The sequence below is a fragment of the Paenibacillus sp. Y951 genome (genome assembly GCF_056786395.1).
Window position 1 is genome coordinate 1 of record NZ_JBXCIY010000009.1, and the last position, 57671, is coordinate 57671.

At 38.5% G+C, this 57671-nt stretch carries 46 protein-coding genes and 2 pseudogenes (1 of these 48 running past the window's edge); 39 read left to right on the forward strand and 9 right to left on the reverse strand.

Features of this window, described 5'->3' with window-relative positions; genetic code table 11:
• The 7 genes and pseudogenes from AC1TPB_RS14055 to AC1TPB_RS14085 form a co-directional block, all read left to right on the forward strand.
• On the forward strand, positions 1 to 1503 hold a 1503-nt coding region (locus AC1TPB_RS14055; protein ID WP_482077078.1), incomplete at its 5' end, for an S-layer homology domain-containing protein.
• 438 nt (positions 1504 to 1941) lie between these two features.
• Positions 1942 to 2571 (forward strand): TetR/AcrR family transcriptional regulator, encoded by a 630-nt coding sequence (locus tag AC1TPB_RS14060; RefSeq protein WP_482077079.1) that lies wholly within the window; start codon positions 1942 to 1944, stop codon positions 2569 to 2571.
• Positions 2572 to 2608: 37 nt separating this feature from the next.
• The gene (locus AC1TPB_RS14065; RefSeq protein ID WP_482077080.1) at positions 2609 to 4930 is read left to right on the forward strand and encodes an ABC transporter permease; all 2322 of its coding nucleotides are present in this window, start codon (positions 2609 to 2611) and stop codon (positions 4928 to 4930) included.
• Between the two features lie 4 nt (positions 4931 to 4934).
• A complete protein-coding gene (locus AC1TPB_RS14070; RefSeq protein WP_482077081.1) occupies positions 4935 to 5693 on the forward strand; it encodes an ABC transporter ATP-binding protein in 759 nt (252 codons plus the stop codon).
• Positions 5694 to 6162: 469 nt separating this feature from the next.
• Complete coding sequence (locus AC1TPB_RS14075; protein ID WP_482077082.1) at positions 6163 to 8541, forward strand: polyprenyl synthetase family protein; 2379 nt, start codon at positions 6163 to 6165, stop codon at positions 8539 to 8541.
• Between the two features lie 379 nt (positions 8542 to 8920).
• Positions 8921 to 9031: pseudogene (locus AC1TPB_RS14080) on the forward strand (transposase); the annotation flags it as partial.
• A gap of 28 nt (positions 9032 to 9059) precedes the next feature.
• Entirely contained in the window at positions 9060 to 10166 is a 1107-nt protein-coding gene (locus tag AC1TPB_RS14085; protein ID WP_482077083.1) for an RNA-guided endonuclease TnpB family protein, read from the forward strand.
• 157 nt (positions 10167 to 10323) lie between these two features.
• On the opposite strand, the gene AC1TPB_RS14090 is transcribed toward AC1TPB_RS14085, so the two are convergent.
• Complete coding sequence (locus AC1TPB_RS14090; protein WP_482077084.1) at positions 10324 to 11739, reverse strand: family 43 glycosylhydrolase; 1416 nt, start codon at positions 11737 to 11739, stop codon at positions 10324 to 10326.
• Between the two features lie 319 nt (positions 11740 to 12058).
• On the opposite strand from AC1TPB_RS14090, the gene AC1TPB_RS14095 reads away from it, so the two are divergent.
• The 3 genes from AC1TPB_RS14095 (at position 12059) to AC1TPB_RS14105 (ending at position 15300) form a co-directional block, all read left to right on the forward strand.
• A complete protein-coding gene (locus AC1TPB_RS14095; protein ID WP_482077085.1) occupies positions 12059 to 12481 on the forward strand; it encodes a DUF3237 family protein in 423 nt (140 codons plus the stop codon).
• 295 nt (positions 12482 to 12776) lie between these two features.
• Entirely contained in the window at positions 12777 to 13724 is a 948-nt protein-coding gene (locus tag AC1TPB_RS14100) for a methyl-accepting chemotaxis protein (RefSeq protein ID WP_482077086.1), read from the forward strand.
• 319 nt (positions 13725 to 14043) lie between these two features.
• Entirely contained in the window at positions 14044 to 15300 is a 1257-nt protein-coding gene (locus AC1TPB_RS14105) for a DUF438 domain-containing protein (RefSeq protein WP_482077087.1), read from the forward strand.
• 372 nt (positions 15301 to 15672) lie between these two features.
• Here AC1TPB_RS14105 and AC1TPB_RS14110 read toward each other — a convergent pair whose 3' ends face one another.
• Positions 15673 to 16494, reverse strand: a complete 822-nt coding sequence (locus tag AC1TPB_RS14110) for a polysaccharide deacetylase family protein (RefSeq protein WP_482077088.1) — start codon at positions 16492 to 16494, stop codon at positions 15673 to 15675.
• A 278-nt stretch (positions 16495 to 16772) separates the two neighbouring features.
• On the opposite strand from AC1TPB_RS14110, the gene AC1TPB_RS14115 reads away from it, so the two are divergent.
• Positions 16773 to 17420 (forward strand): 2OG-Fe(II) oxygenase, encoded by a 648-nt coding sequence (locus tag AC1TPB_RS14115; protein WP_482077089.1) that lies wholly within the window; start codon positions 16773 to 16775, stop codon positions 17418 to 17420.
• A gap of 69 nt (positions 17421 to 17489) precedes the next feature.
• Here AC1TPB_RS14115 and AC1TPB_RS14120 read toward each other — a convergent pair whose 3' ends face one another.
• Positions 17490 to 17915, reverse strand: a complete 426-nt coding sequence (locus AC1TPB_RS14120) for a DUF5110 domain-containing protein (RefSeq protein WP_482077090.1) — start codon at positions 17913 to 17915, stop codon at positions 17490 to 17492.
• Positions 17916 to 18919: 1004 nt separating this feature from the next.
• Here AC1TPB_RS14120 and AC1TPB_RS14125 point away from each other — a divergent pair.
• The gene (locus AC1TPB_RS14125) at positions 18920 to 20209 is read left to right on the forward strand and encodes a mechanosensitive ion channel family protein (protein WP_482077091.1); all 1290 of its coding nucleotides are present in this window, start codon (positions 18920 to 18922) and stop codon (positions 20207 to 20209) included.
• A 10-nt stretch (positions 20210 to 20219) separates the two neighbouring features.
• A complete protein-coding gene (locus AC1TPB_RS14130; RefSeq protein ID WP_482077092.1) occupies positions 20220 to 20417 on the forward strand; it encodes a hypothetical protein in 198 nt (65 codons plus the stop codon).
• Between the two features lie 154 nt (positions 20418 to 20571).
• Here the strand turns inward: AC1TPB_RS14130 and AC1TPB_RS14135 are convergent, their stop codons facing one another.
• On the reverse strand, positions 20572 to 21600 hold the full coding sequence (locus AC1TPB_RS14135) for a DNA-methyltransferase (RefSeq protein WP_482077093.1): 1029 nt from the start codon (positions 21598 to 21600) through the stop codon (positions 20572 to 20574).
• 254 nt (positions 21601 to 21854) lie between these two features.
• Between AC1TPB_RS14135 and AC1TPB_RS14140 the strand changes: the two genes are divergently transcribed.
• The 3 genes from AC1TPB_RS14140 to AC1TPB_RS14150 all read left to right on the forward strand — a co-directional run bounded on the left by AC1TPB_RS14140 (position 21855) and on the right by AC1TPB_RS14150 (position 23714).
• Positions 21855 to 22238 carry a nucleotidyltransferase domain-containing protein gene (locus AC1TPB_RS14140; protein WP_482077094.1) on the forward strand — a complete coding sequence of 128 codons (384 nt, stop codon included), beginning with the start codon at positions 21855 to 21857 and terminating at the stop codon, positions 22236 to 22238.
• A gap of 15 nt (positions 22239 to 22253) precedes the next feature.
• A complete protein-coding gene (locus AC1TPB_RS14145) occupies positions 22254 to 22607 on the forward strand; it encodes a hypothetical protein (protein ID WP_482077095.1) in 354 nt (117 codons plus the stop codon).
• A 111-nt stretch (positions 22608 to 22718) separates the two neighbouring features.
• Positions 22719 to 23714, forward strand: a complete 996-nt coding sequence (locus AC1TPB_RS14150; protein ID WP_482077096.1) for a zinc-dependent alcohol dehydrogenase family protein — start codon at positions 22719 to 22721, stop codon at positions 23712 to 23714.
• A 166-nt stretch (positions 23715 to 23880) separates the two neighbouring features.
• Here the strand turns inward: AC1TPB_RS14150 and AC1TPB_RS14155 are convergent, their stop codons facing one another.
• Positions 23881 to 24261, reverse strand: coding sequence for a hypothetical protein (locus tag AC1TPB_RS14155; protein ID WP_482077097.1), 381 nt, complete (start codon positions 24259 to 24261; stop codon positions 23881 to 23883).
• Between the two features lie 351 nt (positions 24262 to 24612).
• Between AC1TPB_RS14155 and AC1TPB_RS14160 the strand changes: the two genes are divergently transcribed.
• From AC1TPB_RS14160 to AC1TPB_RS14210, 11 genes and pseudogenes are all read left to right on the forward strand, one after another.
• Positions 24613 to 25329, forward strand: coding sequence for a queuosine precursor transporter (locus AC1TPB_RS14160; protein ID WP_482077098.1), 717 nt, complete (start codon positions 24613 to 24615; stop codon positions 25327 to 25329).
• 121 nt (positions 25330 to 25450) lie between these two features.
• Positions 25451 to 26391 (forward strand): annotated as a pseudogene (locus AC1TPB_RS14165) (MFS transporter).
• A gap of 34 nt (positions 26392 to 26425) precedes the next feature.
• Positions 26426 to 27874 (forward strand): MDR family MFS transporter, encoded by a 1449-nt coding sequence (locus tag AC1TPB_RS14170; RefSeq protein ID WP_482077099.1) that lies wholly within the window; start codon positions 26426 to 26428, stop codon positions 27872 to 27874.
• A 496-nt stretch (positions 27875 to 28370) separates the two neighbouring features.
• On the forward strand, positions 28371 to 30440 hold the full coding sequence (locus tag AC1TPB_RS14175; RefSeq protein WP_482077100.1) for a bifunctional aldolase/short-chain dehydrogenase: 2070 nt from the start codon (positions 28371 to 28373) through the stop codon (positions 30438 to 30440).
• A gap of 350 nt (positions 30441 to 30790) precedes the next feature.
• Entirely contained in the window at positions 30791 to 31159 is a 369-nt protein-coding gene (locus AC1TPB_RS14180) for a sensory rhodopsin transducer (RefSeq protein WP_482077101.1), read from the forward strand.
• Between the two features lie 63 nt (positions 31160 to 31222).
• On the forward strand, positions 31223 to 32443 hold the full coding sequence (gene rhaI, locus AC1TPB_RS14185; protein WP_482077102.1) for an L-rhamnose isomerase: 1221 nt from the start codon (positions 31223 to 31225) through the stop codon (positions 32441 to 32443).
• Positions 32440 to 33927 (forward strand): rhamnulokinase, encoded by a 1488-nt coding sequence (locus AC1TPB_RS14190; protein WP_482077103.1) that lies wholly within the window; start codon positions 32440 to 32442, stop codon positions 33925 to 33927. The genes rhaI and AC1TPB_RS14190 overlap by 4 nt, the downstream gene beginning before the upstream one ends.
• A 56-nt stretch (positions 33928 to 33983) precedes the next feature.
• The gene (locus AC1TPB_RS14195; protein ID WP_482061883.1) at positions 33984 to 34745 is read left to right on the forward strand and encodes a DeoR/GlpR family DNA-binding transcription regulator; all 762 of its coding nucleotides are present in this window, start codon (positions 33984 to 33986) and stop codon (positions 34743 to 34745) included.
• Between the two features lie 394 nt (positions 34746 to 35139).
• Positions 35140 to 35889: a (Fe-S)-binding protein gene (locus AC1TPB_RS14200; protein WP_482077104.1), complete on the forward strand. Its 750-nt coding sequence runs from the start codon at positions 35140 to 35142 to the stop codon at positions 35887 to 35889.
• Positions 35864 to 37393 carry a LutB/LldF family L-lactate oxidation iron-sulfur protein gene (locus AC1TPB_RS14205; RefSeq protein WP_482077105.1) on the forward strand — a complete coding sequence of 510 codons (1530 nt, stop codon included), beginning with the start codon at positions 35864 to 35866 and terminating at the stop codon, positions 37391 to 37393. The genes AC1TPB_RS14200 and AC1TPB_RS14205 overlap by 26 nt, the downstream gene beginning before the upstream one ends.
• Positions 37383 to 38117 carry a LutC/YkgG family protein gene (locus AC1TPB_RS14210; RefSeq protein WP_482077106.1) on the forward strand — a complete coding sequence of 245 codons (735 nt, stop codon included), beginning with the start codon at positions 37383 to 37385 and terminating at the stop codon, positions 38115 to 38117. The genes AC1TPB_RS14205 and AC1TPB_RS14210 overlap by 11 nt, the downstream gene beginning before the upstream one ends.
• Before the next feature lie 156 nt (positions 38118 to 38273).
• Here AC1TPB_RS14210 and AC1TPB_RS14215 read toward each other — a convergent pair whose 3' ends face one another.
• Positions 38274 to 39146: an Abi family protein gene (locus tag AC1TPB_RS14215; RefSeq protein ID WP_482077107.1), complete on the reverse strand. Its 873-nt coding sequence runs from the start codon at positions 39144 to 39146 to the stop codon at positions 38274 to 38276.
• 183 nt (positions 39147 to 39329) lie between these two features.
• Positions 39330 to 41789, reverse strand: coding sequence for an O-antigen ligase family protein (locus tag AC1TPB_RS14220; RefSeq protein WP_482077108.1), 2460 nt, complete (start codon positions 41787 to 41789; stop codon positions 39330 to 39332).
• 262 nt (positions 41790 to 42051) lie between these two features.
• Here AC1TPB_RS14220 and AC1TPB_RS14225 point away from each other — a divergent pair, with 262 nt between their 5' ends.
• Positions 42052 to 44121 (forward strand): HAD family hydrolase, encoded by a 2070-nt coding sequence (locus AC1TPB_RS14225; RefSeq protein WP_482077109.1) that lies wholly within the window; start codon positions 42052 to 42054, stop codon positions 44119 to 44121.
• Between the two features lie 7 nt (positions 44122 to 44128).
• Here AC1TPB_RS14225 and AC1TPB_RS14230 read toward each other — a convergent pair whose 3' ends face one another.
• Both AC1TPB_RS14230 and AC1TPB_RS14235 read right to left on the reverse strand, forming a co-directional pair.
• Positions 44129 to 44863, reverse strand: a complete 735-nt coding sequence (locus tag AC1TPB_RS14230) for an ABC transporter ATP-binding protein (RefSeq protein WP_482077110.1) — start codon at positions 44861 to 44863, stop codon at positions 44129 to 44131.
• Between the two features lie 18 nt (positions 44864 to 44881).
• A complete protein-coding gene (locus AC1TPB_RS14235) occupies positions 44882 to 45658 on the reverse strand; it encodes an ABC transporter permease (RefSeq protein WP_482077111.1) in 777 nt (258 codons plus the stop codon).
• 320 nt (positions 45659 to 45978) lie between these two features.
• Between AC1TPB_RS14235 and AC1TPB_RS14240 the strand changes: the two genes are divergently transcribed.
• From AC1TPB_RS14240 to AC1TPB_RS14290, 11 genes are all read left to right on the forward strand, one after another.
• Positions 45979 to 48096, forward strand: coding sequence for an HAD family hydrolase (locus AC1TPB_RS14240; RefSeq protein ID WP_482077112.1), 2118 nt, complete (start codon positions 45979 to 45981; stop codon positions 48094 to 48096).
• 129 nt (positions 48097 to 48225) lie between these two features.
• Positions 48226 to 49707, forward strand: a complete 1482-nt coding sequence (locus tag AC1TPB_RS14245) for a hypothetical protein (protein ID WP_482077113.1) — start codon at positions 48226 to 48228, stop codon at positions 49705 to 49707.
• A 29-nt stretch (positions 49708 to 49736) separates the two neighbouring features.
• On the forward strand, positions 49737 to 50384 hold the full coding sequence (locus AC1TPB_RS14250; protein ID WP_482077114.1) for an acylneuraminate cytidylyltransferase family protein: 648 nt from the start codon (positions 49737 to 49739) through the stop codon (positions 50382 to 50384).
• Positions 50385 to 50400: 16 nt separating this feature from the next.
• Entirely contained in the window at positions 50401 to 51996 is a 1596-nt protein-coding gene (locus AC1TPB_RS14255; RefSeq protein ID WP_482077115.1) for an aldolase catalytic domain-containing protein, read from the forward strand.
• Between the two features lie 27 nt (positions 51997 to 52023).
• Positions 52024 to 52710, forward strand: coding sequence for an inositol monophosphatase family protein (locus AC1TPB_RS14260; protein WP_482077116.1), 687 nt, complete (start codon positions 52024 to 52026; stop codon positions 52708 to 52710).
• 45 nt (positions 52711 to 52755) lie between these two features.
• A complete protein-coding gene (locus AC1TPB_RS14265) occupies positions 52756 to 53499 on the forward strand; it encodes a sugar phosphate nucleotidyltransferase (RefSeq protein WP_482077117.1) in 744 nt (247 codons plus the stop codon).
• A 16-nt stretch (positions 53500 to 53515) separates the two neighbouring features.
• On the forward strand, positions 53516 to 54073 hold the full coding sequence (rfbC, locus tag AC1TPB_RS14270) for a dTDP-4-dehydrorhamnose 3,5-epimerase (protein ID WP_482077118.1): 558 nt from the start codon (positions 53516 to 53518) through the stop codon (positions 54071 to 54073).
• Between the two features lie 10 nt (positions 54074 to 54083).
• On the forward strand, positions 54084 to 55112 hold the full coding sequence (rfbB, locus tag AC1TPB_RS14275) for a dTDP-glucose 4,6-dehydratase (protein WP_482077119.1): 1029 nt from the start codon (positions 54084 to 54086) through the stop codon (positions 55110 to 55112).
• A complete protein-coding gene (rfbD, locus tag AC1TPB_RS14280; RefSeq protein WP_482077120.1) occupies positions 55102 to 55950 on the forward strand; it encodes a dTDP-4-dehydrorhamnose reductase in 849 nt (282 codons plus the stop codon). Before rfbB ends, rfbD begins: the two co-directional genes overlap by 11 nt.
• 243 nt (positions 55951 to 56193) lie before the next feature.
• Positions 56194 to 57138 carry a glycosyltransferase family 2 protein gene (locus AC1TPB_RS14285; protein ID WP_482077121.1) on the forward strand — a complete coding sequence of 315 codons (945 nt, stop codon included), beginning with the start codon at positions 56194 to 56196 and terminating at the stop codon, positions 57136 to 57138.
• Between the two features lie 109 nt (positions 57139 to 57247).
• Positions 57248 to 57671: the beginning of an undecaprenyl-phosphate glucose phosphotransferase gene (locus AC1TPB_RS14290; protein ID WP_482077122.1), read on the forward strand. It continues 983 nt past the right edge of the window; 424 of the gene's 1407 nt are visible here — the first part of the coding sequence; its start codon is at positions 57248 to 57250; its stop codon lies off the right edge, out of view.

Consider the following 57671-nt stretch of genomic DNA (forward strand, 5'->3'; position numbering starts at 1 on the left):
GGTTATGCTGATATTACAGTGCAACTAGGTTTGCTAGGTAACACGTTCCAAGACATCGAATTAGGAGGAACGCCAATTTCAGCAAGTGCCTATGACGTGAACGGAGCGGGTAATGAGGTCACGCTGAAGAAGGAGTACCTTGCGACACTAGGCACAGGTGCGCAGAGTTTCATCTTCAAATTCAGTGCGGGAAATGATGCGGCATTTGTCATTACCGTACGAAATTCTACATCAGTTTCAACTACACCTACAGACAATAATCAGCAACAGAACAAATTGAATATTACGGTAGATGGAGAGTCCAATTCGAATCTCTTGAATGGGACGATTGTAAAAGAAAACGGTAAAGAATTGTTGAAACTTACATTGGATCCAACTGAAATTATTCCATATGTTCAACAAATGGCTAGAGGAGAAACGCTAAGTGTCGGAGTCAATATTGTAGTAGACGATATTTTGATTGATATTAATGGGGATACGATTGATCTTCTGATCGATAAAGGGATAGTACTTCAAGTCGTGACAGAAGATGGAACGATGATATGGGATCCAGCTACAGTGGATTTAGAAAAAATAAAAGCTCAATTAGGTGTTACTGCATTTAATCAAGGAGTAAATACAACAATCGTCATTCAAGAGAAGTCGAGTACAGACTATTCATTCCTTCAGAATATGTCTATCGTTGGCCAACCACTATCGATGATTGTTTATTACCAGAAGGAAGAAAAGATTGTATCTCATGTTGAAAGCAATTATTACAACAAACGTATTTTACTGCTATATTCATCGATCGAACTGAATAATGTAACTGCTATTGTAATAGCAGAAGATGGATCTTTTGTCCGCGTACCGTCAAAAATCGTAGTGAAGGAAGGAAAACATTATGCTGAAGTCTATACGTTTGTGGATGGAACGATTGCATTAATTTCACATCAGCAGAGTTTTGTAGATATTCAGGGACATTGGGCAAAAGCAGTTATTGATGAATTTGCAAGCCAATTGATTGTGAACGGTAAAACGGAAACGACTTTTGCACCCAATGCGGATGTAACAAGAGCGGAATTTACAGCAATATTGGGTAGAGCATTAGGGTTGGTTAGCGCTCCATATCAAGACCAGTTCGATGATCTTCACTCTGAAAACTGGGCAGCAGCTTCGATACAGTCAGCATTGAATAGATCACTCATTCGAGGGTATGAAAATGGTTCGTTCCGACCTAATCAAAGCATGACAAGAGAAGAAGCGATCGTGATCATAACGAGAGCATTGCAAATGAATGAGATTGAAGTTGTTTTATCTGATGATAAAGTCAAACAAATATTAGGGCAGTATCATGATGCAGATAAAGTATCTGGTTGGGCTGAAAATGCAGTGGCTAAGGCAATAGAAATGGGCTTACTGCAAGGGAAAACTACTCATATACTAGCATCACAGGACCCTATTACTCGAGCTGAAATTGTAATTATTATTCGTAGAATGCTGGAATATGCAAACTTAATTTAATTGTTTAATATCCTCACCATCACACTACGGCGAATTGTGGTTTTGCACAGCCACGCTTCGCCTCCACTATCATTAACACCATCCGCATGAGGATGGTGTTTTTTCTTTTTTTAGGGCTAAGATCAGAATACTACATGTATTGGAGCAAATGTGATCGCGAAAAAAATAGATCTCCTATTTATTGTTCATATTATTACGAGTAATAAGGTAACAAAGGATAATGTTATTTTCGATCAATGTAGATATTTTACTAGGAATCATTTGTAAATACCATTGTATATATGTAAAGAAAATTGGTAGTCTTACTAGATTTACCTATATAAAAACTGCCTTAGATTTAAATTAAAAAAGACTTCTTGACAACATCATATAATAACGTGATATTATTTAATAAACACATAGACAGACAGTCGGTCGGTTTGTAAAGGAGATGTAAAGATGAGAGTTGTAAAAGAAGCTGAGGAACGCAGGAACGAAATAATTGACGCAGCTGATGAGCTTTTCGGTCAGAAGGGCTTTGACGGCACAAGTACAAACGATATTCTCGAAAAGGTCGGAATCGCGCGAGGAACGTTATATCATCACTTCAAGTCGAAGGAGGGTATTATGGACGCGCTCATTGAACGGTATAGTGTTCGTCTTCTAGGCACGGCGCAGGAAATTGCAACAGACAAGAGCATACCTGTAGTGGAACGCATTATTCGCGTTGTTATGGCACTGAACTTAAGTGGCGGGAGCAGCAAGGAGATTATGGAGCATATTCACAAGCCGCAGAACGCACTTATGCATCAGAAAATAGAAAAGGTCATCATCAATGGCGTTACGCCGATACTGACGGGAATCATCCACGAGGGCATCCAGCAGGGACTATTCCACACGCCGTACCCGTATGAATGCATGGAAATGGTTGTGATTTATGCGAATACCGTTTTTGATGATGATATGGTTCAAATGACGAACGAGGAGCACGCTTCACGCATACAGGCTTTTGTTTTTAATGTAGAAAGGCTGCTTGGTGTCAAAAGTGGAAGTCTTATAGACGTAATGCAGATGTTTGGCGGTGGATAGAGTGGCAATTAATCATTCAGGAAAACAGAGGTGACTTATGTTTAACAGAATAATCCGCAATGACATTTTAAAGAGCAAGGCGATAGCGCTAACAACAATGATATTTGTCGCTGCCTCAGCTATGCTTGTTTCACTCGCGGTGATACTCATTGTCAATCTTTCTGGCGCGCTGGATACACTAATGACACAAGCGAAAACTCCACATTTTATGCAGATGCATTCGGGTGAGATTGATACTTCGCGGCTTACGGCTTTTGCGGAACAAAACAGCAACGTCGAAGAATTTCAGGTCTTAGAATTTCTGAACATTGACGGTGCTCAGATTACATTGGGCGATAATTCGCTTGCGAACAGCGTTCAGGACAACGGTTTAAGCGTACAGAGCGCAAAATTCGATTATCTTCTTGATCTGGACGGAAACGTCATCAACGTATCTGACGGTGAGATTTATGTTCCGGTAAGTTATATGAAAGATAACACTGCAAAGATTGGTGACAAGGCCGTAATAAGCGGCAAAGAATTTACCGTTGTAGGATTTCTCCGCGATTCGACAATGAATTCTTCGCTTGCCGCTTCAAAGAGATTTCTTGTAAGCAGCAATGACTATGCGGAAATAAAAAATCTTGGAAATACAGAGTATCTGATTGAGTTCAGATTAAAGGATATGTCTGCGTTAGGCGCATTTGAAACCGCATATGCCTCCGCAGCACTTGAAATGAACGGGCCAACGGTTACATATTCACTTTTTAGACTGATGAATGCAATTTCTGACGGTATGATGATTGGGATTATCCTTCTGGTAAGCCTGCTTATTGTTTCCATCGCGTTCATGTGCATACGCTTTACGCTCCTTGCCAAAATCGAAGATGATTATCGTGAAATTGGTGTTATGAAAGCTATAGGGCTGCGTGTCTCCGACATCAAGAAGATTTATCTAGCGAAATACGCGGCAATTGCGGCGGCAGGTTCTATTCTCGGTTTTGCTCTTTCGTTTGTATTCAAAGGCATGCTCCTTGAAAATATACGGCTTTATATGGGGGAAAGCGAGAATTCTTCTTTTGCTTACGTGTTAGGAATCATCGGCATATTGCTAGTATTCCTTGCCATTATGGCCTATGTTAACGGAGTTCTGAAACGCTTTAAGAAAATTTCAGCCGCGGAAGCTATACGCTTTGGCACTTCTCAGGACGAAAACAAGGGTGCTAAGCGTTTTACGTTGAGCAGAAACAGGCTATTTAACACGAATATCTTTCTCGGTATCAAAGATGTTCTCTCAAGGAAAAAACTTTACGCCACAATGCTAGCTGTGCTGGTGATTTCGGTATTTATTATGATTGTTCCGCAGAACCTGTACAACACGATTTCCTCAAAAAGCTTCATCAGTTATATGGGGATTGGAAACTACGATCTGCGCATACAGTTGTCTGGAAATATTGACAATGTCTCTAAAATAGTCACTGAAATCGAAAAGACGGTGAAAAGCGATCAAGCCATTTCAAAGGTTGCTGCCCTTACAACAAAAACATTCAAGGCAATAACGGAAGACGGAACAGAGGAAAATATTAAAATTGAACTCGGCGACCATTCGATATTTCCTATCAAATATTCCGAGGGCAAAGCACCAGCCGTAGATGACGAAATTGCGCTTTCGATTATATACGCTGATGAAATGAACAAGAAGGTCGGCGATGTCATTACGCTAGTGATTGAGGAACTAGAGAAAGATCTAACGGTAAGCGGAATCTATTCTGATATTACCAACGGTGGAAAAACCGCCAAGGCCGTATTCACCGACCATTCGGCTGGAATTATGTGGAGCATTGTCAGCGCTGAACTTTCGGATAAATCACTTGTTGATGTGAAGGTTGCGGATTATGCAGACAAGTTTGATGTTGCAAAGGTTTCAGACATTGATGAATTTGTTACACAGACCTTCGGCTCGACAATAAGCTCCGTCGAAATGGCCTCCTATGCAGCGGTCACCGTTGCGCTGGTTATAATGGTACTAGTTACATTGTTATTTATGAAAATGCTTGTAGCTAAGGACCGATATGCCATTGCCGTAATGAAAGCGTTCGGTTTTACAAACTCGGATATTAAGATGCAGTATGTTTCTCGTACGGTATTTGTTCTGATTGTCGGAATTGTTCTCGGCACGCTTCTCGCAAACACTCTCGGAGAGATACTTGCGGGATTGGTTATTTCATCATTTGGAGCTTCGACGTTTAATTTTACAGTAAATCCCCTTTCGGCGTATCTGTTTAGTCCGCTAATGATGATTTGCGCGGTTCTTATCGCAACATTCATTGGCACATCGGGCGCAGGACAAATAAACATATCCGAAAATATAAAGGAGTAGACATATGAAGAAGATTATTATCGGTGATCATATCGTAAAGTCTTTCGGCGAGGGTGATGAACAGCGTAATGTTCTTGATGAAGTGTTCGTTGAAATACACGAGGGCGAGTTCGTTGCAGTTATGGGGCCCTCTGGCTCGGGAAAATCGACGCTGATGTTTACGTTGAGCGGAATGGACAACGTTGACGGAGGAAAGGTCGTTTTTGACAGCAGGGAATTATCGACGGTCTCTGAGAACGAGCTTTCAGATATACGTAGAACAAAAATGGGATTTGTTTTTCAACAGCCGACTATGCTGAAAAATCTGAATATCCTTGATAACATAATTCTTCCGTCAATGCGCGACAACAGAAAAAACGTCGTAAAAATTGCGGAGAAGGCAAGAGCGCTTATGAAAAGGCTGGGCATCGCGGAGCTTGAAAAGCGAGATATTACACAAGTTTCGGGAGGCCAGCTTCAACGTGCGGGAATATGCCGCTCGCTTATGAACAGCCCAAAAATCATTTTCGGCGACGAGCCGACTGGTGCGCTCAACTCAAAATCTGCAGAGAAGATCATGGATATATTTTCTGAAATTAACGCGGACGGTACTGCGGTTATGCTTGTAACTCATGATGCAAAGGTTGCAGCTCGAACAGAGCGCATTATGTTTATGCGTGACGGAAAAATCGTAAGCGAACTGAAACTTCCAAAGTATGACGGGACAGATATGGATGGCAGGGTCGAGAAAGTTACGGTGAAAATGTGGGAAATAGGAATATAGCGACCATTTGCTTCAAAATCATTACATTTCTATTTATTGGAGATAGTATTTAATATGAGTTTCATCAAACAAGCTCCTTTAACTAGGTAATATAGTAGCTGTGAATATGAAATCGTAGTCTACTAGCATTCTACTTTATAATGATGTAAAGGATAACAATGTATCAACCTAGTCTTATAGATGATCATACTAATTGCATTCGACATGTAATGACAAGTATTTTTATTTCACGATAAGCATCTATCTAATCAACCGAGCATACACTTTTTCAAGGTATGCGATAAAATGGGTTCCGTTCCTTTAATGGAAATTCGTAACCAGAACGATGCTATTACGTATCTAATAAGGGGTTGAATTTGACTAAGTTGTCGCGGAAATGCTCAAATCTGCTTACACTTATGGAAAAGCTTCATTCTCTGTATATACTGTTTACTGTTATAACAAAATAAATATTGAGGTAATACACCGTATGAATGAGGAATTAATTGTAGATGCCGATACCTGTTATCGGCAAGCTGAACAGAAGGCAGCACTTTATTTTGCATTGCTTTATGAACAAGTCATAGATAAAAATTATATGCGCGCTCTAACAGCAGACATTCATTTGTGGAAACGTGGTCATGTCCACTCGTGGCTTTCCTTATTATTACGAGGAAAGAACAAATCTAATGCGGGAGATTATCATCGACATATTCAATGGTTGAACCATACCGGAAAATTGGATGCTTACCTGGATTCAAGCATTTCCTATATGTATATGAGGGATCTAGGCAAAGCCATGGATTCACCTGATACACAAGCGAGAATTAAGCGTGTAGCTTCTGATATCAAAGAACGATTGATTCCTTTTACTTCAACAAACGAAGGAAAACAGTCAGATTTTATTAGTTTGGTAGAACTGTATCGATGGGCACAGAAGGAAGGCGTTGAAACTGCTGTAATATGGGTGATCGACAAACTTAAGACGGTATCAGCTAACATTCCAGAAGGAATGAATGCGGAGCATGCACAGCGTAAACTAATTAAGATTATTCTTGGCGTGGTTATACATGCTGTCGAAGAAATGGAAAACGGACTAACTTCAGAGGATCGTGCTCGAAAACTAGATGAAGCCATTAGGTTGGGCTATTGCTATGGTTTGACCTATCCATTTATTGATGATCTTCTGGATTCACAAGTCTTATCCGATCAAGAAAAATCACAATATTCCCGCATGATTCGAACAGTACTTCTTACGGGTTCGGTGCCGGAATTGGGCGAGTTGGTAGGAACGAACAAAGCTATGATTCAATATGTACATGCGGAGCTAGGTGAAGCTTTTGAATATATTAAGCAACATCAGCCGTTAGAAACCAAGCACCTATTTTTCGAGCAGGCTTATGTGTTTTTTCACTCACAGGAATTGGACCGTGCGAAAGATCTATCTCATGCAACGTATACGAATGAAGAGCTTTACATTCCGATTATATTAAAGTCAGCTTCTTCGCGTTTGATCGCCCGTTCCGTCGTACGTGCACCTTTAGACGAGGGCTTTGAGAGTAGAACCTTCTTTTATGGTATCTACAACCAGTTAGCTGACGATTTTGCAGATATGTTTGAAGATTTGAGAGAAGGTGCGGTAACGCCCTACACTTATTATTTAACCTATCGTGACCGTCGTTCGGATCTGATCAATCCTTATGAATTATACTGGACGGTTATTTATCATTTGATTCATAATGTATATCATTCCGATGACAAGACCCGTGAAGTGATTTTGAATCGCGCGATTAATGGTCTTAAACGTTGTAAAGCACGTATCGGCACTGAAAAGTATAATAACATTTTGAACATCTTTGCTTCCGGAAATCCAACGTTCAATCGGCTAATTCAGCAAATGGTGAATCAAGCGCAAGATGTGGATTTTTTCGATAAGCTGCTTAGAGACCAACTAGTCAACATTTTAAAAAATGAACGGAATGTAAAAGAAGAATTTTTTGAGACTATTAACTCGGCCCGTGAGGAGATCAACAATGCCCTGCAGATTATGAAGCCTGACGGGATGTTGCCGATGAAAGAGAAGCTGATTGATGCGGCCAATTACAGTCTCGTAGGTGACGGGAAACGATTGCGTCCCATAATAACTTGGGTCATGGCTAAACAACATTATGGGCTGAAGGTGTCATCAATCATGCCTTTGTTGAGATCATTAGAATACATGCATACTGCATCCTTGATTTTCGATGATTTGCCATCTCAAGATAATGCGTCCATCCGTAGAGGGCGTCCAACACTGCATCTAGTTCATGATAGCGCTACTGCTGAGTTGACCGGTCTTTTTCTGATTCAGAGGGCAATTCAGGAACAGGCGTCAATGGATCAATTCGATGCCCAAGCCGTGCTTGCCTTAATGCAATATTCGGCCCGAACGACAGAAGAACTCTGTATGGGACAGGCGATGGACTTGAATTCCAAAGGAGAAGTACTGACACTGGATCAATTGAATACGATCTGTTTTTATAAAACCGGTATGGCGTTTGAGGCTGCTTTAGTTATGCCTGCTATTCTCGCGAAGGTGGATAGACGGGAAATAGAAATTTTGAAAAAATTCGCTTATCATGCGGGGATAGCCTTTCAGATTAAGGATGATTTGCTTGATTCCGAAGGAGATGCTAGCTTGCTGGGGAAACCAGTGGGCAAGGATGTTGAAAACAACACTTCGACTTTCGTAACAATCCTTGGCCAGGAAGGCGCCATGAAAGAGATGTGGGAACACTACTGTCTTGCTATGGAAGCGTTGAAAGAGATGCCGCATCAAAACGCTTTTTTGATGCACTTAATGAATTATATTATTAATAGGGACCATTAACCGGTATCTTTCTTCCACCATCATTACCCCCGACCGCAAGAGGTCGGGGTTTGTTGTGTGATAATAAATGATATTAAATATATTCCATATTAAATACGTAGAGTATTAACTATATTGCATGATATCTATAAAATTACAGTACACACTAATTAAGTTTTTTTTTTGCGCTGTCCACTTGACAGGGAGCACTTCAGGATCAAGAAACTGGTTGTTTTAACGCTACCCGAAAGAATTCTCCATCCTCAAAAATTAATGAAGGGCTGATAAGTCCAATTTTAGGTGGGAGATGAATTTCGGTTTGGCGATAGACAAAAAGATTTTGCTTTATATTTTCGGCTCAGATATAATCAGTCTTATAAAGATTAAGGGAGTTATCTCAATGAAGTTAGAGAGTAATAATCATTCAGTATTCTTACTATATTACCATCTTGTTTTAGTTGTGAAATATAGGAAAAATGTATTTGATGATAACATATCAGACTATGCGAAAGTCAAGGTGAAAAGTGAGGTGACATGATATGGCGAAGCACCATAAAGCATACAAGTTCCGTTTATATCCAACAGAAGAACAAGCACTTCTTATGCGTAAAACCTTCGGTTGTGTCAGATTCGTATACAACAAAATGTTAGCAGAACGTAAAGAAATCTACGAGAAATATAAAGACGATAAGGATCAACGAAAGAAGCAAAAGCTTCCAACTCCTGCGAAATATAAAGTAGAATTTGAGTGGTTGAAAGAAGTAGATTCCCTCGCCTTAGCCAATGCTCAACTCCATTTGCAAACTTCATATCAGAATTTCTTTAGTGGTCAAAACGCCTTTCCTACATTCAAGAACAAAAAGGATAGAAAGTCGTATACAACCAATCTTGTAAACGGAAACATTATGCTATTTGCCCGTCATATCAAATTACCAAAGCTAAAGATGGTACGGATCAAACAACACAGAATCATACCAAGTCATCATACCATGAAGTCTTGCACGATCTCCATGACAGCTTCGGGCAAGTATTATATATCGATCCTGACGGAGTATGAGCAGGAAATCGAGCCAAAAGAGGTGGAATCCGCTGTAGGTTTAGATTTTGCTATGTCTGAATTGTACGTTAGTAGTGAAGGTGAGAAAGCCAATTACCCTCGTTTCTATCGTCAAATGTTAGAACAATTAGCAAAATCACAACGCGTTCTATCCAGAAGAACAAAAGGCTCTGTTCGTTGGAATAAGCAACGTATAACCGTAGCTAAGTTACATGAAAAGGTAGCAAACCAACGCAAGAATTTCTTACATCACAAGTCAAAAGAATTAGCTACAGCGTTTGATTTAGTAGCGATCGAAGACTTGAACATGAAAGGAATGTCACAGGCCCTTCACTTTGGTAAAAGTGTGGCGGACAATGGTTGGAGTATGTTCACCACTTTCTTAACCTACAAATTACAAGCACAAGGAAAACAACTGATCAAAATAGACAAATGGTATCCATCCACAAAGACATGTAGTCATTGTGGGCATATCAAAGAGATGTCATTGTATGAACGCGTATATACATGTACATGTGGTGCAAATCTGGATAGAGATTATAACGCCGCCATCAATATCAAAAATGAAGGCATGCGCTTATTCGCGTGATCTTAAATAGAATCAAAGAACCTTTGGAACAAGGGTGTTAGCTCGGCGGTCGAAGACTAATTCGTTAGCTAGTAAAAGTAACGATTAACCGAGAAGCCCCCACTTCAAGACCTGTAAAGAGGTAAGTGGTGGGAGTAGTTCACGGGTTAGCTATTTACTACTCCAAGATAAAGGAAGCTAAGCTAGCATTGCCGGATCCTTTATAGGTAAAGTAAAGGGCTTGAACTCCATTTGGAATAGGGATGTGTGCGGAATACTCTGTCCATACATTTGTGAAACCTACAGGTATAGTTCCTAGAACAGCGCCGTCCCATGATGTTTTCACTTCGAATGCACCATTACAATATCCACGCACATTAATTTTAATAGTTTGAATGTCATTACAGTCAAAATACTTAAATCCTGCTGAAGCACCATCTCTCATATTAGTGATGTAACCTGTCTCTTCATCACCATCTTTGCCGTCTTGAGTGATCTTTGGAAATCTTCCGTCCATCCATGCCCCGAAAGTACCTGTATACATTTCTACATCATTACAAAATAGATTACATGCAATGTATGCTGGATATTCTCCACTTCCGATTAGCGGACCGTCATTTGCTCCGGAAGAAGTCATTTCTACCTGGTTGATACTTCCATCCTCGTTAAAGAAGATTTGTTCTAGACAACCTTGTCGACTATAGTGCGTTCCGTTAGTTTGTCTATGATAGAAAATATACCATCTATCTTCTATTTGTACGAAACTGCCGTGGTTATTTCCACCATAAGCCATTGGTTGTTCAGCAGGTTTATATGTATCGATATTAATATCATTGTTACTTACAATTACACCTTGATATTTGAATCCTTGTGTGGCTGATTTACTAGTTGCATAGCATAATTCATGCATAACGATAGATGAATAAATCAAATAATAAGTGTCGCCTTTTTTTCTAATGGATGGTGCTTCAAAAAATTCATGTCCCTCAAAGCTACTACCTTGGCTATATGGTTGACTTGGCATTACAAATACAGGTTCTTCTATAATAGTCAGCATATCTGGACCTAGTACTGTAGCCATTGCTCCTTTTCTAGATGTGTCTCCGTATGCACAAAAACCAGTATACAGATAAGTGGTATTTCCTTCTGTCAACACACCAGGATCAAATTGAGGCTGGTCGCCATCTCTCTCACCAAGGCGTGTGCCATCAGAATAATGGACATACCCATAAAATTCAAACTTCCCAGCTGGACTTTCACAAACAGCTACAGAAACCACTGGCACTTTATCAAGAACATAGTATAAATAATATCGGCCATCGGGCCCTACGGTAACATCAGGTGCATATAAACACATATTAGCTTTAGAATTTAGCGGATCATCAGTTTTAGTGTAGATCACACCTTCATATGTCCAATCTTTGAGATTGTTTACTGGTGCAGACCAACAAACATAATCATTTAAACAAAATGCATGACCATTAAATTGGTCGTGTGACCCGTACACATAGACTCTATCATTAAATACATATGGCTCACTATCAGGTATATATTCCCATGACGGAAGATATGGATTAAATCCTTGTTTTAACATAGTTAAGTCAATCCTTTCAATAATATAAGATTTTTTGAGAAAACATAAAGGATATAAATCATCTAGAAAATTACAAAAAAGTGCTTACATAAAATATTATAGAATGCATCACTTACAAAGTACAAGCTAATATTGATAAAGTAGTATTATTTAAATTAACTGCAATCATAAAGACTTTAGTAGGTAACATTTGTTATAGTATAATTATGAAAATAACATTTCATATCTATTTATCATAATATTGATAAATATGTTATACCTAGTTAAATGTAAGATGAAGTAAATAATAAAACATACTAACACGAGCGGAGACTAATATATGGAAAAATTAGAACTTATAATGACCATTCATGTGAAAACAGGAGAAGCAAAAACTCTACATTCTGAAATAGGGGATTCAGTCGTGATGATTCCATTTACAGGACATGTAACAGGGCCACTATTCCAAGGTGAAATTCAAAAAGGGGGTGTAGACACTCAAATTATTAGCCAAGACCGTAAGAAACATTCATTATCTGCCAGATATATGATCATGGGTAAAGATTATTCAGGACAGGATTGCACAATTTACATTGAAAACAATGGAAATATTGATGAATCAAACAATAAGTATTTATTTAGAACTTATCCACAAATCATTACTTCGAGTCATATATTAAAGTATATTGAGAGTGAAATATTAGTAGCAGAAGGAACAGTTGATGTAGAAGGCGTAATCATTAATATATATATAGTGAATTGAAAAGCTGTTTAATCGTTATAAACATGGTTGTTGGTCTATTTATGTTTCAGAAGCTAAAAGTGGAATTCACATTCTAATTCTAGTCATAAGTAACTCCTCTGGACAATGACATTCATAGACGATACGACCTGGAAAGCGGCCCTGATGAATAGTAATATAGGCGTTTACAATGGCCAATCCTTTAAACGTATCTATCTTATTACTAAGAAAATGAGGTTTAATTTGATAATATATTTTTGAAAGCTTAGAATAGCAGGTGATGAGATAGTTTCTCAGAATGGAGTGGAAAAAGTCTATGTTTACTTTCAAAACAAAAAAAGAAGATATTGAGTTATTTAAGAAAAAAATAGATGAATTGAATGCAGAATTAGATACAAAAGAGCATGCATTTCAAATATTTTTAAATGAATTACATAAAGAATTGATTTCTACTATAGAACAGCATGATATTGTGAACGATCAACATGAACAAATTGGAAAAATGCTAGGGAATATTTTAACAGAATTTAATAGCGTTGAAAATAATACGATTGAATCTAATCAGATCTCAGAACAGGTGCTTGAAAACGGAATATCATTGATTCATTCTTCTGATAAGATGGCAACAGTATCTCAAGATAGTATGGAAGCAGTGAATGCTGTAGAGAATATCATTGATCGTATAGGAGAACAATCTAAGCAGACATCTGACAACATGAATGAGCTAAGTGAGCTGTCCAAACAAATTGAAGAAATTGTAGAGGTAATTAGTGATATTTCAAGTCAGACCAATTTATTAGCGTTGAACGCCTCAATCGAAGCGGCAAGAGCTGGGGAGCATGGAAAAGGTTTTGCTGTTGTGGCGGCCGAAGTGCGCAAGCTTGCTGAGAATACTAAAATTAGTACAGAGGATATTGTGAATTTGACGCAAAGAACACAAGAGCAAATACTGAGGGCATACGCAGATACGAAAAATAATGTGAATCTTGTAGAACAAGGAATGAAAACAAGTACAGAAACATCTGAGCATATGAATTTACTTCTTCAAATGATAGAGCATGTCCAGAATGAAGTGAAAAAACTATTAAGTGATATCCAAAATCAAAAATCTTCAAGTGAAGATGTACTTAATAGCTTCAAAAGGACAGCAGAGTTATTTAACGAAGCCAATGCTATAGTAAATAGTCACATTGAAGAAGCTGACATTGTGACACAAAAGCTTTTAAAAGCCGTTGATTTGGTGAAAGGTTTCCCAACTATATAGCTGTATTGAAAGTGAAAACACTCTAAACTCTTGCGTGGGAGATCTAGTGTGCGATTCTTTTCCACCATTATTAACTCCGATCGTATAAGGTCGGGGTTTTTGTTGTTTTTGTAGACATTTCGTAGGGACGAATATGCTAGGCTAGTGCTTCTTATTGTTCGCCCGAGTCATTTATTCGGTACCCATTCCCTTTGTTCAATGAATATCCATTTTTAAAGTGTTTTAAATCACAAGCAATGCAGTTCGGAGATGCTAATTTATAGAAGTAAGTATGAAAGAAGTTTAACTTTATATATAGAAAAAAACAGAGGTGAAGAACATGAGTGAATTAATTAATAACCGTGAGAATGGCATTTCTGCTCAGCGACCTGATCGTATACACTTGCTCAAGGAAATCATTATAGAGCTTCACCGTGGAAAAAGTGTGGAGGAAGTAAAGTCAAGATTTAATGATGCTGTAGGTGATATATCAGTTGATGAAATTTCGCAACTAGAAGAGGTGCTGATGCAGGAGGAAGGGATACCGGTAACCGAAGTACAGCGACTGTGCAGTGTGCATGCTGCTGTGTTCAAAGGTTCCATCCAAGAAATTCACAATGCTCACAAACCTGAAGAGCGGCCGGGACATCCTATTCATACCTTTAAAATGGAGAACCGAGAAATTGATCTACTAATAAATTTCAAAATCGCACTGCATCTGGAGCGATTTCTTAAGGATCATGGGGAGGCAAATCGTCATAAATTGCTGGAGGATTTCAGTCTTCTATATGATGTAGATAAACACTACTGCCGGAAAGAAAATATACTGTTTCCTTTCCTCGAAAAATACGGAATCTTTGGACCGACCAAGGTGATGTGGGCAGTAGACGATGGTATCCGAATTGGAATAAAAGAAGTGAAATCCAAACTCACTAATTTTGATGGCAATGCAGAGATATTAGTAGATCTGGCAAAACGGGTCTTAAACGAAATAACAGAAATGATCTATAAAGAAGAAAATATCTTATTACCTATGGCACTAGGAAAATTGACGGAAGATGAATGGCTTCAAATTGCTGCCCAAAGTGAAGAAGTGGGTTATTGTCTGATTGCACCGGATCAAGTATGGATTCCCGAGAGAGCAGCTGAACTTGGCGCAGATAATGGGTTAGGCTCTTCTCCGCTACAAGAAGGATACATCAGAATGAGTACAGGTGTTTTATCGGTCAGACAGCTTGAATCCATCTTAAATCATTTACCGGTCGACCTGACTTTTATCGATGAGAATGATATCGTGCGATATTTTTCACATGGTAAAGAAAGAATCTTCGTTCGTACCAAAGCGGTTATCGGTAGAAGTGTTCAGAATTGCCATCCTCCGCAAAGCGTTCATGTCGTAAATCAGTTGCTTGCTGATTTCAAAGCAGGTGTTAAAGATGAGGAAGATTTCTGGATTCCCTTGAAAGATAAATTTATCTATATTCGCTATTTTTCTGTAAGGGATGAAGAAGGAAAATATTTAGGTGCGCTTGAATTCACTCAAAACATTAAGCCGATTCAAGAACTTACAGGTCAAAAACGGATACTCTCGGAGTAAGAGGAAGACACATCCATCGTAATTTGAAGAAGTATCACATGGAAAAAAGTGCTAAATAGCTAAAGAAATAAGGCACTTCCTGTTCAAATTTGAACAAGAAGTGCCTGGTTTTTATTTAGTGTCGTATATGATGTTCATGGCCAACGAGGTACATGAATAAAGCATTGAGGGTATCATAAATATAAAGAAGAACCGATGCACACTCGTCGTGGTACTATCGACGGTTTCGTACGATGGGGAGTCCTGTTATAAACTGGTATCCGCTTACAATGCCTTTTCTTCTTCGTAGTTAGTGACAAGATCCAGTTTAGAACTACCTGATGGATCAGCGAAAACTTGACCGTTTGCAAAGGTTTCATGCTATATCGTTTTTCAAGTTGTTGGTTCCATAGGTGTAGCTGCTGGTGCAGGTCCACCAATCCATTTGGCAATTTCGCTTAATGTAGTGCTCATTAGCACATAATGACGACCCATGGTATGATCACTTTCATTCGGATAGCCGACTTTAAATGAATATTGGATGCCATTCGCTGCTGCTGCCGCTTGAGCATTTTCATTATAGTCGCCATATGGGTAAGCGAAAAGAATAGGGTCTTCATCCGTAATACCTTTAATGAACGCATTAGCAGTAGCCATTTCAGTAGAAGCATCTGCCTCAGATATCGTCTTCCAAGTTTTCTCGGCATGGTTTACAGTATGATTTTGGATGCTAATATTTGGATTTTTTGCAAGTGCTTCTAATTGTACGAGTGACATACTGTAGCCACCGCCGATCCAGCCACTAGCTACGAATTGCACGGCATTCATCCCGTGATTATTCAATATTGGCACTGCAGTTTCAATAAAGTCAGGGGTAGCATCATCAAATGTTAGTAAAATTGGTTTGTCTGGAGCTTTTTCATTACCTTTCATAATATCTACATATTGTTTGGCAGTAAGCGTGTTAAAACTATTATCATCAAGATATTGCATATGCTGCTTGAAATCTTTCGTGCTTGTATCAGTCCAGTCATTTATTGGAGTATCCGTAACGCGGTGATACAAAAGAACTGGAATATTCGGCTCTGCCTCAGCTACTTCCGGAATAATTGGCTCTACCTCAGCCACTTCCGTAATTGGAGCACGGCAACCTAATGGAATAATTAAAGTGGCTACAAGAAAAAGTGAGATGGTTTTATTAAGTTGTATACTCATTGTTTTACATTTCCCCCCTGAAATAATCCACAAATCATTAAGCGCTTACACAAATTTAAAATACGATATCTTCCCTAAAGTTGATTATAACGGCTATTAAAGATGCTTTGACTACAATAACTTAACAATCTACTATAGTTATTTAAGATATATAGTAAATAGAACTCGAAGTTATTTTTTAATTGAATTAGAGTATATGAAATTATTAAAATTAACAGAGTAATTCATTCCATTTTATGGTACTGTGATGAGTGTCATAACATAGGGGATGAATAAGGATGTTAGGGAATACGCCAGGAAAAGAACAGACGATATTTGATCATGTAGGAAATACGATCAAGACAGAAGATCGTGAGATTCGAATTGTTGCCAAGTATGAGGCACCTCTGATTGTCGTACTAGAAAATGTGCTTAGTGATGAGGAATGCGACGAGCTAATTAAACAATCTAGAGAGCAATTACAACGTTCAAAAATAGGTGGAAATCATACCGTTAATCAAATTAGAACGAGCAGCGGGGTATTTTGTGAAGAGAATGAAACAATTACAAAAATTGAGAAGAGAATCTCTCAAATTATGAATATTCCTATCGAGCATGGCGATGGCTTGCAAGTTCTGCTGTATACCCCTGGCCAAGAGTACCAACCTCATTATGATTTCTTCGCAGAAACGAGTCGAGCAAGTGCTAATAATCGAATTAGTACGCTCGTAATGTATCTCAATGATGTGGAGGAAGGCGGGGAAACGACGTTTCCTGCGCTTAATCTATCAGTATCGCCGAACAAAGGTATGGCGGTTTATTTCGAATATTTTTACAGTAATCAACAATTAAACGATTCCACCTTGCATGCAGGTACACCAGTGATCAAAGGGGAAAAGTGGGTAGCGACGATGTGGATGAGAAAGCAAACACTTCGCCTCCCTTAGATGTATTATTAAAATAAAAAGTGCGTATCGATTACATATCGACACGCACTTTTTCAGTTACTTACAGAGCTAATAGCAATTCTTATTGCAGAGCCTGATATCAATGTTCACCTCATGATCACAAAGTGGATTGTTATATTTAATTTGAGCTACTTTTTGCTCAATATTGAAATACCAACCACTTTCACTTTGTTTCCACTGATCTTCATCCAAATATCTTTGTAAGGTTTGTTGTCCAAGTGTGATCGTTATAGGACTAACGTCCTTACAGATGAATTGCATCTCATAGGTTTCAATCGTTGATACATACTCCCCTTCGGACTGGAAGGAAATTGTGGACTCCTTACCAACCTGTAGAGAGATGTTTGTTTTAACATACTGATTGTTTTTATAGGATGGAGACATGCCATCATCATCGTAGTAGATGAACGAACCATCGCTTGAGCCTTCAACGAGCAATTTCATGTGGTTAATCTTATCTTGATGAATACTCATAAGTTGATTTGCTAATGTAAAATTTTTAGTTAGACAAACTGATCATGTACTTAATGTACTCCACCCGTTTAGGGAGGGGAATGGTCGTGCTCAACGTGAATTCATTCGTTGCATAGCACTTGAATCTGGATATTTTATAGATTGGGCAGAGGTTGATGCAAATACAATGCTTGAAGCTATGATACACTCACCTATGGATAGTAAGAAACTATATAATGTTTTATATAAAATAACTAAGAAAATTTAAGTTGTTTTAAATAGATCAGTTGTAAGTGCTTACTAGGTAACGCTAAAACTATGATTATTCTAGAGAAGCTAGTGTGTTAGAGACATAATAACTGTTCCTTCGGGTCGAGCTCCTACTTTGTAGGAGACCTTTTACTTTTAAATTGTCTCCTTTTCCGTTATTTGTACCAGAAATTGAGATTACCTCAACGCTGGAAATTAGTTTGTTGTGGATCGCTGTAGTTTTACTTGTGATTCCTCACTACATCGCGACAAAGGCAGGGGCACTTGATATAATAGAGAATCATGGGGTGCGACGTTTGGATTTTCTCCTGGGGTATTTATCGTCATGACTGCTTTTATCGAGTTTGTTGTGGGCTATTTACTCGTGGTGGGTATCTTGAATCGTATTCTTTCTGCCGTGCTTACTTTGATTTTTGTATCTACAACGATGCTGTTCGGAATGACGGAACTAGTAGGGCATTTCATGATCCACATTGTTTTAATTATTTTCATTATAGAGGGAGTCAGCTTTTACAAGCCCCCTGTTGAGATACATAGTAGAAGGACAGATCGGTTAATTTTTGTTTCACTCAATTTCATCTTTGCTTTGGCCACAATGATGCTGTTCTATTATCGTTTTACTTAATAAACAAGGATAGAACCCGACTTTATCGCTGGCTGAAGCGGGTTTTTATTTTTAAAGAGAAGCTTTTTTTGCTTAGTAGTGAAAACTAATTTATAATAATATGCTAATACAGATTGTATAGGAGGATGGAATGGAGTTCATAAAAAGTCAACTAGAAGAATACGGAATAGGAACGGCAACTGCTGTGTATCTTTCAAATATTATTATGATTATGTTTGTTGCTGGGCTCTGTATATTGGCAAACTATATAGCAAAAACAATTGTATTGAAGATCATAACCCATATTATTATGAACAATAAGTACACATGGGATAATATTATATTGGAGAAAAAAGTGTTCCGCAAGCTGTCTCATATCGTACCAGCCATCATTATTTATTATTTTAGTTCTGTATTTCCGACATATCAAACTTTAATTAGAGAGGGCGCATCCATTTATATCATTATAGTGGTTATAGCGGTTCTGAATGCGTTGCTCAATGCTTTTGATGATATATATCGTTCGTTTGCAGTATCCAAGATCAAACCAATTAAGGGATATATCCAGGTTGTGAAAATATTTTTATTCATCGCGGGCGCCATTGTAGTCATCTCGATTCTCATCGGACAGAATCCGTTGATCATTCTCAGTGGTCTTGGTGCACTTTCGGCTATTTTGATGTTAATCTTCAAGGATTCGATATTAGGTTTAGTGGCAGGTATTCAATTATCTTCCAACGATATGGTGCGTGTAGGGGACTGGATTGAGATGCCTAAATACAATGCAGACGGCGACGTAATTGATATCACATTGAATACAGTAAAGGTTAGAAATTTTGATAAAACGATTACGATGATTCCTAGCTATGCTCTAATTTCAGATTCATTCAAAAACTGGAGAGGCATGCAGGCTTGGGGTGGAAGACGAATTAAGCGTAGCCTCTATATAGATACAAGCAGCATACATTTTTGTACGAAGGAAATGATTGATGAATTTAAAAACATTCATTTGCTTACGGAATTTATTACGACAAGAGTAAATGAAATTGAAGAGTATAATAGTAAAAATAGAATCGATATTTCGAATAAAGTGAATGGAAGACAGCTTACAAACATTGGTGTATTCAGAGAGTATGTTCATCAATATCTCAAAAATCATCCGAAAATTCATCAGGAAATGACGCTCATTGTTAGGCAGCTAGCGCCAGGGGACAATGGATTACCTTTGGAAATTTACGCTTTCACCAACGACACCAATTGGACGGTGTATGAAACGATCCAGTCGGACATCTTTGATCATATTTTTGCAGTAGCACCGGCATTTGATCTTCGAGTCTTCCAAAATCCAAGTGGACATGATATTTCTCAATCTATAGATCGTAGTTTCGTAAAATCTCCAGTCGAACCTAGTCAACAGCAGCTGAAGGAAGAAGGAAACTGACGATAGCGGCATGAATATCATTTCAAGGCGTTATGAATTACTGCAAATTACGGAGGAGTTTTTTGTTAATTCGAGGCACAGGTGGATTTTACTTTTAGCCATGGTTGCTAGGTTGGTCGATGAAAAATTAACGAATACTACAAATCATTTCCGTGATATTCCAGATAATGATTGGGCATACGGAACGATTCAAGCGGTATGGGAGTAAATGCTAGAGAGCAAGCGTACAGCAATAGCTTTAAAAAACACTTAATCCTTGTGTTGTGTTAACACAACACAAGCAATGTTCAAGAGCAGTATTCTTTTAGATTCTATTCTATAAGGATACTGCTCTATTTTCGATCAAGATTGAATAGTGAAAACTAATCGCGCTTAACTACGTCAGTACTTTGATTAGTTGTATGACTCGTACTAAGTTTTTTTTGTTTAGTACCGGATAAGGATTTAGTTTGTGCTTGAAGCGTATTCCGATCCCAAAAGACGCCTTCGGAATAACCTTGAATCGAGAAATCTGACTCTACAAGCTCAAGGCGTTTTTCAGCTAGACAACAGTATGTTTCGTTGAGTTCGATACCTACAAAGTTTCTGTTTAATTTCTTTGCTACAACAGAAGTAGTTCCAGAGCCCATAAAGGGATCAAAAACAACATCATTCTCATCGGAGCTCGCAAGTATTATTTTAGCGAGCAGCTTCTCGGGTTTTTGAGTAGGGTGATCCGTATTTTCAGCCATTGACCAGAATGGTACCGTTAGATCCGTCCACATATTAGATGGGAATGTAAGTCTATATTTTCCATCGTCATTATCTTCCCAGTCTTTAGGTTTACCGTCCTCATTTCTATAGGGGGCAATGACTTTACGTTTCATTTTCACTCGGTCTACATAAAACTTATAATCATTCGATTTCGTACAAAACCAAATATCTTCGGAAGCATTTTTCCAGTTGCTTAAAGCTCCTCGTCCCTTTTCTCTTTCCCAAGTGATTCGGTTTAGAACATTCAAATGTTTGGAAGCGACCTCGAAAATAGAGTGGCTTGAACGCCAATCGCCACAAATATATACGGTAGCATTAGGCTTAAGAACTCTAACGATACGAGAAAACCAGGAATCTAGCCAATCTGTGTATTCTTGATTATTCATTTGATTAAATGTTTTGCCATTAAAATTTTTTGTAAGGTTATATGGTGGGTCGATAAACATTAAATCGACAAATTGATCTGGTAAATGATCAAGTGCATCGAAAAGATTTTGATGGATTGTTTTATTAATTATGTCTTGTGGAGCTGCTTTTTGGGTCAGAGTAACTAATCTACTTTTATATTTTTTTAATTCAAGGGCATCTAGTGTCATTGTTTTATTTCTGCTCGCCTTTTTATTCTCGTCATTCATCATTACGTTCAGCACCACCTAGTATTCAATAAACTCTATTATAACTCTTCCTATTGATTCTTCCACCTATAAATAGGTCAAGAGAGGACGCGAGCTGGAGCTTCTTTCCTTTATAGTTATTTGAGATGTTTTGAGAAAATGGATTGGTATAAGATGTTTCAATCTGTCGTTCAAGTGCTACAATATGAAAAGTAGTGTAATAAGGTTAGAAAAGTATAATTATAGTCATATGAAATTTGCTAGTGGAGGCTAAACTTATGTATTTACATCATCAGCAAGCGATTGAAATGGTTACGAATAAACTTAAAGTGAATGAGCAAATATTGGCGATTATTGTAGGTGGTTCCGTAGCACACGGATTCGCGAAGGAAGATTCGGATATTGATCTGATGCTAGTTGTATCGGACGAGCATTATCTTTCTTTATTAGAAAGCGGTGATATTCATTATCATGAAATAGAATCAACACCTTATGAGGGCGGCTATGTCGATGGAAAGTATACATCGATATCCTATATTCAAAAGGTAGCACAATCCGGGAGTGAGCCAGCACGATTCGCTTTCAAAGATGCGATAGTGAGTTATAGCGAGATCAACGATCTAGAAGTGCTAATCGAAGCAGTGTCGAAATATCCAATTTAAGGAAAAATCGAAGCAATGGAAAAATTCTATGCTCAATTTGAAGGCTGGAAATGGATGTTTCACGAGGGTTTGAAAAAGAATGAGCCTTATATTCTTGAATATGCGGCATCTAATTATGTGTTGTTTGCAGGCAGACTTATATTGGCTTATAACGAGGTTGTTTATCCTTATCATAAATGGTTTATGAAGGTACTAGGAAGTGTGAACAACAAGCCGGATAATCTAATTGAAATGATGAATGATGTACTGAAATATAAATCAAAGGAAACTGTTGAAGCTTTATTTGAATCTGTCTCACAATTCCATCATTGGCCTAGATCAGGGAAGGGATGGCCTATTCGCTTTATGCTCGATAGCGAGCTGAACTAGGATGACTGGACATGTGCCAGTAGCTGACATGTAGCGATTTTATGCAAATGGATCGTTGTACCATGCTGCGGGAAGGTCCTTTGTAGGTCGATGAAATGAGGTGATATCGTTATGAAAGTGGAATGTATTAAATGTTATGAATTCGGTCGTCCTCAAAATGTATTGAAGGTTGAACATACTAATATAGAGCGACCACAAGCTCATGAGGTGCTTGTTCGGGTAATAACAAGACCGATCAATCCTTCTGATTTAATACCAATTAGCGGGGCATACGCTCAACGTATTTCTTTACCTTATATTCCTGGTTATGAAGGAGTTGGAATAGTAGAAGAGGTAGGAGCTTCAGTTTCTAAAAATTTGCTTGGTCAACGTGTTTTGCCTTTACGCGGGGAAGGGACATGGCAGCAGTTTGTGAAAACTTCAGCGGAATTAGCGGTTCCTGTTCCTCATTTTATTGATGATTTTTCAGCATCACAATTATATATTAATCCGATTACAGCTCTAGTACTTTGTACGGAGGTTTTACAACTAACACCCAATGATACGTTATTAGTTAATGCATGCGGCTCATCAATTGGACATATATTTGCTCAATTAGCTAAAGCTTTTGGATTTAGATTAATTGCAATTACTAGAAATGATAAATATAGTGAGCATTTACTTAAGCTTGGTGCTTCTTATGTAATAGATACCTCGAAAGCTTCACTTTATGAAACGGTTAGAGAATTAACGAATGGTTTAGGTGCAACTGCTGCTATTGATTCGATCGGAGGCACGGCTGGTACTGAATTAGCTTTTTGTATACAGCCTAGCGGTAAGTTTATATCGATCGGTCTGCTGACGGGACTACAAGTGAACTGGGCTGATATTGTCAATAAAGCAAAGGTTCATACAAATATATTTCATTTGCGCCATTGGAATCAAAGTGTATCGCTAACGAAATGGAGAGAAATGTTTTATCATTTAATGCGACTAATTGGAGATGACAAGCTAAAGCTGATGAGAGTGGGGGCAAAATATCATCTAACGGACGTAAATGAGGCGATTATTGCCGCTGCAGCACCAAAAGAAATGAATAATGGGAAAGTTTTTTTAACGAGCTACTGAGTTCGTTTCCTAATAGGCTCGCTCCTAATACGGAAAAAAGACCATCAATATAGATGGTCTTTCGTGTGTACATTAAAACTTTCGCTCGAGTGTGGGCTGAACGAGTAAGGGCTCATTTCAAAGAAAACTCATTTAATAACCTATGAAATCGTTAGCTCAGTAGCGATTAATTTGTTTTATCAATTTCTCTTCCATTACCACTATGATTGCGTAGCTGCTCACCATTCAACAACGAAGCTTCCGTGTCTTCATTGTTAATTGAAGCTATTTCTGTTGTTTCATCTTCATGGATTTCAAATAATTGAGTGAATTCGTTAATTAATAGATCAATTGCCTTTAATTCACCGATCAAGATTTGATTGATCGATTGAAATTCTGGCTGTTCTAATTGCTGTTTAATCGTAGAACGCTTAAGTGTCATCATCTCTAGAAAGGCAATTGCTCTTCCTCGGCGGAATGTTTTCGGTCCACGATGCTCTGAACGCTCATGACCTTTGTGATGCCCACCTCGATGATGTCCCTCTTCTTTTAATTTTCCATGTCTCATCGTATGACCTCTTTTCTTGTATACATATGTATACATAGTATTATAATTTAATTGCATACATATGTATACAGTGTGTTAACATCAATATCTAAGCGGCTCTTTTTTTCATATACCGATAAAAAATCATTAATATAATAAACCAAATTGGAGTTAATAGTAGTGCTACACGAGTAGCTTCGGCCCAAAGCATAACGATTAGAATACCAACGGAAATTGCTAAAATTACATAATTTACACTTCAAAATAAATACAGTTTCTTTATGTTCAGAAATTTGCTATCCTTATCTCTGGTCATAAAATTGGCCCGCGGTTCGTAAACTTCCCGCGTTATCAAAACTAAGGAGGATTTTTGTGTTTAATTTAGGTTGGGGTATTTTATTTGTTGCAGTTAATTTCCTTTTATTTCTGGCGTGTTATCGGTTCTTTGGTAAAACGGGTCTGTATGCATGGATTGCCTTTGCAACGGTTATTGCTAACATTCAAGTGACAAAGACAATTGAGCTATCTATTTTCACTGTCAGTATCATTATGACATTAGGAAATACGATCTATACGACGATCTCTATGAGTACAGATTTACTCAATGAGAAGTATGGGCCAAAAGAGGCGAAGCGTGCCGTATGGTTTGGATTTTTCACGCTTATTACTGCTACGATTATGATGCAAATGGCGCTTAAATTCACACCACAGGAAACTGATTTTGCGCAAGGTTCGTTAGAGACGATATTCGGTCTTATGCCGCGTCTTGCTGCAGGTAGCTTGTTAGCATACTTAACTAGTCAATTTTTGGATGTGAAAGTATATGGTTATTTGAGAAAGAAATTTGGTGCTAAAAACCAGTTTTGGATTCGTACCAATGTTAGTACCGGAATTAGTCAACTTGTAGACTCGATCGTGTTTTGTACCATCGCTTTTGTTGGTACAGGACTATACACGTGGCAAGAATGGCTACAAATCGTATTTACGACATATATCTTTAAATTTATTATATCGGTTGTAGCAACTCCCGTTCTGTACTGGGCACGTAGTTTTAAAATGAACGACCAAGTAGACAGCTCCAAAAGCTAGCAACCTATCCCCATTCGATGTTGGATGGGGATTTTTCTTGTTCAGTAGCATACAACTTCATCCATTTACCTTTGTGATAGCGAAGAGAACTAATTGCTCGTGGTATGCAGTCATTTTTGTCATGGAACAGAAATCAGTTCTCGTAGCGACCTCCTATTCATTCAAGTTATTAAAAGTACTCGTTGTCGCATTAATCTTCTCAGTTATGAATGGGACGATGTTCAATGTAGCGCTCCCCGAAATAGGTAAAGAATTTCAGCTTGTTCCGTCTTATGTCAGTTGGATTATGACTAGTTATATGGTAGTATACGCGATAGGTTCTATCGTAATGGGTAAACTGGCTGATAAATACCGGTTAAAGGATTTACTAACGTACTGACTTATTATTTTTGCAATAGGTTCATCAATAGGTTTACTTGCTACGTAGTTTTGGGTTATTATTTTAGGGTGAGTTATTCAATCTGCAGGAGCTTCTGTACTACCTGCAACGGCAATGATTATCCCAACTCGTTACTTTGCGCCTGAGCAAAGAGGACGCGCACTCGGAACATCTGCGGTGGGGCAGGCACTTGGTAGTGGCTTAGGCCGGTCGTAGCAGGCTTGCTTACGAGCTTTGGTATCTGGAGACTTATGTTCGTCCTTTCTTTGCTAGCATTATTTATTATGCGTATTAGGAAATTGGCTGACAGTCGCGGTAATTTCACGCTCGTATTTGTTGCGTCAATATTGATGTTTATGGCATTCTCTCTGCTATCGACTTTTGTTGGTATATCGGCATATATTATTGCCAGTATTCTTATACTAGGGAATGTGGGTCAGATATTTATGCAGATTGCGATGTCGAATACGATCTCGCGGAAGCTACAGAAGGAGGAAATGAGTGTAGTTGGAAAGTTGCTCGATAAGGGTACAGTTTCGATTAAATTTAACCCATTGATTACAAACGTTACTTCTTATGTGTACAGTAATATATTTGTCGTGATGTCCTTATTAATTATCGCTGTTGTTGTCTTGTATCGTTATCAGTTTGCTAACAAAGCTTCTCGTACGAAAATGAATTAGCAATTAAATAAAAATGGTTAGTGGAGGAATATTGATGGATACTTCAGCTGCACCTGCCCCTTCGGGTTCTCAGCAGTATGGGAATGTGAAGAGGCTCCCAATTATGATCTCGTTAATAATTGGTGCATTTTTCTCGATACTTAATGAAACATTATTGAACGTCGCATTTCCACAATTAATGGTTGAATTGAAGGTGGAAGCTTCAACCTTACAATGGCTTTCTACGGGATATATGCTCGTTGTCGCTGTTTTAATTCCAGCCTCGGCATTATTGGTACAATGGTTTACCACTAGGCAGGTTTTTCTAGGTGCGATGATTGTATTTACAGTCGGAACCTTAGTTAGTGGTCTTGCCCCTGGATTTTCTGTACTATTAATTGGACGTATATTACAAGCGTTTGGTACAGGTTTAATGATGCCAGTTATGATGAACACGATACTGTTGTTATATCCGCCAGAAAAGCGCGGAGGGGCAATGGGGACGATCGGGCTCGTGATTATGTTCGCTCCAGCCATTGGACCAACACTTTCGGGTATTATTCTTGAATCATTAGAATGGAGATGGCTATTCTTCATCGTTTTGCCGTTTGCAATCTTCTCAATTATTTTTGCATTTATTTATTTGAAAAATTTAACAGTGCCGACGAAACCTAAGGTCGATGTAGTATCGATATTGCTGTCTACAATCGGATTTGGTGGACTCGTATTTGGATTTAGCAGCTCGTCTAAAGGCTGGGATCATATCCAAGTATATGGAATGATTATTATAGGTCTTATCGCATTACTACTGTTTGTTATTCGTCAAATGAAATTGAAAGAGCCCTTATTAGACTTGAGAGCATTTAAGTTCCCGATGTTCACGTTAACAACGATTTTGCTCATTATTATGATGATGACGATGTTCTCGACGATGGCGTTGCTACCATTCTTATTCCAAGGGGCGCTAGGGTTAACGGTTTACGCATCAGGTCTAATTATGTTGCCAGGTAGTCTCTTGAACGGACTTATTTCTCCAATAACAGGTAAGTTATTTGATAAATTTGGTCCAAGGGCGTTAATGATTCCTGGAACGATCGGGTTGGCCATTGTAATGTGGTTCTTTACCCAAGTATCCTCCACTACATCTACGACAACTTTTATTATTTTGCATGTTTGCTTAATGGTCGCGATCTCAATGATTATGATGCCAGCACAAACAAATGGCTTGAACCAACTGCCGCCACGCTATTATCCGCATGGTACGGCGATTTTGAATACTTTATCACAAGTAGCAGGTGCGATCGGCGTTGCTTTCTTCATCAGTGTGATGACGTCTGGACAAAACAATTATTTGGCGCAATCAGCTGATCCAGACTCACCGCTGCAACAGGCCGAGGCATTAGTTTCAGGTGTGCATAATGCCTTTGTTATCGGCTTTGGCTTTGCGGTGTTAGCAGTCGTAGTCGCATTCTTCACGAAGCGTGCTCAGCCTTCCAAGGAGTAAGTTAGTTAGTGTTAATCCTTCGAAGTGAATAAGTAGTACAATCGTTAACAGTTTCGCGTATATTGATTAGTGGTCCCCTTATAGTAGGCAGTGCGATAAAGTCCAGATAGCTTGGACTGACACTGCTAGCTGTAGGGGGATTTTTTATTGTGATTAAAGTGTTAACCTCTCAACAATATAATGAGGATACTGGTTCTACGTTAGAATAGGGTAACATTGGCTAACGGGTAAATAAGGGGGGTGTACTTGCAGATAACTATGATCCACTAGCCTCTGTGATTGAGGAATCCCTAAGCGCAATAAATTTTAGAAAAATAATAAAATAAACGTATATAAGCTTCATCTTCTTTTGTTAGAGTGCACTAACGATTGGGGATGAAGTTTTTTGTTTGTTTTTGATTTTAATATTTTCAAGCACAAACAAATATAGTATAGTTAATACTATGAGTAAACAAACATGAAAGCGATGAAACAAAAACAATCAGGGGGTATTTATATGGTGCAGTCTTTGTGGGATTTATCTAAAGCAACACAATTACAAACTGGATTAGATAGCTTAGTATATCGTTCCAATATTATTGGTACAGATCGTCGTGTATGTAACTATGGTGGCGGTAATACATCTGCAAAAACGGTAGTGAAGGATTTCCGTGGTCAAGATGTTGAAGTGATGTACGTCAAAGGTAGCGGGTCAGATCTAGCAACAATGAAAGCTAGCAATTTCACTGGTCTGCGCCTAGATGATATTCGCCCGCTATTCGAACGTGATGATATGAGCGATGAGGATATGGTAGCTTATCTAGCAAACTGTATGATCGATGCTAAGCATCCTCGTGCTTCGATTGAAACATTATTACATGCATTCCTTCCATATAAACATGTTGATCATACACATCCAGATTCTATCATTAGCCTATGTTGTGCCGATAAAGGCAAACAAATCGCAGAAGAAATTTTCGGTAATCGCTTCGTATGGGTACCTTATGTGCGCCCAGGCTTCACACTATCGAAAATGATCGCTGAAGGTGTACGCGCAAACCCTAATGCTGAACTAGTATTAATGGAGAAGCATGGTCTCGTAACTTGGGGCGAAACTGCTGAAGAAGCGTATGCACAGACAATCAAAATTATTACAGAAGCGGAAAGCTATATCAAATCTCAATTTGACCAAGAGAAATTATTTGGTGGCGTAAAGCATGCTGAACTTCCAACTGAGGTGCGTCGTTCGATTATTGCTAGTGTTATGCCGCTACTGCGTGGTGCGGTTAGTGACGAAAACCAGATGATTCTTTCCTTCGATGATGAAGATGATGTGTTGGCATTCGTTGGTGGCGTTGATTCTCCAGCTTTATCACAAATTGGCGCTGCTTGTCCCGATCACCTTGTTCATACAAAGGTTGTTCCTTTATTCATCGATTGGACACCTGATGCGGATAATGTTGAGGAGCTTAAAGCAAAGCTTGTTGAAGGTGTAGCTGCCTATAAAGCAGAATATGCGGCATATTTCGAGCGCAACAAGCATGAAGGCGACAAAATGTTCGAGGCTGCTCCGCGTGTTATTCTAATCCCCGGTGTCGGAATGATTAACACAGGTAAGAGCTGGAGTATGTCGCAAGTAAGTGGTGCGCTTTATCATCGTGCCATTGCGGTAATGCGCGGTTCAACAGCGCTTGGCAGTTTCGTTTCGCTAAGTGAAAATGAATCTTATAATGTTGAATATTGGCCGCTAGAATTATATAAATTAACACTTGCTCCTGCAGAAGCTGAATTCTCGCGTCAGGTTGCTTTTATTACTGGTGGTGCTGGCGGTATCGGAAGTGCAACTGCTCGTGTGTTAGTTGAAGAAGGAGCGCATGTTGTATTAGCGGATCTTAACCTTGAAGGTGCGCAGAAGGTAGCAGCAGAGTTAAATGCTGAGTTCGGTGAGCATCGTGCGCTAGCAGTTAAAGTTGATGTGACAAGCGAGGAGCTCATTCAAGCTGCTTATGCTGAAACGGCAATTAATTACGGCGGTGTTGATATTATCGTTAACAATGCAGGGCTAGCAACTTCTAGTCCATTTGACGAAACATCACTGAAAGAGTGGAACTTGAATATGAATGTTCTCGGTACAGGTTACTTCTTAGTGGCAAGAGAAGCGTTCAAGATTATGAAGCAGCAGTCACTTGGTGGAAGTATGGTATTTATCGGCTCTAAAAACTCGATCTATGCAGGTAAAAACGTTACTGCATATAGCTCAGTTAAAGCGCTTGAAGCACATCTAGCTCGTTGTATTGCTGCTGAAGGTGGCGAGTTTGGTATTCGTGTTAATACGATTTTACCTGATGCAATCTTGCAAGGGTCCGCGATCTGGAATGGTAATTGGCGTAATGAACGTGCCGCAGCATATGGCATTGAACCAGACCAACTAGAGGAGCATTATCGTAAACGGACGACGTTGCTTGTTAATATTTATCCGCGTGATATTGCTGAAGGTGTAGCCTTCTTTGCTTCTTCCAAATCAGCAAAAACGACGGGGTGTATGCTTACAATAGACGGAGGCGTACCAGCAGCATTCACTCGATAGGTAGTTCAAAACGTACGACTGTGATCACGATGCTTATGCTGTCGTAGCGTAGTCGGCGGCGAATATGCCCTCCATCAAAAGCCTGCGTGTGCTCGTGTACCAATAACGTACACTGTGCTACTCGTTTTTGCTGAAGTGCATCTTCTTGGTGCTGACAGCCGAACGTTTTAAACCTTTATTGGAAGCTTCGTGCAACTGCTTCGTGGGTTGACCGCTTTTGTACTTGTGCCGTACACGTTGCTGGGTTTTGTTTCATTGCTTGTGATAATGATACTTAGGCGGCGAATATGCTTCCTTCGAATAGGAAGCGGACTTGCATTATTTATAGATTAAGACTGGAGGTTTGTGTTATGTTTCAAGCAACAGGTGAGAAGCATTGGATTATTCCGGATGGTTACATTCCCCCTACTAGTACTGGGGAGTTAATGAGCCATGAGTCAATCTGTGTGTTGAATACATCCTCCGAGGAAGCTCTAATTACGATCACGATCTTCTTTGAGGACCGTGAACCAATCGAAGATATTGCAGTAGCTGTAGCTGGTAGAAGAACGAAGCATATTCGCACGAGTTCTCTAATTAAAGGCGAGCAATCTATTCCAACTGGTGTACCTTATGCAATAGAGGTTTCCAGTGATATTCCTATCGTTGTGCAGTATAGCAGATTGGATAGTACTCAGGCGGCTAACGCATTAATGTCGACGATGGCTTTTCCTTTGTAAGAGGTAGTTCAAAACGCAGACTTTGATAACGATATAGTCCAAAAATATTAGGAGGGTGTTCAAATGAATGATCGCGCTTATGCTTTATTTGAGGAACAGCAACAGGCTAGAGGAATTGATTTAACTATTGTGAGAGAAAAGCTGAAAGCTTTTAAGATAGAAACACCATCATGGGGTTATGGAGATTCAGGTACACGATTCAAAGTGTTCCAAAAGCAAGGTATTCCTCGCAATCCATTTGAAAAATTTGAAGATGCGGCACAGGTTCATAAATTCACTGGTATTGCGCCATCTGTAGCGATTCATATTCCTTGGGATAAAGTTGATGATTATAGTAAACTTCGCTCACATGCAGAAGGCTTAGGATTAACGATCGGAGCGATTAACCCGAATTTATTCCAGGATGATGATTATATGCTTGGAAGCGTAACCAACTCTGATGCTGCGATTCGTAGAAAAGCTACTGATCATTTGTTAGAATGTGTTGACATTGCCAAGGAAACAGGCTCCAAAGATTTAAGCTTATGGTTTGCTGATGGTACCAATTATCCAGGTCAAGGTAATATTCGTAAGCGTAAAGGCTGGATGCAGGAAGCACTAACGGAAATGTATAAAGCGATGACACCGCAGATGAGAATGCTTATCGAATATAAATGCTTTGAGCCAGCGTTCTATCATACTGATCTTGCCGATTGGGGTATGGCGTACAATTTGGCAATGAAGCTAGGTCCACAAGCAGAAGTGCTCGTTGATACAGGACATCATCTTCAAGGTGCAAATATCGAGCATATTGTTGCTTATCTTATTGATGAAAAACGTTTAGGCGGATTCCATTTCAACTCTCGTAAATATGCTGATGATGATCTTATTGTTGGTACAACGAATCCATATGAACTATTCCTTATATTCTATCAAATTCTGAATGCTGCTAATGATACTGACGCTGCTATCGCTTCATGTGTGAACGATATCGCGTACATGATTGATCAGTGTCATAATATTGAACAAAAGATACCAGCGATGATTCGCTCTGTACTTAATGCTCAGACACAATATGCGAAAGCGCTATTAATTGATCATGTTGAGGTAGAAGCTGCTTCTGAGCGTCATGATGTGCTAGGAGCTGAGGATGCTGTGCGTCGTGCTTTTGAGTTCGATGTAAGGCCATTGCTATATTCCATCCGCGAGGAACAGGGGCTAGCTGTCGATCCGATGCAAGCGTATATAGCAAGCAAATACAATGACAGCATTCAGGCTCGCGGCAAAGGTGGTGCAAGCTGGTGAGTTATGTTCTTGCTTTTGATCTCGGCGCGAGTAGTGGCAGGGCGATGCTCGGACGTATTCATGAGGGCAAGATTGAGCTAGAAGAGCTTCACCGGTTTTCTAATGATCCTGTGCAGGTCAACACCCGTTTGTATTGGGATATATTACGGCTATGGCATGAGATGAAGCAAGCGCTGTTAAAGGCGAAGTATCGTGGTGTTAAGCTCGATAGCATTGCGATTGATTCATGGGGGGTAGATTTTGGGCTGCTGAATGAAGCGGGCGAGCTATTATCGAATCCCTTTCACTATCGCGATATTCAAAACAATGAAGCATACGAAGAGGTTGTTGCGGGGTTAGGCGCCGAGCGTATTTTTCAGCAGACAGGTATTCAGCTAGCATCAATTAATACCCTTTATCAGCTAGCGGCGATGAAAAAACATAATCATCCTGCATTGCAGGAAGCGAAGCATTTACTGATGATCCCGTCCTTACTGCGCTACTTTCTAACAGGTGAGAAGTTGAATGAATTTACAAATGCAACAACAACGCAAGTCTATAACCCGATTACGGATGATTGGGATAGACAACTGCTTGAACAGATTGACATTGATCCAGCAATATTTGCTAAAGCTGTGCAACCAGGCACAGTCGTCGGTATGCTGCAGCCAACACTTTGTGAAGAATTAGGTATTGAATCCGTTCCAGTTATCGCGACGGCGGAGCATGATACAGCATCTGCTGTTGCAGCTATCCCTGCTACATCAGAGAGATTTGCCTACTTAAGCAGTGGAACGTGGTCATTGATGGGTACAGAAATAACTCAGCCTAATATAACAGAGCAAGCCAGACAGCATAACTTTACGAATGAAGGTGGAGTGAATCATACATTCCGTTTTCTCAAAAATATTATGGGACTATGGATGATTCAGCAATGCAAGCTCGCATGGGAAAAGCAAGGTGAACAATATTCGTTTGCCGAACTCGTTGAATTAGCAGCTGCAGCCGAGCCGTTCGCGACATATATAGATGTCGATGATGCACTGTTTCTTAGTATAAGTAATATGCCTGCGCAGATTGATCGATATTGTCAGCGCACGGGTCAGACATCGCCTGCATCAATTGGCAGCTATGCTCGTACTATATTTGAAGGATTAGCTTTCAAGTATCGCTATACTTTAGAGACGATGGAGCAATTAACAGGAATCTCTTACACTGGACTTCATATCGTTGGCGGTGGTATTCAAAATACGCTGCTCTGTCAGTGGACGGCTAATGCGATTCAAAGATCGGTATGGGCTGGACCAATTGAGGGTAGTGCGATTGGCAATATGCTAGTACAATGGATATCGAGTGGACAATTAAGCGATATAGGGCAAGCGCGTCAGCTGGTGCAGCAATCCTTTGCGATCGAGAAGTATGAGGCGGAGGATTGTCAGTCTTGGAGCGAGGCGTATGCTAAGTTTCAGCACATTGTTGGGCTGGGCGAGGCAGTTACAGATTAGACTGAACTTGCACTTATAGAATAAAATAACGATTAAGTTTGAGAAAGAGGTAGGGTATGTTAGTTGCGGAACGTTATGATTACATTGTACAGCTTGTCAACGAAAGAGGGAGTATTCGGGTCACGGAGCTTAGTGAATTATGTGACGTAACCGAGGAAACGATACGTCGTGATTTGGATCGATTAGAGCAAGCTGGACGGCTACGTCGTTCACATGGCGGTGCCGTTAGTGTAAAGGAGCAACAGCAGTCTGAAATTCCTTACTTCGAGCGTGAGGTAGTATCGGCAGAGGAAAAGAAGCGCATTGCTACGGAAGCGATTAAGCTTATAGCTCCTAAGGATCGCATTATACTCGATGCGAGTACGACAGCATGGTATATGGCCGCTTCTATGCCAGATATTCCGATGACCGTACTAACTAATTCTATTAAAGTAGCGATAGAACTTTCCAATAAAGAGAAGATTGAGGTCATCTCGACTGGCGGTATTTTGGCACCGAAAAGCTTGTCTTATGTTGGGCCATTAGCGGAGCGTTCCTTGGATGCTTATCATGTAGATAAAGCTTTTATTTCCTGTAAAGGCGTCCATTTGGAAAAAGGAATGAGTGAATCCAATGAGCTGCAAGGTAGGATTAAGCAAAAAATAGTAGGGATGGCGGATCAAGTTATTTTACTAGCCGATTCTAGTAAATTTGGCGTACAGGCATTTTCGAGCTTTGCAGAGCTAGCTGATGTAACGGATGTTGTAACGGATACAGCGATCTCCGAGGAGTTTGTTCATGCGTTACGTCAGATGCAAATCAGTGTCTACACTGTCTAAGCGGACTTTGATAACGAGGTTTGGCTGATGTAGCGTATTCGACATCGAATATAAAGCGAACTTGGGAAGTCCGGTACGCATGTACCAATAACGTACATTTGCGTTTCCTCCCTCCACAAGTAGCGCTCTATCTTCTCGGTTCTGAAAGCCCGCCTTTTGAGCATGAACTAGAAGAAACTTTCAAAAATAGCGCTAGCTTCAACTGAAGCTCAGCGCTATTTTTGAAAGTGATCAACAGAGTAAGGTAAGCTCACTCTGAGAACAAAAATGAACAAAGCAACTTTTTTCTTTAATGGGCATGGTAGCACCGTTAGTAAAAGAAACAAAGCAACTTTTTTCTTTAATGAGCATGGTAGCACTACCATAAGACATGAACTAAGATAGGAGTGAAAAAATGAAGGTATCATTATTTATAACATGCTTAAGTGATGCACTATTTCCAAGAGTCGGAGAGGCAATGGCTCGCTTGCTCGCACGTTATGGTGTAGAGCTACACTTCCCGACTGCGCAAACCTGTTGTGGGCAGCCTGCTTTCAATAGTGGTTATTGGAAGCAAGCACGAGAGTCTGCGATTACGATTATTGATGCTTTTGAAGACAGCGACTTTGTCATTGCACCCTCAGGCTCCTGTACAGGAATGCTTCATCATTATCCGAAATTGTTTGAAAATGATCCTGTTTATTTGCAACGAGCAGAACGGCTGCGAGCAAAATCGTACGAATTTACCCAGTTTCTCGTCAATGTATTAGACGTTACGGATGTAGGGGCTGCATTTTCGCATAAAGTAACCTATCATCCATCCTGTCACGGCACACGTATACTCGGGGTAAAGGAAGAACCATTATTGCTGATGCAGCAGGTGAAGGGGCTGGAGCTTGTACCACTGCCCTTTGCTGAGGATTGCTGCGGATTTGGTGGTACGTTTGCGATTAAGATGGGCGATATATCTGGAGCGATGGTAACAGAGAAGGCGGATCATGTCATTGAAAGTGAGGCTGAGGTGCTAGTTGGACTCGACCTTGCATGCTTAATGAATATTGCCGGTAATCTTATGCACCGCGGTGAGAAGGTTCGCGTTATGCATTTGGCAGAGCTGTTATATGAAGGAGTGAGTGAAGGTGAGTCAAACCCAATTGAAGCATAATACAGTTAAAGCAAGAGCCGAGCTTGCACTTAATGATGAGTTTTTGCGTAAAGCGGTTAAATTTACAACCGAGCGTCTGCGTAACGGCAAGAAAGCAGCAACGGAAGAGCATGGGAACTGGGAGGATTGGCGTGAACGCGGACGTCAAATTCGGCTCCATACGATTGCTCATCTCGACTATTATTTGCATACCTTTGTAGAAAACGCACGTGCCAATGGTGTCCATATTCATTTTGCCGATACAGCAGCAGAAGCGGTGCAAATTACTTTAGATATCGCCAAGCAGGTCGAAGCGAAGTCAGTTGTTAAGTCAAAGTCGATGGTATCTGAGGAGTTGCATTTGAATACAGCGCTGCAATCGATTGATGTCGAGGCGATTGAGACTGATCTTGGTGAATATATTATTCAGCTAGCCAATGAAACCCCTTCTCATATCGTCATTCCTGCCATTCATAAAAACCGCTATCAAATCGCAGATCTACTAAGCAAAGAAGCGGGCTATGAGTTGGAGCCAGATACGACGGTCCTTGCTGGATTTGTCCGTAAGAAGCTACGTGAGAGCTTTCTGGAAGCAGATATTGGGATGACAGGCTGTAACTTTGCGATCGCTGAGACTGGCTCGATGGTGCTGTTTGAGAATGAAGGTAATGCTAGAATGGTGACGACATTACCAAAAACACAAATTACATTGATGGGTATGGAGCGAATTATTCCTTCGTGGGCGGATCTTGAAGTGATGGCAACGTTATTGCCACGTTCAGCTACAGGACAGAAACTAACGATGTATATGTCAGGGATTACAGGACCGAAGCGTCAAGCGGATGGAGATGGTCCTGAGGAAATGCATATTATCATTGTCGATAATGGACGCTCACTACAGCTTGGGGACCCTGAATTCCAAGAATTATTGAACTGTATTCGCTGCGGTGCTTGCTTGAACGCTTGTCCTGTCTATCGTCATATTGGCGGTCATGCTTACGGAGGAACGTATAGTGGCCCTATTGGAGCGGTACTGACTCCATCGCTGAAAAGTAAGGTAGAGGATTGGGACGATATTGCCAATGCATCGAGTCTATGTGGTGCTTGCTATGAGGCTTGCCCAGTGAAAATTCCATTGCATGATATGCTTGTCTACTTGCGTCGTCGTAAAGTAGAAGCGGGCTATGGTAATAAGCTGGAAGGTCTCGGGATGCAAGGCTTTGCAACAGTGATGGGTAACTCCGGTCGCTTTGGCGGCGTGCTGAGGCTTGGAAAGCTAGGACAAAAGCTCGTCGTGCGTAATGGTGTCATTAAGACGAAGCTTGGACCATTGAAGTCATGGAACAAATATCGGGTCACACCAAGCCTGCCTAAGGAATCGTTCCGCGATCGTTGGGAGCAGTTAGAGCGTGAATTTACAGCGCAGCCACCTGTTATGTCTGAGGATATGAAGCAGCGCTTAGAGCGTATTGCTATGGAGCAGCAGCAGTCGGTCAAGAAGGGTGGTCAACACAATGAGCACTAATGCGGAGAAGCATCAGGCTTGGTTAGCGCAATTAACGGAGCAATCCAAAGCCAAGCAAGAGAAATTTATGAACAATATTTCATCGCGACTCGGTCATCCACGTATGATGGAAGCGCCGCAGCATCCGTTCCGAGGCGCACCAGAATTTTGGAGTGAAAAGAATTGGTCGACGGAGCAATGTATCGAGAAATTCACAGAAAATTTCTTAGCTGTCGGTGGTCATGTTCAGCGTTGTAACAGTATGGAGCAAGTAGCTGATTTCATTGCGGGCAAGGCTAAGGAGATGAATCCTACACATATTTTACGTCAGGATGAGCAGGAACTAGCAGAGTTGTCGCTAGAGAACTTAATTCCAAGCGCGACGATAAATGTGTGGAATAGCGATGCGGAGATGTTATGGAAGAGTGAAGCGGCACAGGCTGATTTTGGTATCGTCTATGCTGATCACGCAGTCGCTTATACGGGAAGCGTTGTAGTGAAATCTGCGAAGGAGAAGGGACGTTCGGTTAGCTTGCTGCCAACGGTACTCTTCATCGTTATACCTGCTTCGCGAATGGTGACACGACTGGGTGAAGTATTAATGACGTTTGACGAAGTAGGGCGAGAGAATTTACCTGCGGGTATTCACTTTATATCAGGACCAAGCCGCTCATCAGATATCGAGAACGATCTAACGATTGGTGTACATGGACCAGGGGTTGTGTATGCTTTGATTGTGGGTTAGGAGAGTTTCTTTTAATTGTTTTTATGTAATATTTCATTTGAAAAATAAAAAAGTCTATTTAGATATCTTCTTCTTTTTCAGAAAATGATATCTAAATAGACACACTTACGAATTAATACTGGTACCCTGTTCATTATCATCGAAAATATCTAGGACTTAAATTGAATTCCTGATTAATAAAGCTTTCCAGTTATCTTTAAAACCTAATTTATTAATATCTACACAATCGTATTCTTCTATTAAAGCGGCTAATTCAACTATCCATGAATTCCAGGTAGTTGTTTCAGTAATTAGATATTGCATATTGAAAATAATAGCGAACAATTTATTCGTATCAAGGTCCAGTATCTTATCTTTCTCCCTAAACTTAATGTGCATAGGAAAAGAATAATCAAATAATCTACTATAGTGAGCACATCGATTTCTTGTTATAGTTAAAAAATGTAACCAATTTGAAATCTCACTATGATGAACACCATATTTTTTGGAGATTGCTCTCTGATCACTTATTTTCAAATTGTTAAAAAGTTTAGATAACCAACTGAATTGTAAAATCTCCACGCTTACCCATATTGGGAAATTCCCTTGATAATTATGATAATGATGTACTATGAAGAGATCTCTAGATTTACCAAGGTTCCTATCCAATTCATCATTGAAAGTAGTTATCCATTTATCATCTCTAAATGTTCCTCTTTTTTTATGACCATCAGAACCATAATTATGTGCGATAAGATATGAAATATTTGTACGAAAAGAGATTTCAATGTATTCAATTAATTTCATTAATAGTTGTCTTAGTTTAGCATCAAAGTCATAGTGTCTGTATATGGTCTCAAATGTAACATTATCATGAAAAACATCATTACTTTTAAATGTTAACGTGTAGGCCGTAAATCTGTAATAATTAATGCGTTGTAATACTGAGGAAGAGCGTTCAAGATCTTCTATTATTAGCCCTCTGTGTTTCAAAATTTCAAGTTGTTGTTCAAATGTCGTAGGAGGCTTTAATGAAACTACGTCTGTCATTTGAATCACCCCATAAATAAAAAATGTCCGGTTCTATTTACGCGTTTGAACTATAAGTTCAAAGAGGCGCGAACCGGATCTGTTACTATTAGTATATTCATGAAAGTTTGATTCTGTCAATATAATAGTATTTGACAACCAGGGCAATCTCTTATTCGCGATTCCATCAAGTTACAGTAACTATTAGTTGTTGATAGGCTCTGCACCCATCAACCCATTTATAGCAGCATGCAATTCCTCCTGAGTATCCGGGAACGCTGCAAAAATAGTATTGTTAATATCTTCATTCGCTCGATCTAGCTTGTGCAAAGTAGCAGAGTAATAGAGAGCTGTCATCGTATCGTCATCATGAGTGAATGCTGGGTTCCAAGCGAGTGCTAAGTAGCTTTCAGATTGTACATAATCACCGAGCACGAAGTAGGCTTGTCCGATAGGAGCTGCTAGCGTAGCTGTTATGCCAAACTCGCGGCCTTGTAATTGAGCATCGGGCAACAGTTCGAGCTCTAATGCTTTGGCAGTTACTTGATCACGTACAGCGACAATAGATTGTAAATGTTCTTTGGCAGCTTGCAGCTCATCAATTCCGATTGCTGCTACCGCTCTACGGAATTGGATTTTTGCAAAATCAGCATAATAATCAATTTCCCATGGGAAATTGTTGATCGCTTCCTGTAACACAATTGCGGATTCGTCATCCTTTTGCAATAGGCGATTCAACTCTAGCTGACGGAAGATGAAGTTTTCATAGTAAGGCTCTTGCTTACTCATCTTATCAAGTATCGCTTGTGCATCTATAGCATATTGCTCCTCAAAAGTAGATTCATACATTCGAGTTAACAGTTCTAATTGAAAATCATAATATTCAGGATCGCCATTGCGACTTGCCGCTGTTTTCAGTTGCTCTAATGATTGCTCCATGCTTTGCTCTTGAATGACTTGCTCTACATTATGATAGGATTGATAGCCTGATATATTAACGAGCGTCATAATTAGATATACAGCTGCCCCTACGATCAATAGTGCAGGAATGACTAGCTTAAGCTTAGTAGCTGCAAGCTTTTCTTGCCATGGGAATGTCTTTGTTTCACTTGATGCCAACATTCCTCCAAGAGCGAAGAATACTAGGGCAGCGAGATAGACATAACTCATATTGAAATCAAGCACACTATGAATCAAGATAGATGTACTTACAATAAACCAAATATATGGGATAAGTTTGTCTTCGTCAGCCTTTTTCGAAAATGATCTTAAGAACAGATAATAAACAGTTATTAACACTATAAATAAAGCTAGAATACCAAAGATTCCAACTTCAACAAGCATTTGTATAAAGAAGCTGTGTACTTGATTACTAGTGTAAGGATTGTTTTGATATTGTTGGTAAAGGGTTTGCCACGCTCCCCCGCCAGCGCCAAAAATCGGATAGTCTTTCCAAAGGGTAATAGCATCCGCATAAAAAGTTCCTCGCTCCAGCACACTATGCTGATTCAAGTTAATATTTTCAAGGCGTGATCCAATGCTGTCTGGTAATAATTTAATAAAGCCAGTATTTCCAAATAAGAGAATGATACCTGCCACGCCTGCTACAATTCCTAAACTAGGCAAGAACAGATTAATCATTTTTTTCGAATTCCATCCTTGTAGCTTTTGCTCAAGACGTGTCGCTGCGTATTTATTGAAAAGGAGCGAAATAATTGCCGTCATCAAGGAAACAACAATTAAGATAGACCATGCTTGAAATGCCTTTCCTTGGGTATGATCTTGTTGCAGCAATAATCCTAAACTAGTGACGCTCGATAAGATCACAATACTTGCAATAGCACCAATGAAAAGATGGAATAACAGTTGAATTTGTTTGGAAAACGTAATTAAAGGCAGAATTAAAAGTAAAACAATCGGGAAAACAAGCCATCCGGCCCGAGAATACGTAAGAATAAAGGATACAAAAGTAGGTACGAATATAAACGATGCAAACAGCACCACATATTTATTCTTTGAATAGACGACCGTAGCTAAGCTAGCAAACGAGAATGCGATTAAATAGGCGGCGTAGCTATTTGCATATTGGAAAACGGATGCTAGCCTAATATCAATGCCACTATTCCATGCCGCATCAGGATAAACCTCCCACGGAAGCAAACCCCAAAGGGATGCATTACCGAACCAGTTCATCATGCCGAAAAGAACGATAACGGATGAAGTACCCATATAGATGTAGAAAGCAATGTGCTGACCATCAGTCTGACGTAATAAATGATACGCAGTCATGAAAAATATAGCGTAAAACACCCAAATCATAAATTCTATGTAGGAATAATGAGCAGATACCGCTCCAAGCATTGAGATACAATAGGAAAGCGGAATGCTCCATATAATATAGCGATAAGGAGTATGCGTTAAACCATTACGACGAGATTGATAGAGATGAATACCAAGACAAGCTAATAAGATAGCGCCTATAATGAAGCTATACAATATATCGATTTCAGTGGAGGGCTGACTACCGTTTAACAAGCCACCTTGAAACGGCATGAACAGAAAGAAGAAAATAAGACAGCTACTCATGATCCAGAAAATAGTGGAACGATAGGTTAGTAGATGTTCGGAATATAATAAATTAGATTTTTTATGCTTTGTTGCCATAATTTTTCTCCCTTTTTAGCGATGTAAAATACTTTATGTAGTATATCATAGTTATGTAAGGTGGTTAAAGAATGTTGTCGAGGGGAGTCAATAAATTACTATTAAAGATGATTACATAGATACGGTTAAAAAACTAATGAACATATTGTACTTATTGTTCTCTAGGTAGAGGATACTTATTAATTCGTGGTAGTGTATAATCTTGTTAGAGAAGGAGAATGTTTTATTACCAATCAACTATTATTTTTGGGGGAAATTTTAAATGGGTTTATTCCATGAACAGTCTTTGTATTCGATTCCAGATATTGAAATATTATTAGCTAATATAGATAAAGCGAGTATAGTTTCGTTTGACATATTCGACACTCTACTACTACGAAACGTGATTTCACCAACTGATATTTTTAAGGCTGTTGAAATTGAATATAACAATCGCAATAACCGGCAATTAGATTTTTACAATAATAGGGTAAAGGCAGAAGCGCTTGCACGATCAAGAACGAATAATGAAGATGTTTCCTTCAATGAAATATATGATTGTTTATTCGAATTAATAGGTAATGCTTCTTTAGAATATAAAGAAATTGAGATAGAACTTGAAAATAAATTTCTTATAGCTAACAGTGATATGAAGGCTGTTTACGATTATGCTAAATCAAGAGGGAAAACAATATACATAATCAGTGATATGTATCTATCTTATTCAATTATTGAAAACCTTCTAAAGAATAAGGGAATTGAAGCGTATGATCGATTGTATGTTTCGAATGAATTGAATGTAACTAAAGCAACTGGCACTATATATAAACATATTAGGATGATTGAGCATATTAACAAGTCGACAAAGTGGATTCATATTGGGGATAACAAGCGCTCTGACATAACAAATGCGAAAGCCAATGGTTTAGAGGCATACTATTATAAAAAACTGAGTGATAGAGAGAATACAACCCATTTAGATAACTTGGGAGATTCAATAGTACGAGCTATTCAAATAAATAATAAGTACCTTAATCATGTGGATCAATATTGGTATAGATTTGGTGCTAGTGTTGCTTCTTCTCTATATTTTGGCTTAATGCAATGGCTAGTGGAGCAACTTAAGCATGAAAATCATATCTATTTCTTATCTAGGGATGGGTACTTTCCGTATCAACTGTACCAGCTTCTTCGCGAGGAAAATCCAACGCTTCCAGAAGGGAAATATATCTACGCTTCCAGAAGAGCCTATGTATATCCGTATTTGTTAACATTAGAACAAGATGAGGCAATAGATTATCTCATGTTGTATAATGCGGGACTCGATCAGCGGATTACTTTAAGAGAAATTTTAGATAATGTTGGACTGGATTATCTAGATTACGAGAGTAGTATAAGTAGCTTTCTAATTGAATCTGTTAACGAAATATTAACAGACAAAAACTCTAAAAATATCAAGTCGTTTTTAGTTCATATATGGGAAGATATCCAATCCATTTTAATAAAAGAAAAAGAAGCGTTGCATCAATACTTTGATCAGATAGAAATTTTGAATAAGGAATACATAAATGTATTTGATATCGGCTGGAGTGGTTCAACGCAATTAGCTATACAAAATCTTACAAGCCAAAGAGTGAAGGGCTACTACTTTGCTACTATTGAAAGTATGAAAGAAGAAATTAAGAAAGATTCGATAGGGTACGCCTTTCATTTAGGAGTTCCCCTAAAGGCGAGAAATTCAATTATACGGAATGTAATGATGTATGAATTTTTATTTTCTGCACCTGAAGGATCATTGATAAAATTTTCGGTTGATGAAAGTAACAAGGCTGTTCCACATTTTAAAAATGTAGAGCAGAATGTCTATGTGTATGAAGCCTTATCTACAATGCAGCAAGGTGCTAGCGATGTTTTTCAACAAATACTAAAGTATAAGTCATATTTGAAAACGATAAGTTTGAAAAATTCGTTGAGTGAATTAGAAAAATTCATTGAAGCTTTTAGAATTGAGGATCTACAGCAATTTTCTAAATTAACTAATTCAGTAGGGTTCGGAAATTCAAAAGATATTAAGCAATATGTTAGTATCATTACAATAGATGATTATTTGGAAGATAGGGTAGTATGCAAAAGAGAAGCAGGATACCACTTGTGGCATAATGGAATGCTAATTAAGGACGATCAAGGTCGATTGTTCAATGAACACGAAATTGAATTGCTTTATGGACTTAAGAGTCAAGTGAAACAAATAAAAATAAGAAGAGTTCTGACTTTACTAAAAAAGGCTGTTAAAAATCCGAAAAAGGCAATAAAAAAAGCCTTTAGTATAGTAAAGGCTCTAGTTAGAAAATAATTATCATTTATTTATGTTGAACAAATTCAGTTATTATTTCAGATGCAGGTCCAATCTTACGGATAGCTCCTTGCTCTAGCCAAAGGACTCTATTACATAAGTCTTCGACCTGCTTCGTGTTATGAGAAACAAATAGTACCGTCGTACCGTTCCCCATCAGTTCACGAATTCGTTGTTCTGACTTTTCTTTGAATTTGAAATCCCCTACGGATAATACTTCATCCACAATCAAAATTTCAGGTTGAACAACAGTGGCAATAGCGAATCCAAGGCGGGATTTCATACCGGATGAATAGTTTTTCAAAGGAGTATAGATGAATTTTTCAAGTTCGGCAAACTCAACAATTTCATCGTACTTTTCTTGAATAAACTTTTTGGAATATCCAAGAAGCAAACCGTTCAGATATATATTGTCAGCTCCCGATAGTTCACCATTAAAGCCAGCGCCCAGTTCAAGCAGAGGTGCAATGCTTCCTTCACGCGTAATAGTACCAGTAGTAGGTTTGAGCACCCCAGCAATTATTTTCAATAAGGTACTTTTCCCGGCACCATTCATTCCTACGATACCCAATACTTCACCCTTGTTTACGGAAAATGACACTTTATCAAGAGCGTGAAAAGTTTCATAATTGACCTGCTTTTTTATTTTTTTGATAAGAAAGTATTTTAATGAATCAACTTTCTCTGTTGTTAGACGATATTTCATAGATACGTTGGATACTTCAATGGCTATTTCATGCATAGATTGCTACCTCAACTTTTATAAATGATAAATAAATCGATCTTGTGTTTTATAAAATACGAGTAATCCTAAACCGCTGTACAATACTGCGTATGAAATTGCTAGTAAATGTGAACTTAGATCAGAAAACACTCCAAACATAACGATATCTCGGAAAATATTTACTACAGGGTATAAGGGATTGAGCATGATTAGTGGCATGTATTGCTCAGGTATGATGGATGCTGGATAAAAAATAGGTGTCATATACATCATGACCAACAAGATGATGGAATAAAAGTGTTTAATATCATTAAAAAAGACAGTGATGGCTGAAAGAAAAAGTCCGATTCCTGCACTGATAAACAATAAATATATCAAGGGTAGAAAGAATAGTAGGTTAATCCAATGAAAAGACATCCCAGTAAATAACATCATGAATATTACAGGAATGAACGAGATTACTGATATGATGAGTGAAGAGAGTATTCTCGATAATGGAAAAAAGTATTTGGGAACATAGACTTTTTTAATCAATGCAGCGTTTGCTTGAATAGAATCCATAGCAAAGTTTGTTGATTCAGAGAAAAACTGATAGAGAACCCTACCTATTAATACATATACTGGAAAATTAGGGATGTTGTTTTTGAATAGTGTCATAAATATGATGCTAAAAACAACCATCATAAGCAATGGATTTAACATACTCCATAAAATCCCAAAAAAAGAGTTCTTATATTTCAATTTAACATCTTGAACGACCAATCGTACAAACAAATCTTTATACTTGAATAGGTTTTGTATATAGGTGTGCATCTTCGACTTCCTTAATTAGGATCTATTTGTTAAGAGTATATTAATAATCGGTTCATATCATCCTTACTCTAACTTAATTAGTAGTGTTGAGGCAAGTTTTATTGTAGTCAATGTATGTTTACTGATAATATTCATGATGGAGTAACGAGTTGTAATCAAAGTAGGATCTTTATGTTGTATTTAGACAGTTAAAATTGAACTAAGTAGGAAAAAGTTAAAAAAACTATGGAATAACACATTATCGTGTCATATTTTGTTATACTTATATTTAATAAAAACAAAACGAGAGATTTACAAAAGATTAATCTTGGAGGTACAAAATGTCATCACGAAGTTTTAAAAATTCACTTTTCTATTTTTTTGTGGAGAAAAACCCCCATATTCTACGGAGATATCAGTTCTATAAATGGGGACATGTTGATAAGAAGGAGAATAAACTCAAGTCATTAATGTATATCGCAACACTTAATTTTACTTATCGAATAATTAGAGTGCAAAATGAGGATAAGACATCCGATAACATGCTGAATTCAGTCAGAAAAACAAATCAAATTCCTCGCAAAGGTAAGCTCCCATATTTAGATGGAGCGGAGTCAGGAATTCAAAATCGCCCTAAAGCGCTGCATTTTGCCCAAGAGTTATTGAAATATGATGTAATTTCATTTGATGTGTTTGATACTTTAATTCTAAGACCGTTTGCTCAACCACATGATCTTTTTATGATATTAGGTGAAAAGCATAATGTTGTGAACTTCATGACTATTAGGAGAACAGCTGAAGCGGATGCTCGTAAATTAGCAGAAGTAAAAAAAGGAAATCATGAAGTTACATTAGACGATATTTACGAGATTATTGAATACAGAACTGGCATTAAAAAGGATTATGGAGTACAAGTCGAGTTTGAAACAGAATTAGAATTTTGTTTTGCAAACCCTTATATGCTTGAAGTTTTTAAAATACTAAAATCACAGAAGAAGAAGATTATTGCCGTATCAGATATGTATGTTACTAAATCGATGCTTGTGAAATTAATGGAAAAATGCGGATATGAAGATTTTTTCAGTGTATTTGTTTCAAGTGAAAGTAATGCAAGTAAAAGTAATAAACAATTATATAAAATAGTGAAAAGTAAACTGGATAAATCAGATACTATAGTACATGTTGGCGATAATCATTATTCTGATATTCAATGTGCAAAAGAAGAAGGAATTGAAGCTAGGTACTATAAAAATGTTCATGATATTGGTAATCAGTATAGAGCTGATGGGATGTCTGAACTTATAGGTTCTACTTACGCTGGACTTGTAAATACTCATCTTCATAATGGAATAAAACAGTATTCTCCTCAGTATGAGTATGGATTTACTTATGGCGGTCTATATGTACTAGGTTATTGCCAATGGATCTACGATTATGCGAAGAAAAATAATGTGGATAAAGTGATATTTTTATCAAGAGATGGGGATATCTATCGAAAGGTATTCAATTACATGTTTTCTGATATGGATAATGAATATATGTATTGGTCAAGAATTGCTAATACTAAATATACGATAGATATTAATAGGGATGATTTTTTAACTCGAATGGTATTTCATAAAGCGTTAAATATATTAACAACTAAGATGAAAGCACTTTTAGAATCACTTGAGTTAGAAGAAATGATCCCTTTACTTGGTGAATACGGTCTTGATGAAGATGAGATTATTCATAAAGGTAATGTAAAAACTATCGAACATTTCTTTGTAGATAATTGGGATGATGTCGTAAGAATACTGACAAAAGACATTGATATAGTAGAGGAATATTTTAATAGCCTTATACAAGGTGCAAAGAAAATTGCAGTTGTCGATGTAGGTTGGGTTGGATCTGGAGGATCAGGAATTAAATACCTTGTTGAAGAAAAATTTAAAATGAACTGTGAAGTAAAGTCATTGGTTGCTGCGTCTAGACATTGGAACCATCATGCAAATATACATCAAATCATGAATGAAGATTTAAGCACGTACTTATTCTCGAGGATGCATAATCGGGGTCATTATGATAGCCATTCTAATACTAATAAGAATACTAATAACATATATTTTGAATTGTTTACTCAAGCGTTATATCCGTCTTTTGCAGGCATTGAAAAAACAGCAGATGGATATAAGTTTTTATTTGATGTTCCAGAAGTTGATAACTATAAAATAATAAATGAAATTCAGAATGGTATTTTTGATTTTGTTAAACTTCACAAGAAAACCTTCGGGAGTTATCAATACCTGCTTTCAATATCGGGCTATGACGCATATCTACCGTATCGCATGATCATAAGAGATTTGAAATTTATTCGCACAAACTTAGGTGATCTTCAGTTCTCTAGGGGTGTGTTTGGAGATACGGAAAATCAAACATTTGAAACATTAGAGGATATTATGAAGTCTGTAAAATTGTAATCTGAAGGTTATTATTTTTAATTTGGGGTGAGGAAATTGATTCTATATCATGCAGTTTCGTCGTATCAGTTGTTAAGTTGTATTGTTCATAAAGAAGTTTTTCATAAAAGTGAAGAATGTCATATTCTATTGTCAGATTTTTTGGAAATGAAATTCCCTCACTATAAAAAAATGTACGATATATTTTTCGGCAAAGTATATATGTATCGAAATAATGAGTTTTCAATAAATCAAAAGGATATAGTACAACATATTGATGAAGTATTTGATCGTTATTTTGTAACGAATGAAATCAATATTGATCAGTACAAATCTTTAATAGTGGGCTGTGCACATAGTGTATTTGGTATTTACCTTGTTTCACAATCTAAACCATTTGTATTTATGGAGGATGCTAGTGGACTTATAAGTAGACCTCATATTTTAGAAGGTATTGAAGTGGAAATTTCAGAGATTAAACATAGTGTTGCTAAAGAAATGGGTTTGTACAATGGTGTTAATTCATTAATTGAGAAGCAAATAGGAAACAAAAATGCACAGATTGAAAAGTTTACATCAGATATATTAGAGCATTTTGATGTAGTTGAAGAACTCGGTAAATTAGACGCTAATTACACAAAGAAAGTTATTAATTTTTTTGGCATTGATGAGAAAATTAATATTGCAGAATCTTCAATAATCCTATTAACGCAGCACTTTGCCAATTTGAATATTATGTCTTTCGATGATCAAAAAGAGATTTATAAACTAGTAATGGATTATTTTCTAGAGAAAGATCATGTTGTTATCAAACCACATCCGGATGATTTGATGTACTATGATAAACTCTTCCCTAATGCCAGCATTGTCAAAGAAAAATTTCCTTCTGAATTAATGCCGTTTGTTTTCAACCATATTCCTGAGAATGTGATAACAATTACTTCTACTGCAATCAATAATTTAACCGGATATTTTAAGAACGCCATAAGCTTTTCAAACGAGTTCGAAAAGGATTTTCGAAGCATCCACCAATACTATATTGCTGCTAGTATAGTTAGTAAATTAGACATTGCGGGTACGATACAAGCTATTAATACAGATTCCATATTACTAAAGAATTTAATCAACTACTCTGACATTGATTATGACATGGAGATAAGTAATAGAGAAGATGTTTCTTCTATTGAAAAAGAAGGATTTATTTTTGTGGATGATTATGATACACAAATGGATGATTTATCATTTATTAACTTTGTAAGCGAAATGAATGAAACTAGTGTAGCTATTTTCTTAAATACAAAAAAAGACTATAAATTTTATGATTATAGTCGAAAAGATATTTTAGAATATGTAACCCCAATTGAAATCATTGTTGAAGAAATAGATACAGATTCCAAACGCTTAGAGATCATTTATATAATTTCAAAAAGCAAGGAGATTAGGGAAATGGTCAATAATATAACCATTGAAAAAGAACTGGGAAGTTTAAATAGTAAGTTATTAGTAGAGAAATTATCAGAAGATCAAATGAAAATAAAAGTACTCGAAGGAATTCTCGAAGCTACAGAAAAAAGACTGCTTCATTATATTAAACTCGAAAAAGAACTAAGAGAAAAAATCTCTAAAAGTTAGAACTAAGTTGTGGATAGGAGGACGAAAAGATGAAAGTCGTTGCTTTTGTACCTATTAAATTAAATAGTGAAAGATTATCAAACAAGAATATTCTACCTTTCGATAATGGACGCTCCTTAGTTAGTTATATACAAGATACTCTGGTTAAAGTTGAAAATATAGATGAAATCTATGTGTATTGCAGTGATGAAAAAATTAAAGATTATCTAGTAGATGGTGTGAAGTATTTAACGAGAAGTACGCACCTAGATTTATCCAGCACGCCATTTAATGAAGTATTATCTTCTTTTGCCAGAGATGTAGATGCCGATTACTATGTTCTAACCCATACTACTGCACCATTTATTAAGCCAGAAAGTATTAATCGTGGCGTGGAAATGGTTAAAAGTGGCGAATACGATTCTGCTATTGGAGTTCATAGGTTATACGAATTTCTTTGGAAAGATAATCAACCTTTAAATTACTCATTAGATAATATTCCAAGAACTCAGGATTTACCTCCCATATACGCTGAAACTTGTGGATTGTACATCTACTCGAGAGAATTGATCTTAAATGAAAATAAACGTGTAGGTCAGAAGCCATACTTTGTAGAATTATCAAAAATTGAAAGTGTAGATATTAATGACCGAGAGGATTTTATAATTGCTAACGCGTTATCATCTTATCGTGAGTAGTTAATGGAGGTATGAAATGAATAACTTTCTAATTTTAGATTGCACACTCCGTGATGGTGGATACATCAATGATTGGAATTTTGGACGACGTAATACTATGAGTATTCTATCGAGATTGACGCGATCTAATATCGATATTATTGAGTGTGGTTTTTTGGAAGATGGGGAGTATAACGCAGAATGTAGCTTCTTTAACGATGTGAGTCAGATTGAAGCATTGCTTCCGATCGAACATGGTAATACTCAATATGTCGCTATGACTCGATATGGTTTTCTTGATTTGAATCAACTAAAGCCATATGATGGAAAGTCTATTAACGGGATTAGAGTAACTTTTCATGAAGATGAAGTTAAGGAAGCTATTACGTATTGCCAACAGATCCAAGAAAAGGGCTATAAGGTATATGTTCAACCGGTAGGAACGACTAGCTATTCGGATAAATACTTGCTAGAACTTATTGAACTAGTTAATGTACTCGAGCCATTCGCTTTTTATATTGTGGATACATTAGGTTTGATGAGGAAAAATGATGTACTTCGTATGTTCTATCTACTAGATAATAATTTAGATCAAGAAATTATTATTGGTTTTCATTCACACAATAACCTACAACTTTCGTTTTCGAATGCGCAAACGCTGGTAGATGTACATACAAAGAGAACTATTATTGTTGACTCGTCGGTATATGGCATGGGCAGGGGCGCTGGTAATCTCAATACAGAGTTGATTACACAGCATCTTAATGTGGTGAAGAATGCTCAATATAAGACGGATTATTTACTTGAAATCGTCGATGAAACGATAAGTCCGCTACTAGAAAAGTATACTTGGGGTTATTCTGTTCCTTATTATCTGGCGGCGATTAATAACTGTCATCCTAACTATGCGTCGTACTTAATGAATAGAAAGACACTACCTGTCAAATCTATTAGCACAATACTAAATAATATCGCGAAAGATAAACGCGAATTATTTAGTGTGGAATATATTTCAGAGCTTTATATGCAATATCAACAACATTTTATCGATGACTCTAACGATATTGAGCAATTAGGCAACATGATTAATGGTAGAAACATTTTGGTAGTTGCTCCTGGTCCAAGTGTGAGGGGAAATATTGATCAAATATCTTCCTATATTGAAGAGAAGAAGCCACTTATTATTTCTGTTAACTTCGATGGAAATGGGATAAGTCCTGATCTCTACTTCTTTAGTAACGCTAAGCGTTTCCAAAGATTTATTGAAGATAAAGCGCATGATCAAAGTTCTATGAAGACGATCGTTACGTCAAATATTAAGACTAATGCATCAAACTATAAATATGGTGTTAATTATAGTGACTACTTAAATGCGCAGCCGCTTGTTAACGATAATGCGACATTAATGTTGATTTCCCTGTTAAATAAATTAAATGTAAATAGAATTGATATTGCAGGCTTTGATGGCTTCCAATCGGATACTTCTCATAATTATTATGAAACTAATCTGGAGACAAGCTTAGACAATGAAACTTTTACTGCGATGAACGAGCAGATTGCTGAGGTTGTCTATGAGTTCTCAGGTATGCTTGAATTGAGCTTTGTAACGGATTCTCTATATAAGAAACTATAGAAGTGTAAATTGGAGGTAAACACTGTCATGATTGAGATTCAGCGCTTTCTAAACGAGGTATGTGATCTAATCATTGATCATTTACCCCAGATTGAGGCTACACGATATGAGATTACAATGAAAGAAGATGGAACTCCGGTTACTTCTTCAGATATATATATTGAGCAACTAGTTCATGGTTATATTCAATTGAAACTACCTAATGTTGTATTTATTGGAGAGGAATCATTTGATTTCTCTTCTGTTTCGACAGAGGGATATGTCGTTGTATTAGATCCGATTGATGGAACGGAAAATTTCTGTTCTGGTCTAATGGAATGGGGCGTATCATTTGGTTTATGGCAAGGAACGAATTTTCTAGGAAGTTTTTTATTAATGCCTGAACTTAATATTAGACTTGTAACTGGAGATAAAATACAAACGGTTCAATCACGACTTACAGGCACATCATCTTCCATGTCCCAAGGTATTATCGATATTATGAGCGAACCCGGCGAATACAGAATGATGGGCTGTGCTGTCTATAATTTATACAATGTTATTAGAGGTTCATTCCGTAGATTTGTTAATCCGAAAGGTGCCTATGTATGGGATCTGATGCCAGGGATGATGCTTGCTTTAGAACATGGATGCACCGTTTGGGTTGAAGGTGAGAAATTCGCAGGTGAATTTCTAGATCCAAGTCGTAAATATCGGATTGATATAAGTAGATAGATTGCAGAACTAATCGATAATTTTTATCAATTGGAGGGCACCCAAATGAAAGGCATAATCCTAGCTGGAGGGACAGGCTCACGCCTCTACCCACTAACCAAAGTAACTAACAAACACCTTCTGCCCGTTGGCAAGTATCCGATGATCTTTCATTCGATTGCTAAGCTTCAAGAAGCTGGACTTGAAGATATTCTTATTATTACAGGTAAGGAGCATATGGGGGATGTCGTGAGTCTACTTGGCAGTGGACGGGATTTTGGGATGTCCTTCACCTACAAAGTTCAGGATGAGGCAGGCGGTATTGCACAAGCGCTTGGCATGGCTGAACATTTTGTAGGCGATGATCAAATGGTTGTTTTACTAGGGGATAATGTTTTTAAAGATAGTATTGCCGATTATGTTGCTGACTTTGGGCAGCAGACGAGCGGAGCTAAGCTACTTATTCAGCAGGTTCATGATCCTGAGCGCTATGGAGTGGCTAAGCTAAGTGGTGATCGTATTATTTCGATCGAGGAAAAGCCTAAGCTGCCTCAGTCGAGTTATGCCGTAACAGGCATCTATATGTTTGATAGCCGTGTGTTCGATATTATTCGTACATTGCAGCCCTCACAGCGTGGCGAGCTTGAAATTACTGATGTTAATAATGCCTACATTGCTACGAACGAGCTAAGCTATACTATTCTTGATGGTTGGTGGACGGACGCAGGTACTCATGCTTCTTATAGTAAAGCGAATGAGCTTGCACAATCCATACAATACGGCGAGCAATTCGGCAAGCTTAAGCTATAGAAAGTAGGATAGAACAATGAAGGTATTAACAACAAAACTACTTGGAATAAAACTTATTGAACCAGTTATACATGGCGACAATCGCGGCTTCTTTATGGAAAGCTATAATCAGGAAACATTCAACAAACATGGTATCTATACTGTTTTCGTACAGGACAATCATTCATTATCCGCTGAAGCAGGTGTATTAAGAGGGCTACACTACCAGCTTAATCCAGCTGCACAGACGAAGTTGATTCGTGTCATTTCCGGGGAAATTATTGATGTTGTTGTCGATATTCGTAGAAACTCTCCTACTTTCGGTCAATGGGAGGGTTTTGTACTATCAGCTAGTAACAAACGTCAGCTCTTCATTCCTCAAGGCTTCGCACATGGCTTCTGTACGCTTGTGCCGAATTGTGAAGTGCAATATAAGGTTGATAGCTACTATTCGCCAGAACATGATCGAGGCATAGCGTGGGATGATGCTGCGCTTCATATTGATTGGCCAACGTCAACTCCAATTCTTTCGGAAAAGGATCGTAATCATCCTCTACTGGCAGAAGCGGAATTAAACTTTGAATATGAAGGGTGAGTCCAACAATATGAAATTACTGGTTACTGGCGGTGCTGGTTTTATAGGCAGCAATTTTGTTCACTATATGCTGGAGAAATATCCGCAATATACGATTATTAATGTAGATGCATTAACTTACGCTGGCAATTTGGAAAATTTGCGTTCTATTGAAGGGAATGCTCAACATACCTTTGTTAAAGCGGATATTGCTGAGCGCTCGCAACTAGAGCCATTGTTCGCTCAAGGTATTGATGCCGTAATTAACTTTGCTGCGGAATCTCATGTTGATCGCAGTATTTTGGATCCTGGTATATTTGTACGCACAAATGTTGTTGGTACACAGACTTTGCTTGATCTAACGAAGCAATATCATGTTGTGAAATACGTTCAAGTGTCTACGGACGAAGTATATGGAACGCTTGGTGAGACAGGCTTGTTTACGGAAGAAACACCATTAGCACCTAATAGTCCATACTCTGCGAGTAAAGCGGGGGCGGATTTGCTTGTACGTGCCTATCACGAGACTTTCGGCCTCGATGTGAATATTACTCGTTGTTCCAATAATTATGGTCCATTCCAATTTCCTGAGAAGCTAATTCCGCTAATTATTCACAATGCATTGAATGATAAGCAGCTTCCTGTATATGGTGATGGCTTAAATGTTAGAGACTGGCTATATGTCGAGGATCATTGCAGTGCGATTGATCTTGTTCTGCATAAAGGTGTCAGCGGCGAGGTCTATAATGTAGGTGGACGGAACGAGCGTAATAATTTGCAGGTTATTCGTACGATATTAGAGGAGCTTGGCAAGCCTGAATCCCTTATTACTTATGTAACGGATCGTCTTGGACATGATCGTCGTTATGCGATTGATGCGGATAAAATTCGTAGAGAGCTTGGCTGGGAGCCGAAATTCAACTATGAGACAGGTATTCGTGAAACGGTTCGTTGGTATTTGGATCATTTACAATGGACTGAGCAAGTAGTAAGCGGTGCTTACCAAAGCTATTACGATGAGCAGTATGAAGAACGGTTAGGGGTCAAAGATGATGAGTGATAAGCTAACGATTGTTGTAACGGGCGCGAATGGACAGCTTGGCCGTGAGTTAGTATTATTTGAACATACAGCCTTCAACATCATTGGTCTGAGTCGCAATGAGCTCGATATTACAGATCTAGCAGCTTGCCGTCAAGCTATGGATGAATATAAGCCGTTTGCGGTTATTCATTGCGGGGCCTATACAGCTGTAGATAAAGCCGAGTCCGAACAGGATGAGGCTTTTCGTGTGAATAGAGATGGTACGAGTAATATTGCACTGGCGTCGCATGAAATAGGGGCTAAGCTCATTTATATAAGTACGGACTATGTGTTTGATGGGAAGGGTAATACGCCATATATTGAGTCGGATGCTGTAAGTCCGACAACAGTCTACGGTAGCTCTAAGCTTGCAGGTGAACAAGCGGTTCAAGCGATTCATCCCCATTCTTTCATCGTTCGAACGTCATGGGTGTATGGTCAATATGGCAATAACTTTGTGAAAACGATGCTGTCTCTAGCCCAGCAGCGCAAAGTATTGAAGGTTGTTGCCGATCAGATCGGCTCGCCGACTTATACTTATGATCTCGCTCGATTTTTATTGCAGCTTGTTGAGACTGATCGTTACGGTATATATCATGCATCTAATGCGGGCTCATGCTCATGGTATGATTTTGCTACAGCAATATTTGCAGAAAGTGGCGCTGATGTTCAAGTTGAAGCTTGTACGACAGATGAATTTCCAAGACCAGCCCCACGACCTACCTACTCGGTTATCGAGCATCGCAATATGGCGTTGAACGGTTTTGAGCCGATGAGACATTGGCAAGACGCTTTACGTGATTTTTTGAGTAAATAATATTGAAGATAAAGCCGACTTTTTGAATAACCCCAATTCCAATAAAGATTCAAAAAGTGGGCTTTCAGAATCGAGAAGATGGAGCGCTACTTGAGAAAGGCGGAAGCGCAAGTGTACATTAATACGTACACGCGAACCGTACTTTCCAAGTTCGCTTCATATTCGATGCCGAATAAGATACGTTAGCATAATCTTCGTTATCAAAGCCGACTTTTTGAATAACCTCTCGAAAGGATGATCGAAATGGCTACAGTTAGCGTCTGCATAGTTACCTATAATAGCGCGGAGGATATTTCTTCGTGTCTTGATGCCGTTATGCTGCAGTCGCAGCCTATTCAATCTATCATCGTAGTCGATAACGCTTCCTCAGATCATTCCGTAACGCTTGTGCAGCAACGGATGAACGAAGGAACACCAATAGTATTATATGTGAATACAATTAACAATGGGTTCGCTGGTGGACAAAATCAAGCGATTGCCGCAACGAGCTCGGATTATGTACTCGTATTAAATCCAGACGTTGTACTAGATTCCGATTATATTGTTCATTTGGTCAATAGATTAGAGGGTGATGCGCATGCTGGAAGCGCGACAGGGCTATTAATGCTCAAGTCTGATCCTTCTATTGTTGACAGCACTGGTCTGCATATGGGGTCGAGTCGTCATGCGATAGACCGTGGTGCAGGTCAGCCTGTAGACAAGTGGCTTGAGCCAGAGGAAGTGTTCGGAGTCTCTGGAGCAGCTGCTCTATATTCAAGACGAATGATTGACGACATCATGCTGGAAGGCGAGTTTTTTGACGAACAGTTTTTCGCTTACAAGGAAGATGTGGATGTGGCATGGCGAGCTAGATTGCTAGACTGGTCCTCCCATTATGTTCCTGCGGCGACAGCGGTTCATGCTCGTGGTTGGCAGAAAGAGGGACGCCGCTTTATTTCGTTATTTGTGCGACAGCATTCCTATGTAAATCAGCTATTTATGATCATGAAAAATGAACAGCCTGGCTGGCATTTAGTTAAAGTAATGCCCAATATCGTCGTGCGAGAGCTTTCCAAGCTACTTTATATTTTACTGCGAGAGCGCGAATTGCTAGGTAGTTGGAAACTAGTAGCTAAGGCCTATCCTAGTATGATGAACAAGCGCAAACTATTATTAAGTAAAATTAATGAAAGGAAGCAGAATTGGTAGAAATATGGTATTCATATCTTTGTCACCTATGCTAGAATGTAGTTAAAGATCAAGTTCGAAAATTGGACTTATAGATCGAAAATAGTAGAATTCAGGTGATTTATTAGCTATGATACGACAAAATCAACGATTCCTTACGCAATTATATATTTTAGCGGACTTGTTATGCTCACTAGTGGTATTTTTACTAGCTTATTGGCTGCGATTTAAGTCGGGCTTATTTGAATATACTCATGTACTGCCGTTTACTACTTATTTGATATGGGGAACGGTCTATTCCTTTGCGACTGTTGTGACGGGCTTCTATCTACAATTCTATTCTCCAAAGCGGCGTAAAAATTATTCCTATGATCTTCTGAAAATATTACAAATTCATACGATTAGTTTACTCGGTTTACTCGGTTTGCTTTACTTTGCAAAGGAAGCGAATATTTCGCGAGAATTCATCGTTATTTTCTATAGTCTCAATGTACTCTGCTCGGTTATTTATCGTTATATCGTTAAAAAGGTACTGTTTTCGCTTCGCCGAAAAG

Coding starts and splice junctions, on each gene's coding strand:
- AC1TPB_RS14130 (WP_482077092.1), top strand. CDS start 20,220: ATGAATATCATTTCAAGGCGTTATGAATTACTGCAAATTACGGAGGAG.
- rhaI (WP_482077102.1), top strand. CDS start 31,223: ATGAATGATCGCGCTTATGCTTTATTTGAGGAACAGCAACAGGCTAGA.
- AC1TPB_RS14140 (WP_482077094.1), top strand. CDS start 21,855: ATGTATTTACATCATCAGCAAGCGATTGAAATGGTTACGAATAAACTT.
- AC1TPB_RS14110 (WP_482077088.1), bottom strand. CDS start 16,494: ATGAGTATACAACTTAATAAAACCATCTCACTTTTTCTTGTAGCCACT.
- AC1TPB_RS14260 (WP_482077116.1), top strand. CDS start 52,024: ATGATTGAGATTCAGCGCTTTCTAAACGAGGTATGTGATCTAATCATT.
- AC1TPB_RS14285 (WP_482077121.1), top strand. CDS start 56,194: ATGGCTACAGTTAGCGTCTGCATAGTTACCTATAATAGCGCGGAGGAT.
- AC1TPB_RS14125 (WP_482077091.1), top strand. CDS start 18,920: ATGGAGTTCATAAAAAGTCAACTAGAAGAATACGGAATAGGAACGGCA.
- AC1TPB_RS14065 (WP_482077080.1), top strand. CDS start 2,609: ATGTTTAACAGAATAATCCGCAATGACATTTTAAAGAGCAAGGCGATA.
- rfbB (WP_482077119.1), top strand. CDS start 54,084: ATGAAATTACTGGTTACTGGCGGTGCTGGTTTTATAGGCAGCAATTTT.
- AC1TPB_RS14240 (WP_482077112.1), top strand. CDS start 45,979: ATGTCATCACGAAGTTTTAAAAATTCACTTTTCTATTTTTTTGTGGAG.
- AC1TPB_RS14085 (WP_482077083.1), top strand. CDS start 9,060: ATGGCGAAGCACCATAAAGCATACAAGTTCCGTTTATATCCAACAGAA.
- AC1TPB_RS14090 (WP_482077084.1), bottom strand. CDS start 11,739: ATGTTAAAACAAGGATTTAATCCATATCTTCCGTCATGGGAATATATA.
- AC1TPB_RS14070 (WP_482077081.1), top strand. CDS start 4,935: ATGAAGAAGATTATTATCGGTGATCATATCGTAAAGTCTTTCGGCGAG.
- AC1TPB_RS14225 (WP_482077109.1), top strand. CDS start 42,052: ATGGGTTTATTCCATGAACAGTCTTTGTATTCGATTCCAGATATTGAA.
- AC1TPB_RS14220 (WP_482077108.1), bottom strand. CDS start 41,789: ATGGCAACAAAGCATAAAAAATCTAATTTATTATATTCCGAACATCTA.
- AC1TPB_RS14105 (WP_482077087.1), top strand. CDS start 14,044: ATGAGTGAATTAATTAATAACCGTGAGAATGGCATTTCTGCTCAGCGA.
- AC1TPB_RS14180 (WP_482077101.1), top strand. CDS start 30,791: ATGTTTCAAGCAACAGGTGAGAAGCATTGGATTATTCCGGATGGTTAC.
- AC1TPB_RS14060 (WP_482077079.1), top strand. CDS start 1,942: ATGAGAGTTGTAAAAGAAGCTGAGGAACGCAGGAACGAAATAATTGAC.
- rfbC (WP_482077118.1), top strand. CDS start 53,516: ATGAAGGTATTAACAACAAAACTACTTGGAATAAAACTTATTGAACCA.
- rfbD (WP_482077120.1), top strand. CDS start 55,102: ATGATGAGTGATAAGCTAACGATTGTTGTAACGGGCGCGAATGGACAG.
- AC1TPB_RS14200 (WP_482077104.1), top strand. CDS start 35,140: ATGAAGGTATCATTATTTATAACATGCTTAAGTGATGCACTATTTCCA.
- AC1TPB_RS14210 (WP_482077106.1), top strand. CDS start 37,383: ATGAGCACTAATGCGGAGAAGCATCAGGCTTGGTTAGCGCAATTAACG.
- AC1TPB_RS14155 (WP_482077097.1), bottom strand. CDS start 24,261: ATGAGACATGGAAAATTAAAAGAAGAGGGACATCATCGAGGTGGGCAT.
- AC1TPB_RS14095 (WP_482077085.1), top strand. CDS start 12,059: ATGGAAAAATTAGAACTTATAATGACCATTCATGTGAAAACAGGAGAA.
- AC1TPB_RS14175 (WP_482077100.1), top strand. CDS start 28,371: ATGGTGCAGTCTTTGTGGGATTTATCTAAAGCAACACAATTACAAACT.
- AC1TPB_RS14250 (WP_482077114.1), top strand. CDS start 49,737: ATGAAAGTCGTTGCTTTTGTACCTATTAAATTAAATAGTGAAAGATTA.
- AC1TPB_RS14100 (WP_482077086.1), top strand. CDS start 12,777: ATGTTTACTTTCAAAACAAAAAAAGAAGATATTGAGTTATTTAAGAAA.
- AC1TPB_RS14135 (WP_482077093.1), bottom strand. CDS start 21,600: ATGATGAATGACGAGAATAAAAAGGCGAGCAGAAATAAAACAATGACA.
- AC1TPB_RS14150 (WP_482077096.1), top strand. CDS start 22,719: ATGAAAGTGGAATGTATTAAATGTTATGAATTCGGTCGTCCTCAAAAT.
- AC1TPB_RS14255 (WP_482077115.1), top strand. CDS start 50,401: ATGAATAACTTTCTAATTTTAGATTGCACACTCCGTGATGGTGGATAC.
- AC1TPB_RS14145 (WP_482077095.1), top strand. CDS start 22,254: ATGGAAAAATTCTATGCTCAATTTGAAGGCTGGAAATGGATGTTTCAC.
- AC1TPB_RS14170 (WP_482077099.1), top strand. CDS start 26,426: ATGGATACTTCAGCTGCACCTGCCCCTTCGGGTTCTCAGCAGTATGGG.
- AC1TPB_RS14265 (WP_482077117.1), top strand. CDS start 52,756: ATGAAAGGCATAATCCTAGCTGGAGGGACAGGCTCACGCCTCTACCCA.
- AC1TPB_RS14230 (WP_482077110.1), bottom strand. CDS start 44,863: ATGCATGAAATAGCCATTGAAGTATCCAACGTATCTATGAAATATCGT.
- AC1TPB_RS14235 (WP_482077111.1), bottom strand. CDS start 45,658: ATGCACACCTATATACAAAACCTATTCAAGTATAAAGATTTGTTTGTA.
- AC1TPB_RS14120 (WP_482077090.1), bottom strand. CDS start 17,915: ATGAGTATTCATCAAGATAAGATTAACCACATGAAATTGCTCGTTGAA.
- AC1TPB_RS14195 (WP_482061883.1), top strand. CDS start 33,984: ATGTTAGTTGCGGAACGTTATGATTACATTGTACAGCTTGTCAACGAA.
- AC1TPB_RS14215 (WP_482077107.1), bottom strand. CDS start 39,146: ATGACAGACGTAGTTTCATTAAAGCCTCCTACGACATTTGAACAACAA.
- AC1TPB_RS14115 (WP_482077089.1), top strand. CDS start 16,773: ATGTTAGGGAATACGCCAGGAAAAGAACAGACGATATTTGATCATGTA.
- AC1TPB_RS14075 (WP_482077082.1), top strand. CDS start 6,163: ATGAATGAGGAATTAATTGTAGATGCCGATACCTGTTATCGGCAAGCT.